This window comes from Roseateles sp. (genome assembly GCF_046300915.1).
Classification (GTDB): domain Bacteria; phylum Pseudomonadota; class Gammaproteobacteria; order Burkholderiales; family Burkholderiaceae_C; genus Kinneretia.
Genome location: NZ_JBKCLH010000164.1, coordinates 1 through 49,629, shown reverse-complemented (window position 1 = coordinate 49,629; position 49,629 = coordinate 1). Strand labels below are relative to the sequence as shown.

The 49,629-nt window shown below is 67.9% G+C and carries 42 protein-coding genes and 1 other RNA gene; 9 read left to right on the top strand and 34 right to left on the bottom strand.

Annotated elements, in window-relative coordinates:
• The 6 genes from ACK5F2_RS12650 to ssuE form a co-directional block, all read right to left on the bottom strand.
• The coding region (locus tag ACK5F2_RS12650) for an ATP-binding cassette domain-containing protein (protein ID WP_409865135.1) at positions 1 to 465 on the bottom strand (465 nt) is incomplete at its 3' end.
• 17 nt (positions 466 to 482) lie between these two features.
• A complete protein-coding gene (ssuC, locus tag ACK5F2_RS12645) occupies positions 483 to 1,280 on the bottom strand; it encodes an aliphatic sulfonate ABC transporter permease SsuC (protein WP_409865133.1) in 798 nt (265 codons plus the stop codon).
• 10 nt (positions 1,281 to 1,290) lie between these two features.
• Positions 1,291 to 2,460 carry an FMNH2-dependent alkanesulfonate monooxygenase gene (gene ssuD, locus ACK5F2_RS12640; protein ID WP_409865131.1) on the bottom strand — a complete coding sequence of 390 codons (1,170 nt, stop codon included), beginning with the start codon at positions 2,458 to 2,460 and terminating at the stop codon, positions 1,291 to 1,293.
• Between the two features lie 35 nt (positions 2,461 to 2,495).
• The gene (locus tag ACK5F2_RS12635; RefSeq protein WP_409865129.1) at positions 2,496 to 3,491 is read right to left on the bottom strand and encodes an aliphatic sulfonate ABC transporter substrate-binding protein; all 996 of its coding nucleotides are present in this window, start codon (positions 3,489 to 3,491) and stop codon (positions 2,496 to 2,498) included.
• A gap of 18 nt (positions 3,492 to 3,509) precedes the next feature.
• The gene (locus ACK5F2_RS12630) at positions 3,510 to 4,505 is read right to left on the bottom strand and encodes a sulfonate ABC transporter substrate-binding protein (protein WP_409865126.1); all 996 of its coding nucleotides are present in this window, start codon (positions 4,503 to 4,505) and stop codon (positions 3,510 to 3,512) included.
• A 181-nt stretch (positions 4,506 to 4,686) separates the two neighbouring features.
• The gene (gene ssuE / locus ACK5F2_RS12625; RefSeq protein ID WP_409865124.1) at positions 4,687 to 5,262 is read right to left on the bottom strand and encodes an NADPH-dependent FMN reductase; all 576 of its coding nucleotides are present in this window, start codon (positions 5,260 to 5,262) and stop codon (positions 4,687 to 4,689) included.
• 159 nt (positions 5,263 to 5,421) lie between these two features.
• On the opposite strand from ssuE, the gene ACK5F2_RS12620 reads away from it, so the two are divergent.
• From ACK5F2_RS12620 to ruvC, 3 genes are read left to right on the top strand one after another with little or no spacing between them, the layout of a single operon-like run.
• Positions 5,422 to 6,051 (top strand): lysophospholipid acyltransferase family protein, encoded by a 630-nt coding sequence (locus ACK5F2_RS12620; protein WP_409865122.1) that lies wholly within the window; start codon positions 5,422 to 5,424, stop codon positions 6,049 to 6,051.
• Complete coding sequence (locus tag ACK5F2_RS12615) at positions 6,048 to 7,034, top strand: phosphatidate cytidylyltransferase (RefSeq protein WP_133603238.1); 987 nt, start codon at positions 6,048 to 6,050, stop codon at positions 7,032 to 7,034. Before ACK5F2_RS12620 ends, ACK5F2_RS12615 begins: the two co-directional genes overlap by 4 nt.
• A gap of 11 nt (positions 7,035 to 7,045) precedes the next feature.
• Positions 7,046 to 7,603 (top strand): crossover junction endodeoxyribonuclease RuvC, encoded by a 558-nt coding sequence (gene ruvC / locus ACK5F2_RS12610; RefSeq protein WP_409865120.1) that lies wholly within the window; start codon positions 7,046 to 7,048, stop codon positions 7,601 to 7,603.
• Positions 7,604 to 7,633: 30 nt separating this feature from the next.
• Here the strand turns inward: ruvC and ACK5F2_RS12605 are convergent, their stop codons facing one another.
• The 4 genes from ACK5F2_RS12605 to ACK5F2_RS12590 all read right to left on the bottom strand — a co-directional run bounded on the left by ACK5F2_RS12605 (position 7,634) and on the right by ACK5F2_RS12590 (position 14,290).
• Positions 7,634 to 9,463 carry a S8 family serine peptidase gene (locus ACK5F2_RS12605; RefSeq protein ID WP_409865118.1) on the bottom strand — a complete coding sequence of 610 codons (1,830 nt, stop codon included), beginning with the start codon at positions 9,461 to 9,463 and terminating at the stop codon, positions 7,634 to 7,636.
• Between the two features lie 172 nt (positions 9,464 to 9,635).
• Positions 9,636 to 10,136 (bottom strand): PEP-CTERM sorting domain-containing protein, encoded by a 501-nt coding sequence (locus tag ACK5F2_RS12600; RefSeq protein WP_409865117.1) that lies wholly within the window; start codon positions 10,134 to 10,136, stop codon positions 9,636 to 9,638.
• A 32-nt stretch (positions 10,137 to 10,168) separates the two neighbouring features.
• A complete protein-coding gene (locus ACK5F2_RS12595) occupies positions 10,169 to 12,934 on the bottom strand; it encodes an ExeM/NucH family extracellular endonuclease (protein WP_409865137.1) in 2,766 nt (921 codons plus the stop codon).
• A 486-nt stretch (positions 12,935 to 13,420) separates the two neighbouring features.
• Positions 13,421 to 14,290 carry a hypothetical protein gene (locus ACK5F2_RS12590; RefSeq protein ID WP_409865115.1) on the bottom strand — a complete coding sequence of 290 codons (870 nt, stop codon included), beginning with the start codon at positions 14,288 to 14,290 and terminating at the stop codon, positions 13,421 to 13,423.
• Between the two features lie 76 nt (positions 14,291 to 14,366).
• Here ACK5F2_RS12590 and ACK5F2_RS12585 point away from each other — a divergent pair, with 76 nt between their 5' ends.
• A complete protein-coding gene (locus ACK5F2_RS12585; protein WP_409865113.1) occupies positions 14,367 to 16,166 on the top strand; it encodes an ABC transporter ATP-binding protein in 1,800 nt (599 codons plus the stop codon).
• Positions 16,153 to 17,961: an ABC transporter ATP-binding protein gene (locus ACK5F2_RS12580; RefSeq protein WP_409865110.1), complete on the top strand. Its 1,809-nt coding sequence runs from the start codon at positions 16,153 to 16,155 to the stop codon at positions 17,959 to 17,961. The genes ACK5F2_RS12585 and ACK5F2_RS12580 overlap by 14 nt, the downstream gene beginning before the upstream one ends.
• Positions 17,962 to 17,977: 16 nt before the next feature.
• On the opposite strand, the gene ACK5F2_RS12575 is transcribed toward ACK5F2_RS12580, so the two are convergent.
• From ACK5F2_RS12575 to mraZ, 18 genes are all read right to left on the bottom strand, one after another.
• Complete coding sequence (locus tag ACK5F2_RS12575; protein WP_133603247.1) at positions 17,978 to 18,163, bottom strand: hypothetical protein; 186 nt, start codon at positions 18,161 to 18,163, stop codon at positions 17,978 to 17,980.
• 20 nt (positions 18,164 to 18,183) lie between these two features.
• Complete coding sequence (lpxC, locus tag ACK5F2_RS12570) at positions 18,184 to 19,119, bottom strand: UDP-3-O-acyl-N-acetylglucosamine deacetylase (RefSeq protein ID WP_409865108.1); 936 nt, start codon at positions 19,117 to 19,119, stop codon at positions 18,184 to 18,186.
• A gap of 17 nt (positions 19,120 to 19,136) precedes the next feature.
• Positions 19,137 to 21,149 (bottom strand): ATP-binding protein, encoded by a 2,013-nt coding sequence (locus ACK5F2_RS12565; protein ID WP_409865105.1) that lies wholly within the window; start codon positions 21,147 to 21,149, stop codon positions 19,137 to 19,139.
• Positions 21,150 to 21,423: 274 nt separating this feature from the next.
• On the bottom strand, positions 21,424 to 22,653 hold the full coding sequence (ftsZ, locus tag ACK5F2_RS12560; protein WP_409865102.1) for a cell division protein FtsZ: 1,230 nt from the start codon (positions 22,651 to 22,653) through the stop codon (positions 21,424 to 21,426).
• Positions 22,654 to 22,772: 119 nt separating this feature from the next.
• Positions 22,773 to 24,002, bottom strand: coding sequence for a cell division protein FtsA (ftsA, locus tag ACK5F2_RS12555; RefSeq protein WP_133603251.1), 1,230 nt, complete (start codon positions 24,000 to 24,002; stop codon positions 22,773 to 22,775).
• A gap of 7 nt (positions 24,003 to 24,009) precedes the next feature.
• Positions 24,010 to 24,843, bottom strand: coding sequence for a cell division protein FtsQ/DivIB (locus ACK5F2_RS12550; protein WP_409865099.1), 834 nt, complete (start codon positions 24,841 to 24,843; stop codon positions 24,010 to 24,012).
• Between the two features lie 22 nt (positions 24,844 to 24,865).
• Complete coding sequence (locus ACK5F2_RS12545) at positions 24,866 to 25,840, bottom strand: D-alanine--D-alanine ligase (RefSeq protein ID WP_409865096.1); 975 nt, start codon at positions 25,838 to 25,840, stop codon at positions 24,866 to 24,868.
• The gene (murC, locus tag ACK5F2_RS12540; protein WP_409865094.1) at positions 25,837 to 27,228 is read right to left on the bottom strand and encodes a UDP-N-acetylmuramate--L-alanine ligase; all 1,392 of its coding nucleotides are present in this window, start codon (positions 27,226 to 27,228) and stop codon (positions 25,837 to 25,839) included. Before murC ends, ACK5F2_RS12545 begins: the two co-directional genes overlap by 4 nt.
• An 82-nt stretch (positions 27,229 to 27,310) precedes the next feature.
• A complete protein-coding gene (gene murG, locus ACK5F2_RS12535; RefSeq protein ID WP_409865093.1) occupies positions 27,311 to 28,402 on the bottom strand; it encodes an undecaprenyldiphospho-muramoylpentapeptide beta-N-acetylglucosaminyltransferase in 1,092 nt (363 codons plus the stop codon).
• Positions 28,399 to 29,652: a putative lipid II flippase FtsW gene (gene ftsW, locus ACK5F2_RS12530; protein ID WP_409865090.1), complete on the bottom strand. Its 1,254-nt coding sequence runs from the start codon at positions 29,650 to 29,652 to the stop codon at positions 28,399 to 28,401. The genes murG and ftsW overlap by 4 nt, the downstream gene beginning before the upstream one ends.
• Positions 29,652 to 31,424 (bottom strand): UDP-N-acetylmuramoyl-L-alanine--D-glutamate ligase, encoded by a 1,773-nt coding sequence (murD, locus tag ACK5F2_RS12525; protein ID WP_409865088.1) that lies wholly within the window; start codon positions 31,422 to 31,424, stop codon positions 29,652 to 29,654. The genes ftsW and murD overlap by 1 nt, the downstream gene beginning before the upstream one ends.
• A 10-nt stretch (positions 31,425 to 31,434) precedes the next feature.
• Positions 31,435 to 32,613, bottom strand: a complete 1,179-nt coding sequence (gene mraY / locus ACK5F2_RS12520) for a phospho-N-acetylmuramoyl-pentapeptide-transferase (RefSeq protein ID WP_409865085.1) — start codon at positions 32,611 to 32,613, stop codon at positions 31,435 to 31,437.
• A complete protein-coding gene (gene murF / locus ACK5F2_RS12515; RefSeq protein WP_409865083.1) occupies positions 32,603 to 34,057 on the bottom strand; it encodes a UDP-N-acetylmuramoyl-tripeptide--D-alanyl-D-alanine ligase in 1,455 nt (484 codons plus the stop codon). The genes mraY and murF overlap by 11 nt, the downstream gene beginning before the upstream one ends.
• 1 nt (position 34,058) lies before the next feature.
• Positions 34,059 to 35,549: a UDP-N-acetylmuramoyl-L-alanyl-D-glutamate--2,6-diaminopimelate ligase gene (locus tag ACK5F2_RS12510; protein WP_409865082.1), complete on the bottom strand. Its 1,491-nt coding sequence runs from the start codon at positions 35,547 to 35,549 to the stop codon at positions 34,059 to 34,061.
• On the bottom strand, positions 35,549 to 37,348 hold the full coding sequence (locus tag ACK5F2_RS12505; protein ID WP_409865080.1) for a peptidoglycan D,D-transpeptidase FtsI family protein: 1,800 nt from the start codon (positions 37,346 to 37,348) through the stop codon (positions 35,549 to 35,551). Before ACK5F2_RS12505 ends, ACK5F2_RS12510 begins: the two co-directional genes overlap by 1 nt.
• Positions 37,345 to 37,638 (bottom strand): cell division protein FtsL, encoded by a 294-nt coding sequence (gene ftsL, locus ACK5F2_RS12500; protein WP_409865078.1) that lies wholly within the window; start codon positions 37,636 to 37,638, stop codon positions 37,345 to 37,347. The genes ACK5F2_RS12505 and ftsL overlap by 4 nt, the downstream gene beginning before the upstream one ends.
• Positions 37,635 to 38,609, bottom strand: a complete 975-nt coding sequence (rsmH, locus tag ACK5F2_RS12495) for a 16S rRNA (cytosine(1402)-N(4))-methyltransferase RsmH (RefSeq protein WP_409865076.1) — start codon at positions 38,607 to 38,609, stop codon at positions 37,635 to 37,637. The genes ftsL and rsmH overlap by 4 nt, the downstream gene beginning before the upstream one ends.
• Positions 38,610 to 38,614: 5 nt before the next feature.
• Positions 38,615 to 39,043 (bottom strand): division/cell wall cluster transcriptional repressor MraZ, encoded by a 429-nt coding sequence (gene mraZ, locus ACK5F2_RS12490; RefSeq protein ID WP_133603264.1) that lies wholly within the window; start codon positions 39,041 to 39,043, stop codon positions 38,615 to 38,617.
• Between mraZ and ACK5F2_RS12485 the strand changes: the two genes are divergently transcribed.
• Positions 39,035 to 39,232, top strand: a complete 198-nt coding sequence (locus ACK5F2_RS12485) for a hypothetical protein (RefSeq protein ID WP_409865073.1) — start codon at positions 39,035 to 39,037, stop codon at positions 39,230 to 39,232. The two genes, mraZ and ACK5F2_RS12485, sit on opposite strands and share 9 nt — an antisense overlap.
• 163 nt (positions 39,233 to 39,395) lie before the next feature.
• On the opposite strand, the gene ACK5F2_RS12480 is transcribed toward ACK5F2_RS12485, so the two are convergent.
• Positions 39,396 to 39,827 (bottom strand): Lrp/AsnC family transcriptional regulator, encoded by a 432-nt coding sequence (locus ACK5F2_RS12480; RefSeq protein WP_133603266.1) that lies wholly within the window; start codon positions 39,825 to 39,827, stop codon positions 39,396 to 39,398.
• Positions 39,828 to 39,969: 142 nt separating this feature from the next.
• Between ACK5F2_RS12480 and ACK5F2_RS12475 the strand changes: the two genes are divergently transcribed.
• Together ACK5F2_RS12475 and ACK5F2_RS12470 are read left to right on the top strand one after the other, a co-directional pair.
• Complete coding sequence (locus ACK5F2_RS12475; RefSeq protein WP_409865071.1) at positions 39,970 to 41,013, top strand: ornithine cyclodeaminase; 1,044 nt, start codon at positions 39,970 to 39,972, stop codon at positions 41,011 to 41,013.
• 136 nt (positions 41,014 to 41,149) lie between these two features.
• Positions 41,150 to 43,474 (top strand): ATP-binding protein, encoded by a 2,325-nt coding sequence (locus ACK5F2_RS12470; RefSeq protein WP_409865068.1) that lies wholly within the window; start codon positions 41,150 to 41,152, stop codon positions 43,472 to 43,474.
• Here the strand turns inward: ACK5F2_RS12470 and ACK5F2_RS12465 are convergent.
• Positions 43,458 to 44,369 carry a carbonic anhydrase gene (locus tag ACK5F2_RS12465; protein WP_409865066.1) on the bottom strand — a complete coding sequence of 304 codons (912 nt, stop codon included), beginning with the start codon at positions 44,367 to 44,369 and terminating at the stop codon, positions 43,458 to 43,460. The two genes, ACK5F2_RS12470 and ACK5F2_RS12465, sit on opposite strands and share 17 nt — an antisense overlap.
• A 106-nt stretch (positions 44,370 to 44,475) precedes the next feature.
• Complete coding sequence (locus ACK5F2_RS12460; RefSeq protein ID WP_409865064.1) at positions 44,476 to 45,729, bottom strand: multidrug effflux MFS transporter; 1,254 nt, start codon at positions 45,727 to 45,729, stop codon at positions 44,476 to 44,478.
• A gap of 115 nt (positions 45,730 to 45,844) precedes the next feature.
• Between ACK5F2_RS12460 and ACK5F2_RS12455 the strand changes: the two genes are divergently transcribed.
• Positions 45,845 to 46,846 carry a Gfo/Idh/MocA family protein gene (locus ACK5F2_RS12455; protein ID WP_409865061.1) on the top strand — a complete coding sequence of 334 codons (1,002 nt, stop codon included), beginning with the start codon at positions 45,845 to 45,847 and terminating at the stop codon, positions 46,844 to 46,846.
• 9 nt (positions 46,847 to 46,855) lie between these two features.
• On the opposite strand, the gene rnpB is transcribed toward ACK5F2_RS12455, so the two are convergent.
• The 3 genes from rnpB to ACK5F2_RS12440 form a co-directional block, all read right to left on the bottom strand.
• An RNA gene (gene rnpB / locus ACK5F2_RS12450) (RNase P RNA component class A) lies at positions 46,856 to 47,195 on the bottom strand.
• A gap of 39 nt (positions 47,196 to 47,234) precedes the next feature.
• Entirely contained in the window at positions 47,235 to 48,257 is a 1,023-nt protein-coding gene (locus tag ACK5F2_RS12445) for an FHA domain-containing protein (protein WP_409865058.1), read from the bottom strand.
• A partial coding sequence (locus tag ACK5F2_RS12440) for a serine protease (protein ID WP_409865056.1) occupies positions 48,233 to 49,629 on the bottom strand: 1,397 nt, incomplete at its 5' end. The genes ACK5F2_RS12445 and ACK5F2_RS12440, both read right to left, overlap by 25 nt.

The following is a 49,629-nucleotide window of genomic DNA, read 5'->3' as shown; positions in this document are numbered from 1 at the left end:
GTCCTGCGCGCGCTCGGCCAGGCCCACCTGGGCCAGGGCGGCGCGGGCGCGCTCAGCCGCCGCCTCTGCGTCCAGCCCCAGGGCGATGTTGTCGAGCACGCGCTTCCAGGGCAGCAGGCGCGAGTCCTGGAACATGATGCGAACGTCCTCGCGCCGCGTCCCGGTCTGCGCCTGACCATCCAGCGCCAGCGTGCCGGCGCTGCCCTGCTCCAGGCCGGCCAGCAGGCGCAACAAGGTGCTCTTGCCGCAACCGCTGCGGCCCACGATGGCCACAAACTCGCCCGGCCGAACCTTGAGATCGATGCCCTGCAGCACGGGGCGCTCGCCAAAGGATTTGTCCAGCGACGCGATCTCGATGGCCAGCCCGGCGCTGGGCTGGGGCGCTGGCGCCGCCGGCGCTGCCGCGGGCTGAGCCTCGCGGTGCAGGCCAAAGGCCAGCATATCGATGTCCTTCATCATCAACATGGTTTGAAACTCCTTGGTCAGACCGTGGCCTGAGCGCGATAGCCCGGGTGCCAGACCAGCCACCAGCGCTCCAGGCCCTTGGCCAGCACATCGGCAAGCTTGCCCAGCAAGGCGTACAGCAGGATGCCCACCAGGACCACATCGGTCTGCAGGAACTCGCGGGCATTCATCGTCAGATAGCCGATGCCGGCCTGGGCCGAGATGGTCTCGGCCACGATCAGCAAGACCCACATCAGCCCGAGCGAGAAGCGCAGGCCCACCAGGATGGAGGGCAAGGCGCCGGGCAGGATGACCTGGCGGTAGAGCTGCCAGCCCGACAGGCCGTAGCTGCGCGCCATCTCGATCAGGCCCGCGTCCACCGAACGGATGCCATGGAAGGTGTTGAGATAGATCGGAAAGAACACGCCCACCGACACCAGAAAGAGCTTGGCGCTCTCGTCAATGCCGAACCACAGGATGACCAGGGGGATCAGGGCCAGGGCCGGGATGTTGCGCAGCATCTGGAAGCTGGTGTCCAGCAAGGTCTCGGCCAGACGCAGGCTGCCCGTGAGCAGGCCCAGCAGCAGGCCCAGGCCGCCGCCTATGGCCAGGCCCGCCAGGGCCCGGCCGCTGCTGACCGCCACGTGGTGCCACAGCTCGCCGGAGCGCGCCAGGTTCCAGAAGGCCTGCAAGACCGCCAGAGGCTCGGGCAGCACGCGGCTGGACAGCCAGCCCTGCCGCGCGGCCAGCTCCCAGGCCAAGAGCAGGCTCAGGGGCAGCAGCCAGGGCAGCAGGCGCCGCAGCGCGGGTCGCGAGGAAACAGCCAGGGTGCTCATGCTCCGCCCCTCAGCTCTGCGCCACGCGCGGGACATAGGTATTGGCCACCACCTCGCCAAAGGGTCCGGTCAGGGCCTGGCCCGGCAGCTTCTGCTGCAGCTCCAGCGGCAGCAGGGGGAAGACCAGCTCGGCAAAGCGGTGCGCTTCGTCCAGATGCGGATAACCCGAGAGCACGAAGTACTCCAGGCCCAGCTCGGCGTACTCCTTCAGCCGGTCCGCCACCTGCTGCGCGCTGCCCACCAGGGCCGTGCCGGCGCCACCACGCACCAGGCCGACGCCCGCCCAGAGATTGGGCGAGATCTCCAGGCCCTCGCGCACATTGGCCTTGTTGAACTTGCCGCGGTGCAGCTCGGCCATGCGACGCTGGCCCACGGAATCCATCTGCGCAAACTTGCGCTGCGCGGCGGCCACCGTGGCTTCATCGAGTTCCGAGACCAGCTCGGCCGCGGCGCGCCAGGCCTCGTCCTCGGTCTCGCGCACGATCACATGCAGGCGGATGCCGAATTTCAGCGTGCGTCCGTGGCGGGCGGCGCGTGCGCGCACATCGGCCACCTTGGCGGCCACCGCGGCAGGGGGCTCACCCCAGGTCAGATAGGTCTCCACCTGCTCGGCCGCCAGCTCGTGGGCGGGCTCCGAAGAGCCGCCGAAGAAGACCTGCGGATACGGCTGGCTGACCGGCGGATAGAGCAGCTTGGCGCCCTTGACCTGCAGATGCTTGCCCTCGAAGTCGAAGGACTCGCCGGCGTGCGAGCGCGCCAGGATCTCGCGCCAGATGCGGATGAATTCGGCCGACTCCTCATAGCGCTCGGCGTGGCCGAGGAACTGACCATCGCCGGCCAGTTCCTCCGCGTCGCCACCGGTGACCAGATTCACCAGCACGCGCCCGCCCGAGAGACGGTCCAGGGTGGCGGCCATGCGGGCCGACTGGGCCGGCGCCACCAGACCCGGCCGCAGCGCCACCAGGAACTTCAGGCGCCGCGTGGCATCGATCAGGCTGGCCGCGACGATCCAGGAGTCCTCGCAGGACCGGCCGGTCGGGATGAGCACACCTTCGTAGCCCAGGCTGTCGGCCGCGATGGCGATCTGCTTGAAGTAGTCCAGATTGGCGACGCGCGCGCCCTTGCTGGTGCCCAGGTAGCGGGAATCGCCATGGGTGGGAATGAACCAGAGGATCTTCATGGGGAGTCTTTCTGCTCTTGGAAACAATGGCGGGGTCAGCGCAGCGCGGCCAGGGCTCGGCCCGGCTGCCAGACGATCTCGGCCACACGCAGGGGCTTGGGGATCAGGCCCAGCTGCGCAAAGGCATCGGCCACCTGCTGCTGCTCGGCCACCAGGGCCGGGGTCAGCGGCCCCACGGGCGAAGCCGGACGACGCTCCAGCACGCGCTGCACCGTGCTCAACGGCAAGCCAGAGAACTGGGCGAAGCGCTGCGCGCTGTCCTCGGGCCGGCTTTGCACATAGGCATCAGCCTCGGTGAGCGCGGCGAACAGCGCCCTCAGCGTGGGCTCATGACTGGCCAGACGGCGCGAGGCCAGGTAGAAGCTGTTGTTGCTGCTCAGCTCGCGGCTGGTGGCCAGCACGCGCACCGCGCCAGCCTGCTCGGCGGCGGCATAGAAGGGGTCCCAGATCACCCAGGCGTCCACCGCGCCGCGCTCGAAGGCGGCGCGCGCGTCGGCCGGCGGCAGGTAGATGGGCTGGATCTCGCTCCACTGCAGGCCCGCCTTCTTAACCGCCTGCACGAGCAGGAAATGCGCGCTGGAGCCCTTCTGCAGCGCGATGCGCCGGCCCTTCAGATCGGCCAGGGTCTTGAGCGCCGCATCGGGCCGGACCAGGATGGCCGAGGTGTCGGGCTTGGGTGGCTCGGCCCCCACATAGAAGAGGTCCTTGCCGGCGGCCTGCGCGAACACGGGCGGCGAGTCACCGGTGGCACCAAAGTCCACGCTACCCACCGCCAGCGCCTCCAGCAGCTGGGGCCCTGCCGGAAACTCCACCCAGCTCACCTGGCTGGCCGGCGCCAGCTTCTCCAGCAGGCCCAGGCTCTTGAGCAGCACCAGATTGATGGAACCCTTCTGGAAGCCGATGCGCAGCGGCGTCAGCGTGGCGGCATTCGCGGCCTGCGCCCGGCCCAGGCCCCACCAGCTGGCGGCGGTGAGTGCCAGCACGCGCAAGGCCTGGCGGCGCGGCGAGGAGGCGAGGTGATCGAAGCTCATGATCAAGGCCTCCCTCGCTCACTTCGTCGGCAGCGCATCGGCGATGCGCACCGGCTTGGGGATCAAGCCCAGGCCCAGGAACACATCGGCAATCTTCTGCTGCTCGCTGGCCACCTCGGCCGTGAGCGGCCGCACGCCAAATTGGTAGCGCTGCAGCGCACGCTCGACCACCGCGGTGTCCAGCCCTTGCAAGGGGGCGATCTGCGCAGCGGCAGCCTTGATATTGGCCTTGAGCCACTGGGCCTGTGCCACCGTGTCCTCGAACAAGGCCTGGATGATCTGCGGGTTGCGCGCCGCGTAGCCACGCTCGGCGAGGTAGTAGGCATAGTTGTTCACCAGCCCGCGGCCATCGGCCACGATGCGCGCGCCGGTCTGGCGCTCGACCGCGGCCAGGAAGGGGTCCCAGATGACCCAGGCATCGACCGCCCCGCGCTCGAAGGCGGCGCGCGCATCGGCGGGGGGCAGGAAGACGGGCTGGATATCGCTGTACTTCAGCCCCGCCTTCTCCAGCGCTCGCACCAGCAGGTAGTGCACATTGCTGCCCTTGTTGAGCGCCACCTTCTTGCCTCGCAGATCGGCCACCGACTTGATGGGCGAGTCCTTGGGCACCACGATGGCCTCGGCCTCGGGGGCCGCGGGATCATGGCCGATATAGACAAACTGCGCGCCGGCGGCCTGGGCAAAGATGGGGGGCGCCTCGCCCACAAAGCCCACATCCACCGCGCCGACGTTCAGCCCTTCCAGCAATTGCGGGCCGGCCGGGAACTCCACCCACTTCACCGATACGCCGTGCGGCGCCAGCCGCTTCTCCAGGCTGCCCTGGGACTTCTGAAGTGTGAGCAGGCTGGCGGACTTCTGGAATCCGATGCGCAGCTGGCTGGCCTTGTCTTGTGCCTGCGCCAGGGCAAGTCCCGGGAGCACAAGACCGAACAAGGCAAGGGCCGAGAAACCACCCAGCAGCCAGCGGCGGGAGGCTTGTGCAGAGAACAGGGATGCGAAATGTCGAGCGCTCATGATGGAGGCGAATCCTTGGAAGATGGTGAAAAAACGCCCTGGCGGCTCCGTGAAACGGACAGCATTGGTGTGCCGCCAGGGCTAATCACTCCGCAAGGGAGCGAGGAGACAAAGGGGCGATCGGGCGAACAAGTCCCGCATCGGCGAAGGAGAAGGCGCTCAGCGCGAGGCGCGAGACGCCTCAGCGCGTCAGGGCCTGCGCCGGATCGCGCACATCCCGACATCGGGCCGCCTGCGCCTGGGGCAGCCCCTCCAGGGCCCGATCCAGGCGCTGCAGCAGGGCGGCATCGGGCAGGTAGCCACTTTCGTGGGCCGTCAGCTGAGCGTCCGTGGCGAACACGCCGTCGAGGATGTGACGTGCGCCCAGCGCCGTCAGCAAGGGACGCAGCGAGTAGTCCAGGGCCAGCAGATGCGCGGCACTGCCACCGGTCGCGAGCGGCAACACGATCTTGCCGCGCAGCCCCTCCTGGGGCAGAAGGTCCAGCAGCAGCTTGAGCGCGCCGCTGTAGGCCGCCTTGTAGATGGGTGTGGACACCAGCACCACATCCGCGGCGGCCACTGCGGCCAGGGCCTGCGCGATCTGGGGCTCCCGGACATCGGCGTGCAGCAGGGCCTGGGCCGGCAAGTCGCGCGGCAGGATCAGCCGCTGTGAGGCGCTGACAGACTCCAGTCTGGCCAGGGCCAGCTGGAGCAGCGCCAGCGATCGCGAACGCGCGGAGGGGCTGCCGGAGATGGCGACGATGTGGAGGTCAGACATGGGGCTTGGAACTCTTGCGGCGGGATCTGATGCCCTGCACGATAGCCAGCGCTCAATGCGCAGAGAACCAAGAAATTCAGCCAAGCAATGCAGCACATGCTTATCAGCCTGGATGGATAGGCGCGCCCACGCGAGCAAGCCTGGGATAATCCTGGCCTCATGTCATTTGCCGATATCACCGGCCTGTTCCTGGCTTGGCTGGCGCGCCTCATCACCGGCGCGCAGGGCCACTGGAAGGGCTGCCCGCCCACCGCGGAGCAGCGCATCTATTTCGCCAACCACCAGAGCCACTTCGACTGGGTGCTGATCTGGGCCGCCTTGCCGGCCGAGCTGCGCGCCCGTACCCGCCCCATTGCCGCGCGCGACTACTGGACGGCCAGCCGTCTGCGCGCCTGGCTCACCGGGGCGGTGTTCAACGCCATCTATGTGTCACGCACCCGCAGCACGCCCGATGAGGACCCGCTGGAGCCCCTGGCGGAGGCCCTGCGCCAGGGTGACTCCCTGGTGATCTTTCCCGAGGGCACGCGCTCCAACAAGGGAGACCCCCAGCCCTTCAAGGCCGGCCTCTTCCACCTGGCGGAGCAGTTTCCGCAGGTGCAGCTGATTCCGACCTGGATCGACAATGTGCAGCGCGTCATGCCCAAGGGCGAGGTCGTGCCCGTGCCGATTCTGTGCACCGTGACCTTTGGCGAGCCCTTGCAGCTGCAGCCCGGTGAGGACAAGCGTGATTTCCTGGAACGCGCCCGCGCGGCGGTGATGGCCCAGCGGCCGGTGCAGGAGCCGGCATGAAGTCGCTGCGTCTGATGAGCGCCACCGACCAGGTGGCCCTGCTCTTCCTCATCCTGTTCGGCCTGCTGACCCTGATCACCCTGGTCGGCTTCCTGCGCTCGCTGCGCCAGGGCGACACGCCCCGCAGCGAAGCCTCCGAGAACAACTGGCGTCAGTTCAAGCGCGACCTCAAGGCCATCTGGGTGGGCTCCGGCCTGTTCTGGGTGGCCTGGGTCTCGGGCCCGCTGGGGGCCACGGTGCTGTTCGGCATCCTGTCCTTCCTGGCCCTGCGCGAGTTCATCACCCTGATGCACACGCGCCGCGGCGACCACCGCAGCCTGATCCTCGCCTTCTTCGCCATCCTGCCTCTGCAATACGTGCTGGTGGGCATGCGCCAGTTCGACATCTTCAGCGTGCTGATCCCCGTCTATGGCTTTGTGGCCATCCCGGTGGCCAGCGCCCTGGCGGGTGATCCGCAGCGTTTTCTGGAACGCAATGCCAAGATCCAGTGGGGCATCATGGTCTGCGTCTACGGCCTCTCGCACGCACCGGCCCTGCTGCTGCTGGACTTCAAGGGCTATGAGGGGCGCGGGCCCTTCCTGCTCTTCTTCATGGTGTTTGTGGTGGGCATCGGCCAGATCGTGCAGGAGGCGGCCAGCCGCTCCCTGCGGCGGCGCCCGGTGGCGCGGCGCATCAGTCGCAGCTTCTCGCTGCGCGCTTGGTGGCTGGGCCTGCTGGCCGCCGCCGTGGCGGGCACCCTGATGTACTGGATCACCCCCTTCAAGGCCGGCCAGGCCCTGGTGATGGCCGTGATCGCCACGGCGGCGGGCACCATGGGCGGCCTGGTGATGAAGGCGCTCAAACGCGATGCGGGCGTGATTTACTGGGGCAACCGCAGCTCCATCACCGGCGCCGTGGGCCTGCTGGACCGCATTGCCGTGCTCTGTTTCGCCGCGCCGGTGTTCTTCCATTCCGTGCGTTGGTACTTCAAGCTGGACCTCTGAGGCGATCTACCATGCGTATCCTCGGTATTGACCCCGGCTTGCAGACAACGGGGTTTGGCGTGATCGAGGCCGACGGCCCGCGGCTGTCCTATGTGGCCAGCGGCACCATCAAGACCACCGGCTCGCAAGGGGCCGAGATCGGCGATCTGCCGGGGCGGCTCAAGATTCTGTTCGAGGGCATCCGCGAGGTGCATGCCCGCTACCAGCCGCAGTGCGCGGCGGTAGAGATCGTCTTCGTCAACGTCAACCCGCAGTCCACCCTGCTGCTGGGTCAGGCGCGCGGCGCCGCGCTGACGGCCCTGGTGTCTTGCGATCTGCCGGTGAGCGAATACACCGCGCTGCAGATGAAGAAGGCCATCGTGGGCCATGGCCACGCCAAGAAGGAGCAGATCCAGCTCATGGTGCAGCGCCTGCTCAATCTGCCGGGCGAGCCCGGCAAGGACGCGGCCGATGCGTTGGGCATCGCCATCATGCATGCGCATGCGCGCGTGTCCTTCGAGGCCATGAGCAAGAGCGCCACCCTGCAGCGCAAGCAGCACGCGCAGTTCCGCGGCGGCCGGACCTACTAAGGCCAGCCCGCCCCCGCCGGGCACAGCGGCTTAGAGCGCGGCCATGGCCTTGGCCGGATGGATCAGCTTGCGCCGCCCGTCGGCCGTGGTCTCAGCGGTGGACTTGATCAGCGCAATCAGCTGCTGGGGCTTGAGGGCCGGTTTGGCCGCCAGCATCTTGGCCGCCAGATTGGCCACATTGGGCGCCGCCATCGAGGTGCCCGAGTAGGCCACGCGCGAGCCGCCGGGCAGGAAGCTCTCCACCTGGTAGCCATTGGCATGCACCGCCACGGTGGGGCCGTAGCTGGTGAAGGGCGCTTCATCCCCGGCCTTGTCCACGGCGCCCACGGTCAGCAGATTGGGCAGCACGATGCTGGAAGGGATGAACTCGCCGAAGGAAGAGTCCGAGTTGCTATTACCCGCGGCCGTGATGAACAGGATCTCCGGCGCGCTAGCGAATGCCTTGATTAGGGCCCGCTTCTCGATCTCGAAGTACTCGCGCGCCAGCGCCTTGCGCTCCTCGGCGCTCTTGCCGATGCCGCACAGCTCCAGCGCTTGCTCACCAGCCTTGACGCTGCCGCCCCAGCTCATATTGACCACCCGCACCTGGTGCTTCTTGAAGAAGTCCACAAAGGCCTGATGGGCCTTGGCACTGCGCAGGGCCAGAGCCTTGCTGGGGCAAGGGTCGGGCTGCAACTTGTAGTCAAAGGAGATGCGCGCCGTGACCAGCCGCGCCCAGGGATTGCCCTCCAGCGCGATGCCGGCCACATGGGTGCCATGCGCATAGTTGCCGGTGAGACCCAGCCCTTCCATGGCGGGCTTGAACTCCTCGGGCTTGAGGCCCGACATGAACTTCTTCACCTCGCTGGCTTCCGGTGAGTCGATATTGGACTGCAGGTCCGAGAAGCCCTTGCTCTGTGCCAGCAGCTGCGCCAGCTTGGGCTGGTAGAAGGCCGGGATGGGGAAGAGCTCGCCCTGGGTGCGCTGGCTGTTCAGGTCAAAGGCAATCACCAGGGGCTGGCCCTTGGCGTCCTTGAGCAGCTGCTGGGGAAAGAGCTGGGTGTCCACGCCGCTGTCCCACACCGCCACGCGCACGGGGCTGTACTTGCCGCTGGCCGGCAGCGTGATATTGCGCGCGGCCCAGATGTCGGCCTTCTCCACCTTGTGCTGGTCCAGGTAGGCGCTGTAGGTCGCGATCAGGGTCTGCTTGAGCGGAATGGCGGTTTCCAGCGCGTAGCGGGCGCTGATCAGGCCCGGTGCCAGATCGGAGCTGAGCACGCCGCCGTTCTTGTCCAGCGTGGCCTGCAGCACATCGCGCACGCCGCCCAGGATGCGGCCCTCGCCGGCCACCTCGGCACTGGCCTTGTAGCTCTTGATGTCGTTGGAAATCAGGGCAAAGGAATAGCCATCGAGCTCCTTGCGGATGGCACGACCCACGGCCTCGAAATAGGCCGGGGTGTTGAGCACGCCCGTTTGCTTGACCGCGGCGACCATGGCGCGCAGGCGCAGACCCGAGAGCAGCTTGTCGGCGGGCTTCTCTTCCAGCGCGCGCATCTTCTCGGACAGGGCCAGGGCAGCCTCGTAGTTGCCCAGCAGGAACTCCAGTTGCATCAGCGAGGCCAGGTACTGACGCTCCGAGGCCTTGTCGGCGATGTCATAGGCCGCCAGCACCGACTCCATATCGGCGCGCATCTTGCCGGCCGTCCTGTCAAACAGGGCCTTGTCGCGAACCACCCGCTCCAGCGGCTCCGCAATGCTGTAGCTGAAGCGCGGGATATCGGCCTCCTTCTCGATGCGCCGCTTGTCGGCGGCCGTGGCCGAGAACGCGCTGAGCAGGGCCAGCAGCAAGAAGGTGGGACGAGCAATGTTCGCGAGAGGCATAGGTCGGAATCCCCATGTGATGTCGGACCGCCGCGGCCCGGTGCGGGGCAGTGTAGGGCAGCGCCGGTCCAGGCCGCCTAGGGCCTGACCACCCCGCTAAAAGCGATGAGGCCCCGCAGGGCCTCATCCATCGGAGCCCCGGACCCAGCCGGGGCTGTGCATCAGGCCACGCTCAGACGGCGGCCTTGCGGCGGCGCGCCACGGCGCCCACGGCCAGCAGACCGGCCAGGCTCATCAGCCAGGTGCTGGGCTCGGGCACGGCGCTGATGCTGTAGCTGCCGCTACCAAGGTCACCACCTGCCGTCCCATAGCTCAGGTAAGGGAAGCCGAAGCCGCTGCTTAGCAGCAGATTGTCGGCCTGGCCGGCGCCGTAAACAGCGTCAAGGCCGAGCATCTGGCCATTCATGAAGCTGACCGAGGCAGAGCCGGGCTCGGCGCCTGCAAGGGTATAGCTCTTGCCGGCAAAGCTGAATTGCAGGGATGTGAGCATCAGGAACTCAGTAGCCGCAGTCAGCTGGCTATCGTCAAAACTGAACTGCCCGCTGAAGACCTGGCCCTTGAGCTGACCATCTTCAATGCTGCCGCTGAAGGTGTAGCTCGCGGCCTGGGCCAGACCAGCCAGGCTCAGGGCCGCCAGGGCCAGCAGGGACTTCTTGGCAATGTTCTTGTTCATCATCTGTTTCTCCTAGGAGCGCAGCGCGCTCATCAGAACTTGAAGCTGGAGGCGTTGAGGGCCGAGCAGGCCACGCCACGGAGCATGAGCAGGGGACGGCTCTTGGCCGGGCCGGCGGCGCCGTCGGTGTCGATGCCGACCACGGCATTGGCACCCGACATGCTGCAAGTCACAAAGCCCTGAGCCAGGGGGTCGCTGCTGGCCACGCCGATGGCTTGCAGCAGCTTGCTCAGCACCAGGCGGTCTTCAGCCACGCTGAAGTCGGTGATGGTGTCGCCGGCATCCAGCAGGCTGTTGTAGACGAAGTCGTCACGACCCGCACCGCCCGTCAGCGTGTCGGCACCGGCGCCGCCCTCGATCACATCGTCGCCCGCCGTGCCGACGAGGGTGTCGCGGCCGGCCGTGCCCAGCACCGACTTCACCAGGTTCAGGCCCAGCACCACCGGATCATGGTCGGAGGAGCGGTAGGGCGTGGCGCTGTAGTAGTCAGGACCGCAGTTGGCGCAGGCCGGCTTCTTGAACTCCAGGTTGTAGTCGATGATCAGCGGCTCATCGGCATTGATATGCCAGCTGCTCGCACCCAGGATCTTGGCCGAGAGGCTGGGCGTGGCCAGGGCATGGTCCAGGCGGCCGGCCAGGCCGTCGAACACATAGCTGTAGGCGGCCGGGTCGAAGCGGCCTTCCTGGTCGATCACGAAACCGTCCTGGGTCAGGGTGTGGATGGGGTCTTCCTTGGCATAGGCATTGAAGTCACCCAGCAGCACCGCGTCCTGGGTGCCAGCCGCGGCCTGCACCTGGCCCACGAACTCGCGCAGACGCTGGGCCTGCTTCACACGCAGATCGTTCCAGCAAGCCTGGCCATCGCCTTGGTCGGCATCGGCACCCCCGCCGCTGGGGCAGCTGCCCTTGGACTTGAAGTGATTCACCAGCACCGCGAAGCGCTGACCGTTGGGCGCCTGGAAGCCCTGGGCAAAGGTGGGGCGGTTGTTGACGGCATTGGTGTCGGACATGGCCGCGCCGATCAGCCCCAGGCGGGCGGGCTTGTAGATCAGGGCCACGCGGATGGCGTCATCCCCCGTGTCCAGACTGCCTTTGGGCACAACCCTGTAGGTGTTGGCACCCAGCTTGGCGTTGAGTGCGTCCACCAGGTTCTGCACCGCCATATCGCCGTTGTTCTGGATCTCCATCAGACCCACCACATCGGCATTGATGGCCGAGAGCGAGGCCACCAGCTTGGTCTGCTGGCGCTGGAACTCGGCCAGATTGTTGGCGCCGCGGCAGTTGGCACTCGAAACGCTGGAGCCCAGGCTGCATCCCTGGCCGCTCTGACCGCTGGCGGTCTTGCCGTCCACAAAGGTGGTGAAGTAGTTCAGCACATTGGCGCTGGCCACCTTGTAGTTGCCATCCAGAGCAGCCGGTGCGGCCATGCGCGCATTGCTGCGCTCAAAGACCACGGGCTGGGTGGGCTGCAGCTTGAACATGGCAGCACCCGTGCTGCTGCTGGTGGCCAGGCCGTGGTCGATCACGCCGGTCAGGGTGGCCGCGGTATCGCCGGCACGCACGGTATTGCCCTCGCCCAGATAGGGCGTGGGATCGGGGTTCTGCGCCGTGCTGTTGTCGTCCAGGATGAACATATGGCGCGCGTTCTCGGCGGCCAGGTTCAGCGCGTCCGCCGAGCCGGGGCGGTGCAGATTGGTGGGCTGCTGCTTGCGGCCGCCGGCGGCCATGGTCAGCTGGCCGAAGCGACCCAGGAAGTAGTTCTGCTGCACGGTCAAGGGGCCCTTGAGCGTGACCAGCATGCCCTCAAAAGCCTCCAGGCCGCCGTTGCCCAGGTTCAGCAGATCCACCTCGGTGGGCGTGATCGCATGGCCGCTGCTCAGCACCGTCAGCGCGCTGGGGCTGTTGAGCTGGGTGATGGGATTGGCCTGGGAGTCGGCGCTGCCGGCTGCCACCACGAACTCGGTCACCGTGGCGGTGAGCTTGATCTCCTGGCCCACGCTGGCGCTGTTGGCAGCCCCCGTGAAGACGAAGATGCCGTCCGAGGTGGCGCTGTCGCCATCGCCCAGACGGTCCTGCATATAGAAGCCATTGGTCGCCACATGGGTCACGACGCCGCTGGTGGTGACGGTCTTGCCCTTGTGCGGGCTCTGCTTGCCGCTGCCCTGGATCTGGAAGATGGACAGGTTCTCGGCCACGGGCGGGGTGCCACCGCCGCCACCATTTCCGCTGCAGGTGGCAGCGGCGGTGGCGGCGTTGCGCGGGGCCGGCGTGCCGACGCTGAAGTCAGTCTTGTTGTCGTCGCTGTCGGTGCAGCCTTGGCCGGCACGGATGGCGGCCGTGGTGGAGCTCAGCTTGCCCGCGGCGCCCGAGCCCTCAAAGGCGGCGGCCGTGCCGTAGCCCACCAGGTCCACCAGGGTGGCCGCGCCCTTGGGGTCGGCGCTGTTCAGGGCCGCGCTGCTGGACACCAGGGCGATCTTGCCGTCGGTGCCGCTCAGCGCCAGGGTGGTGATCACGTCGGGCGTCGGCAGGTTCTGGGTGCCGTTGGCGCCATCGGCGCCCTTGACCAGCAGATAGCGGCCCGGGGCCAGCATCAGGTCGCTGTCCGAGAGCTTGGCGATCTGGCTGGTCTGGCCGCCGATCAGACCACTGGCCGAGCCGTACTGCAGGGACCAGCCCTTCAGATTGACCGCCGTGCTGCCGGCATTGAACAGCTCAATGAAATCGCTCTTCAAAACTGCGCCTGCATTGCCACCACCACCAAAAACCTGGCTTATGACAACACCGTTTGCAGAGGCCATGGCGCCCGGCGCGGCAAATGCCGCGGCCAGCAGGAATGCAAGGGGTTTGAGTTTCATGTGAGTGGTTCTGAGAAGGGGAATGCCAAACGCTCGCCGGACCGGCCAGTTCACAAAAGCTCAGATAAATCATGAGCTTGCAAGTGCCTCTCAAGGCGGCAACGGCGCGATGCTAGCGTTTGAATATGACTGTTTGTCACACCGCAAACACGGGGGTGGCATGGGCCACTCAAACCCCACGCACCCCGGTATTTCAGGGTCGGCCCTTAGCAAATGCCCGCAAATTTTGCGCAAACAACTTTAGATATTTGCGCAAAGGCGCAAACGGTTGCACATACTCCGCTAAGTTATTGATTTGCCGCACTGCAGCATGCTCATGGGCGGATTTGCGACTGGGCGCCACGCGCACGATCGACCCGAAATGAAACGCCCTGGTACTTTCCCTGGTCAGCGTCGGAATCCGGCCACAAGCGGCCCGAGGTCGCGGACTCAGACGCCCAGGCGTGCGATCAGCGATTCCAGCGCGAGCAGACAGCTGTCGGCATAGCGGCGGTCTGCCTCCGTCAAGAACAGCACCCGCTCGGCCATGCGGGCATGCGCCTGGCGGGCCAGGGCCCCGTCGCCAGCCGCCACTGCCGCACGCCCCAGGGCCTCGTAGGCAAAGCAATGCTCGTAGTCATCGGCCTCGTTGGCCAGGCAGGCGCGCACGCAATCCTGCGCCGCCTGCAGGGCAAGCGCCCCCTGGCCGGCCGCGGCGGCGCACATGGCCAGCTGCCAGTCGGCCCGCTCCACCTCCAGCCAGCCCCCGGCCTGCTGCCAGGCGCTGCGGGCGCGCTGCGCGGCGTCCACCATAGTCACGGCCGCCTCCACGTCGCCCACGGCCAGGTAGTAGCGCAGGTCCCCCGCCACGTTATTGGCCGTAGCCGCCCAGGCGCGAGCACTTGCCGCATCCGACTGGGCCCAGGCTTGGCAACGATCCATCAATGAGCTCATGGCCGCAAAGTCGCGCGCACGGCTGAGCGCCAGCACGGCGTTGTAGGCGGCGCGTATCCGCTCGGCCGGGGGCAGGTCTTGCCACTCAGGCTCCGCCTGGGGTGACTGCGCCAGGACGATGGCGGCACGGGCGCGCGCCGTCTGGTCGGCGGGCATGGCATTGAGCAGGGCCGCCAAGCCCACGGCGTCGGCCAGATGCCCCAGCAGCACATGCTCGGCCGCGCGCAGCCAGGCCTGCTGTTGCTCGGCGCTGGCCTGCGCCAGGTCGGCCGCCGTTGGCCGCAGCAGCGCGGCCGCGGCCTCGGGCTGCTCGGCGTGCAGGGTCCAGGCCTGCTCGACCTGCGTGTTCATCAGCTCATTCGCCATCTCTGCCACCTTGGTCTGCTGCCAATCCGCTGCGCGGATCTTGGCACAATCAGCGCTCCCCGAGCCCCGCCACCCCATGACCCTGACCCAGCTGATCGCCGGCTTTGTGCGCCGGCACTGGCCCGCCTATCTTGCCTCGGCCCTGATGCTGGCCGGCATCGCGGTGCTCACGGTCTGGATCCCGCGCCAGGTGGGCGCGGTGGTGGACGGCCTGGTGGCCGGACGCCTGCAGGGTCAGGACTTGCTGGGCGAGCTGGGCCTGCTGGTGGGTGCGGGGGCGGCCATCTCTCTGATGCGGGTGGGCTGGCGCATCGCCCTCTTTGGCGCGGCCTACAAGCTGGGCCGTCAGCTGCGCTTGCAGCTCTATGAGCGCCTGAGCCTGCAGGGCCCAAGCTTCTTCCAGGCCAAGCGCACCGGCGATCTGATGGCCCTGGCCACCAATGATGTGGATGCCGTGGAGCTGGCCGCGGGCGAGGCCTTGCTGGCCGCCTTTGACGGCACCCTCACCCTGCTGCTGGTGCTCTCGATGATGACCCTGGGCGTGGACTGGCGCCTGGGCCTGGCCGCCCTGCTGCCCTTTCCCCTGATGGCCCTGGCCTTCTGGTTCATCTCGGAGCGCGTGCACCAGGCCTGGAAGAGCTCTCTGGACCGTTTCTCGCTGATGAACCAGCATGTGCAGGAGGGCCTGGCCGGCGTGCGCACGCTGCGCGCCCTGGGCCTGCTGCCGCGCAGCAGCGCGCAGTTCGCCAGCCTGGCCGACAGCGCGGGCGAGGCCAGCTACCAGGCACAGCGCTGGGAGGCCGCCTACGAACCCGCCGTGGGCATGAGCCTGACCGCCGCCATGACCATCGCCCTGGGCCTGGGCGGCTGGCTGGTGGCCAGCGAGGAGCTGAGCATCGGCCAACTGACGGCCTTCACCATGTATCTGGGCCAGCTGATCTGGCCCATGTTCGCCGCGGGCTGGGTGCTGTCCCTGCTGGAGCGCGGGCGCGCCGCCTGGGGCCGTCTGGGCCCGGTGCTGGCCGCGCCCCTGACCCTGGATGACGCCGGCCGCGCCGAGCTGCCCCAGCCCCCCGGCGCCCTGGTGCTGGAGGAGGTGGGCTTCAGCTACCCGCCCACCGCGCCCGCCGAGGGCGAGAGCGATCCCGCCAAACCGGCCAAACCGGCCCGCGCCGCCCTGGCCGGCGTGAGCCTGAGCCTGGCGCCGGGCCAGACCCTGGGCCTGGTGGGGCCCACGGGCGCGGGCAAGTCCAGCCTGCTGCGCCTGCTGCTGCGCCAGCACGAGCCCGATGCGGGCCACATCAGTCTCGGGGGTCGGGTCTTGCCCGAATACCGGCTGGAGGCCTTGCGCGCCGCCATCGCCTGGGTGCCGCAGGAGCCCTTCCTGTTCTCGGCCTCGGTGGCCGAGAACATTGCCCTGGCCCGGCCCGGAGCCACGCGCGAGCAGATCGAGCAGGCCGCCCGTCTGGCCGCGGTGCACGAGGACATCCTGCGCCTGCCCCAGGGCTACGAGACCGTGGTGGGCGAGCGCGGCGTGACGCTCTCGGGCGGCCAGCGCCAGCGCGTGGCCATTGCCCGCGCCCTGCTCAGCGAGGCGCCCATCCTGCTGCTGGACGATGCGCTCTCGGCCGTGGACACCGGCACCGAGACCCAGATCCTGGCGCATCTGCGTGCCCTGCGCCGCGAACGGCCGGAGCGCTGCGTCATCATCGTCAGCCACCGGCTCTCGGCCGTGATGGAGGCCGACCAGATCCTGGTGCTGCGCCAGGGCCATGTGGCCGAGCGCGGCACGCACGAGAGCCTGCTGGCCGCCGCCGGCTGGTATGCCACGCAGTGGCGCTATCAACAACTGGAGGCCAGCCTTGACGCGGCCTGAGAACGAGAAGCCGGACCAGGAGAAGCCCTGGCGTGCGGTGGGCCTGCTGCTGGAATCGGCCCGGGGCGAGCGCCCCCAGCTGCTGCGTGGCGTGCTGTGGCTGGTCCTGGCCGCGGGCCTGGAGGCCTTGGGCCCCATCATCGGCAAGTACTTCATCGACCACTATCTGCTGCCGCGCCAGCTGGATCTGGGGGCCATGGGCGGCCTGTTGCTGGCCCTGCTGCTCTCGGGCTGGGTGGCCAGCTGGATACGTTACGGCCAGCTGGCGCGCATGGCGGGCATTGCGCGGCGCTCGGTGCTGCGCCTGCGCGAGCGCGTCTACGCCCATGTGCTCAACCTGCCCATGGCCTTCTTCGACAAGGCCATCACCGGCCAGCTGGTCAGCCGCGTGACCAATGACACCGAGGCGGTGAACCAGCTCTACCGCCAGGTGCTCTATGTGATGCTGGATTCCAGCATCGTGGTGCTGGGCTCCATGATCGCCATGGCCTGGCTGGACTGGCGCCTGATGCTGATCGTGGCCACCCTGGTGCCGGCCATGCTGCTCATCATCTGGCTCTACCAGCGCTTCTCGGGTGCGGCGGTGGCGCGCTCGCGCCAGCTGCGCAGCGACATCAATGCCCAGATGGCCGAGAGCGTGGCCGGCATGGCCGTGCTGCAGGCGGCCGGCGCGGCCACGCGCTTTGCGGCGCGCTTCGCCCAGACCAACAACCGCCAGCTCAAGGCCCGCATGGACGAGCTGCGCGCCAATGCCTGGCTGCTGCGCCCGGCCCTGGATCTGCTGAATGTGCTGCTGGTGGTGGGCCTGGTCTGGGGCTTCGGCCAGCGCCAGGCGAGCGCGGGTGGCGTGGCACTGGCGGCCGTGGAGGTGGGCCTGCTCTACGCCTTCCTGGGCTATATCGCCCGCGTGGTGGAACCGCTGATCCAGATCACCCTGCAGTTCGGCCAGCTGCAGCAGGCCATGGTGGCAGCGGCGCGGGTGCGCAGCCTGCTGCAGGAGCATGAGAGCGTGCTGGAGTCCGACGCCCAGCGACGCATCGAGCACGGCCATATCCGCATCGCCTCGCTGAGCTTTGGCTACGACCCCGCCCGGCCGGTTCTGCACGATCTGAACCTGGACTTCCCGGCCGGCAGCTTTGTGGGCATCGTGGGCCACACGGGCAGCGGCAAGTCCACCCTGCTGTCCCTGCTGCTGCGCTTCTCTGCGCCGCAGAGCGGGAGCATCGAGATCGACGCGCACCCGCTGGCGCGCATCCCGGACACGGTGTTTCGCGAGCGCGTGGGCCTGGTGCCGCAGGAGCCCTATCTGCTGGCCGCCAGCGCGCGCGAGAACATCGCCATGGGCCGCCCCATTCCTGAGGGCGAGCTGATCGCGGCGGCCCGCGCCGCGCGCGTGCACGAGTTCATCGAGGCCCTGCCCCAGGGCTATGACACGCCGCTGGGCGAGGGCGGCGCGCGCGTGTCCACCGGCCAGAAGCAGCTGATCGCCATGGCGCGCGCCCTGGCCGGAGCGCCCACCGTGCTCTTCCTGGACGAGGCTACCTCCAACATCGACAGCGCCACCGAGCGCGTGATCAGCGAAGCCCTGGAGACCCTGCGCGGCCGGGTCACGGTGGTGGCCATCGCGCACCGGCTCTCCACCATACGCGCGGCCGACCAGATCGTGGTGCTCAACCACGGCCATCTGGCCGAGCTGGGCACGCACGAGTCCCTGATGGCGCACGAGGGCGGCATCTACCAGCGCCTGGTGCAGCTGCAGGCCCTGGATGTGGAGGGCGGGGCCGAGGAGCGCTGAGCCGGCACGCCAGCGCTCAGAGCATGAGCGCCAGCCGCTCCAGGATCAGCACCGCAAAAAAGCCCAGGCCCGCCAGCACCGTCCACTTGACGATCAGGATGCCGCGGCGCAGCCACTGGGGCTGGCGTGTGGCGATATACATCGCAAAGCAGAGAATGCCTGCGAACAGCAGCAGGCCCACGACGAGACGGAAGATCAGCATGGCGTGCAGTATCGCCGTGCCTACCAGGCGGGTGCCAGCTCCGCAAAGCCGGCGGGGGCCTGTTTCTCGTCCTCGAAGCTGACGATCTCCCAGGCCTCGCTATCGGCCAGCAGGGCGCGCAGCAACTTGTTGTTCAGGGCGTGACCGCCCTTGAAGGAGGTGTAGGCCGCCAGCAGGGGATGGCCCGCCACATGCATATCGCCGATGGCATCCAGGATCTTGTGCTTCACGAACTCGTCGTCGTAGCGCAAGCCGTCGGCGTTGAGCACGCGGTAGTCGTCCACCACGATGGCATTGTCCATGGAACCGCCCAGGGTCAGGCCGCGGCTGCGCATCAGCTCGATATCGCTGGTCATGCCGAAGGTGCGGGCACGGGCGATCTGCTTCTTGTACTGGCCCGAGCCCATGTCAAAGACAAAGTGCTGGCCGGTGGCCGCCACCGCAGGGTTGTCGAACTCGATCTGGAAGCTCAGGGTGTAGCCATGGTGGGGCTCCAGGCGGGCCCACATCAGGCGCTTGCCCTCGCCCTGGCGCACTTCCACCGTCTTCTTCACGCGCAGAAACTTCTTGGGCGCCCTCTGCAGCTCGATGCCGGCGCTTTGCAGCAGGTAGACGTAGCTGGCGGCAGAGCCGTCGAGGATGGGGACCTCGTCGGCGCTGATGTCCACATAGAGATTGTCAATGCCAAGGCCGGCGCAGGCGGAGAGCAGATGCTCGATGGTCTGCACCTTGGGCGCACCGGGGTCGCCACCGGGGCTGACCGTCGTGGCCATGCGGGTGTCGCACACGGTGTCGGCACGCACCGGGATGTCCACCGGCGTGTTGAGGTCCACGCGACGGAAGACGATGCCGGTATCGGGTGCGGCCGGGCGCAGGGTCATCTCGACCTTCTGGCCGCTGTGAATGCCCACGCCGACGGCACGAGTCAGCGACTTGAGGGTTCTCTGTTGCAGCATGGGCCTATTGTCGGTGATTACCCTGATGTTTGCTGGCGCGGGCTTTCCGCGGGCGGGCGCCGCCGCACCGGCAGCCTCAGGCTCAGCTGGGTGCCATGCCCGGGGCGGCTGTCCACATGCACGCTGCCGCCCAGACGCTGGGCGCGCTTTTGCTGGCTGCGCAGGCCGCGGCCCTTCTGGGCGGTCTCAAGATCAAAGCCCTGGCCATCGTCCTCCACGCGGATCTCGACCTTGCTGCCCAGATCCCGTGTAGCAATGCGCACCCGCGAGGCGCGCGCATGCTTGAGCACATTGTTCAGCGCCTCCTGCAGCAGGCGCAGCACATGCAGGGCATCGGGCGGCTCCAGCCACTCCAGAGGCGGCAGGTCCTGCACATCCCACTCCAGCATCAGACCGCCGGCCTGCAGGCGCTTGCCCAGGCGGTAGCGCATGGTGGCCAGCAGGGACACCAGATCATGGCCCACGGGTTCCAGCGAGTCGATCACCAGGCGCAAGTCGTCCACGCACTCACGAAGTACCGCCACCACCTGCTCCTGCTGCATGGAGCCCTGCTCCACCGCCACCATGGCCGAGAGCAGGGAGCTGCCCAGGCCATCGTGCATGTCCTGCATCAGACGCTGACGCTCCAGCAGCAGGGCCTGCTGACGCTCGGCCTCGGACAGACGCTCATGCTGAGTCTGCAGCTGGGCCCCCTGCTCCGCCAGACGCTGGGCCAGTTGGTCATTGGCATGCTCGACCTGGCGCAGCGCACCCAGAAAGCGCTGCTGCACCGCATAGAGAAAGCTGCCCACGATCACCAGGGTGGCAAAGGGCATCAGGTAGATGTGCTCGCTCCAGCCCCAGCCAGCCAGCAGGCCCAGGTCATGGATGCCCAGCAGCAGCCCCAGGGCCAGGGCCGCCGCGATCAGGCGCAATTCGCGACTGCCATCACGCAGGGCCACCAGGGTGACGAAGGCCGTGCCCACGGTGCCCACCAGCGCATTCACCATATGCTGCAGCACCAAGGGATCGAGAAAGTCCACGACCACCGGCATGGTCAACGCGCTGCTGAGGAGCACGAAGCCGGCCATCAGACGCTCGAAGCGCGGCGCCCCCCGTCTGGCAAAGCGCAGGGCAAATACAAAGGTGAGCAGCATGACCCAGGACATGGAAGCATGGGTCAGCCACCAGAACCACTCCAGGCCCAGGCGGGTGCTGGGCAGATCCACGTGGTAATGCAGATTGCGCACCAGCCAGGCCACGGCCGCCAGCGCAAAGAGCAGATAGGCGGGCTCCTCGCGCCGCTGCAGCCAGAGCGTGAAGGCAAACAGGCCCAGCACCACCAGCAGCATGCCCGTGGCCTGAGGCACACCGATCTGCAGCGCCCAGCGCGCATCGTGCAGCGGCTCCAGGTCCTCGCGCGCGCCCAGCCAGGCCGTGGACACGGAGAAGAAGCTGCCCTCCAGCACCGGCACCGCCACGATGACCTCGATGGCGCGAGCGCCCTGCTTCTCGGTGAAGGCGCCGGGGAACACGGCCCACAGCGGACGCACCCACTGCTCCCGGGCGCCGCTCTGGTTGTCAAAGACAGGGCGCCAGCCCTCCTCGGTGCGCACCAGCACTGCGGCGGCCATGCCCACCACCCGAGGCATATAGAGCGCCACGCTGGTGGGCCAGCGCCCCTCGGGTGGCATATAGCTGAAGCGGTACCAGCGCATCTGGAACCGCGACTCGTCCTCCAGACGACCGCCGCTGGCACTGCGCTGCTTGACGTCGGGCAGCCTCACGGGCGACCAGGCCGCTGGCTCCACCGGCGGCTGCAGGGCCGGGGGCAAGGCGCCTTGGCTGCCGTCCATGGCGCGCAGCTCCGCCCACCAGTGGCGCAGATCGTCACGGCTCCAATCGGAGACCGCCAGCTGAGCGCTGGTCGCACGTTCGCCCGCATTGCGCGCCGTCTCCTCGGGCAATCCCAGCCGCTGTGCCTGGGCACAAGCCAGGAAGCTGAAAAAAGCCAGAAGCAGGAGCAGACACAGACGCGGCAGTGACAGCAATTGCGGTTGCGGACCCATCCGAGCTCAACTGTTGTTATGGAGGCCCGACCCGCGCGGGGTCCGACGCTCGGAAGTCTGCCCGCGTCGGGACGCCCTGGCTATCGTGCCGCGCACCGAGCGGCGCACAAATGCAACAAGCCCGTCCGGCAGCGAGAAGGAGGAATCGCTGCCCGACGGGCTTGACCGGCCTGGGAACCGTCAGCGGCTGGCCGAGTCCCCGGGCTTGTCGAAGCGAGCGGCGCTTGACGCGCCGGCTCGGTTCTCGGCTCGGTCCTCAGTCCGCCTGCTTGCGCAGGAAGGCCGGGATCTCGATCTCGTCCATGCCGTTGGAGGACAGGGCCTCCACCTTGGCCGCGGCGGTGCGACCATGGCGCCAGACGCTGGGCACGCTCATGCCGCCAAAGTCGCTGCCACCGGCCGCCGCCACGCCAACGGTGGTCGCAGCGGCAGACATGGCCACAGCCTGGTTCAGCACCGGCAGATTGTCGGTACCGGTGCGCAGCTGGGCGGCCGGCTGCACCACCTGCAGCGGAGCCTGGGCACGGGCACGCTGGCTGGCCAGACCGGTGGCGATCACGGTGACGCGCAGCTGGTCGCCCAGGCTCTCGTCATAGGCCGTGCCGTAAATGATGTGGGCCTCTTCCGAAGCGTAACGCTTGATGGCATTCATCGCGTTGCGGCTCTCGGACAGCTTGAAGGTGTTGCGATTGGCCGCGATCAGCACCAGCACGCCGCGCGCGCCCGACAGATCGATACCCTCCAGCAGCGGGCAGGCCACGGCCGCTTCCGCCGCCTTGGTGGCGCGATCCGGGCCACCGGCCACGGCCGTGCCCATCATGGCCTTGCCGGGTTCGCTCATCACGGTCTTGACGTCTTCGAAGTCGACGTTCACCAGGCCAGGCATGTGGATGATGTCGGAGATGCCACCCACGGCATTCCGCAGCACGTCGTTGGCATGCGCGAAAGCCTGGTCCTGGGTGACGTCGTCGCCCATCACATCCAGCATCTTGTAGTTCAGCACGAAGATCAGGGAGTCGACATTGGCTTCCAGCTCGGCCATGCCGGCATCGGCGGCCTTGGAGCGACGGTTGCCCTCGAATTCGAAGGGCTTGGTCACCACGCCCACGGTCAGGATGCCCATCTCCTTGGCCACGCGGGCAATCACGGGGGCGGCGCCGGTACCGGTGCCACCGCCCATGCCGGCGGTGATGAAGAGCATGTTCGCGCCCTGGATGGATTCGCGGATGCGGGCTTCGGCCTCCTCGGCCGCGGCCTTGCCCATCTCGGGCTTGGCACCAGCGCCCAGACCGGTGGTGCCCAACTGCAGCAGCTGGTCGGCCTTGGAACGATTCAGAGCTTGGGCGTCGGTATTGGCGCAGATGAATTCAACGCCTTGCACCCCTTGGGCAATCATGTGGTCAACCGCGTTGCCGCCGCCACCACCAACCCCGATCACCTTGATCTGGGTACCTTGATCAAACTCCTCGATCATCTCGATCGCCATAGCATACCTCCTTCAGCAATTGTGCAGTTGCCAGCCGTTAAAAACTACAGGGAAGACCCCTTTTTTTGCGTTACGTCCCGTATGTTTCGGGCTCAACGCCACAGTGCGCGCAAGGCGCCTCAGAAATTACCCAAAAACCAGTCCTTGGCACGCCCCAGAATGGTTTTCACCGAGCCTGCCTGTTGTGCCGCCTTCAAGCCCCGGGTGCGTGAGAGCCGGGCCTCTTCGAGCAGGCCCATGACGGTGGCCGAACGCGGGTTGGAAACCATGTCGAAGAGCGCCCCGCTATAGGTCGGGTTACCGCGGCGCACCGGTTTGAGGAATATGTCCTCGGCCAGTTCCACCATGCCCGGCATCACCGCCGAGCCACCGGTCAAAACAATTCCGGAGGACAGCAGTTCCTCATAGCCACTTTCCCGAATTACCTGATGAACCAGCGAGAAGATTTCCTCGACTCTGGGTTCAATAACTCCTGCAAGTGCTTGTTTTGAAAGCATGCGCGGCGCGCGGTCGCCCAAACCCGGCACTTCCACCTGATCGGCGGGATCGGCCAGCAGCTGCTTGGCCACGCCGTGTTCGACCTTGATCTCCTCGGCATCCTTGGTCGGGGTGCGCAGAGCCATGGCGATATCGCTGGTGATGAGGTCACCGGCGATGGGAATGACGGCGGTATGGCGGATGGAGCCGCCGGTGAAGATGGCCACGTCGGTGGTGCCGGCGCCGATATCGACCACGGCCACGCCCAGGTCGCGCTCGTCGGCGGTGAGGGCGGCGGCGCTGGAGGCGCTGGGATTGAGCACCAGCTGATCCACTTCCAGGCCGCAGCGGCGCACGCATTTGACGATGTTTTCGGCCGCGCTTTGGGCGCCGGTCACGATATGGACCTTGACCTCCAGGCGCCCGCCGCTCATGCCGATGGGTTCCTTGACCTCATGCCCATCGATCACGAATTCCTGCGGCTCAACCAAAAGCAGGCGCTGGTCATTGGGGATATTGATGGCCTTGGCGGTTTCGACCACGCGCGCCACATCCACCGGCGTGACCTCCTTGTCGCGCACGATCACCATGCCGGTGGAGTTCTGGCCGCGGATATGGCTGCCGGTGATCCCGGTGAAAACCCGGGAAATCTTGCAGTCGGCCATCATTTCGGCCTCTTTGAGAGCCTGCTGGATGGACTGCACGGTGGCATCGATATTCACCACCACACCGCGCTTGAGCCCGTGCGAGGGCGCCACCCCCAGGCCGGCGATGCGCAATTCCCCGTTGCCCAGGACTTCGGCCACCACCGCCATGATCTTGGCGGTGCCGATATCCAGCCCAACGACCAAATCCTTGTATTCCTTGGCCATAAATCCCTCAGCGTTTTTTGACCGGCCCCTTGGTCGGGCTCGGTGTCGTCGTCGATATTCCGCGCAGGCGCACTGCATATCCCTCGGCATGGCGCAGGTCGGCCGCCAGCAGCGGAGTCTGGAATCGTGAGGTGAGCTGGCTCAGGGTGGCCACGAACTGCGCATAGCGCTGCACCACCTCGGCCTCCTCGCCCCGCCCCAGTTCAATCACCGCCCCCTGATCCAGACTGAGCCGCCATGAGCCGCGCCCGGACAGGTCAAGACGTTGCACGCTCTGTCCCAGATGGGCGCTGCTCGCCTGGAGCTGGCGCCACATGGAGAGCATGCGCTCCGAGCTGCCGGCCGGGCCTGCCAGCACGGGCAGGTCCTCGTCTTCCACATCGCCCAGATTGGCCTCGAAGACCTCGCCAAAGCTGTTGACCAGGGCGCGCCCGGCACTGGCCTCGCTGCCCGCATCGGCGCCATCGGCCTTCTCTTCCCAGTAGGCCGCCGGCTTGTGCTCCTCCAGGCGGACCCGGAGCCGGTTGGGCCAGACACGCTGGACCTCGGCGCGCCGCACCCAGGGCACATCCTCAAAGGCTTGCCGCGTCTGGCGCAGGCTCATGCTGAGGAAGGTGCCCGACAGGTGGGACAAGGCATTGGCACGCAGCGAGGCCACACTGTTGCGCGCCACCTCGCCCTCCACCTGGATGTGGCGGATATTGAAGGCTGGCAGGCGCATCAGCTTGTGCACGCCCAGACCCAGGGCTGCCAGCAGCAACCCGGCCAGCAGCAGCGCCGTCACGCCATTCATCAGGCGGACGTCGGGCGGCAGCGGGGTGGCGGCGGCAGGCGTGTTCATGGTGGGGCGGCGACCTGGTTCCTCAGGCAGTCCGATCCAGGCGGGCCTGGGACAGCAACCACAGGCAAAGCTTGGAGTAGGAGATACCCGCCGCAGCGGCCGAGATGGGCACCAGGGAGTGCGAGGTCATGCCCGGCGAGGTGTTCATCTCCAGCAGGAAGGGCTTGTTGTCGCGCTTGCGCAGCATCAGGTCGGCGCGGCCCCAGCCGCGGCAGCCCAGCAGGCGGTAGGCACGCAGCACCAGGGCCTGGACCTCCTGCTCCAGGGCCGGGTCCAGGCCACTGGGGCAGTCGTACTTCACGACATCGGTGAAGTACTTGTTCTGGTAGTCGTAGTCGCCCTCGGGGGCGCGGATGCGCACCACCGGCAAGGCAAAGGCGGCGTCGCCCTCGCCCAGCACCGGGCAGGTCAACTCCTCGCCCTCGATGAACTCCTCGCACAGCACCTCGCGGTCGTGGCGCGCGGCCAGCTCCACGGCGGCCTGCATCTGGGAGTAGCCCGTCACCTTGCTGGCGCCGATGCTGGAGCCCTCGTGCGGCGGCTTGACGAAAACGGGCAGGCCCAGCTCGTCCGGCACCGTGATCACGCGCTCACGCGTCAGCGCATCGCTGCGCAAGCTCACCCAGCGCGGCGTAGGCAGCTGATCGCTGAGCCAGACGCGCTTGGTGGTGATCTTGTCCATGGCGATGCTGGAGGCCATCACGCCGGAGCCGGTGTAGGGGATGCCCAGGCATTCCAGCGCACCCTGGACCGTGCCGTCCTCACCACCGCGGCCATGCAGGGCGATGAAGCAGCGCGCAAAGCCTTCGGTCTTGAGCTCCTGCAGGCTGCGCTCGGCCGGGTCGAAGGCATGGGCGTCCACGCCTTCCTGGCGCAGCGCGGCCAGCACGCCGGGGCCGGACATGGTGAGCGAGACCTCGCGTTCGGCGGAGCTGCCGCCCATCAGCACAGCCACCTTGCCCAGGGCCTGGGGATCGATGTTCAGATCGAGCTTCATTTCAGCAACTCCACGGTGGCAGCCGGCACCGCGCCAATGGAGCCGGCACCCATCACGATCACCACATCGCCGTCGCGGGCCTGCTCGGCAATGGTGCGCGGCAGGCTGGCCACGTCTTCTACAAAGAGCGGTTCCACCTTGCCTGCCACGCGCAGGGCCCGAGCCAGGGCGCGGCCGTCGGCCGCCACGATGGGCGCTTCGCCGGCGGCATAGACCTCGGTGAGCAGCACGGCATCGGCCGTGGAGATCACCTTGACGAAGTCCTCGAAGCAGTCGCGGGTGCGGGTGTAGCGGTGCGGCTGGAAGGCCAGCACCAGGCGGCGGCCCGGGAAGGCGCCGCGCGCGGCCGAGAGCACCGCCGCCATTTCCACCGGGTGGTGGCCGTAGTCGTCCACCAGGGTGAAGTGTCCGCCCTGGGCCGCCGGCAGCTCGCCATAGCGCTGGAAGCGCCGGCCCACGCCGTCGAACTTGGCAAGGGCCGCCACGATGGGGGCGTCGGGGACTTCCAGCTCGGTCGCCACGGCAATCGCCGCCAATGCATTCAGCACATTGTGGACGCCGGGCAGATTGAGCGTGATCTTGAGATCGGCCAGGCCGGGGCGGCGGGCGGTGAAACGCATCTGGCCGCCGGCCAGGGCCTGCACATCCACGGCGCGTACCAGATTGTCTTCGGCGAAGCCATAGCTGATCACCGGGCGCGAGATCAGGGGCATGATGGAATGCACGCCCGGATCGTCACCACAGACCACGGCCGCGCCGTAGAAGGGCATGCGGTGCAGAAAGTCCACAAAGGCCTGCTTCAGCCGCGCGAAGTCATGACCATAGGTGTCCATATGGTCGGCGTCGATATTGGTGACGACGGCCATCATGGGCAGCAAGTTCAGGAAGGAGGCATCGCTCTCATCGGCCTCCACCACGATGTGGTCGCCCTGCCCCAGACGCGAATTGGCGCCCGCGCTATTGAGCTTGCCGCCGATCACGAAGGTGGGGTCCAGGCCCGCCTCGGCCAGCACCGAGGTCACCAGGGAGGTGGTGGTGGTCTTGCCATGGGTGCCGGCGATCGCGATGCCGTTCTTCAGGCGCATCAGCTCGGCCAGCATCACGGCGCGCGGCACCACGGGGATGCGCGCGGCGCGCGCCGCGATCACCTCGGGGTTGTCGGTCTTGACCGCGGTGGAGGTCACCACGGCCTGGGCGCCGGCAATGTGCTCGGGCGCGTGGCCGATGAAGACCTTGAGGCCCAGCGAGGCCAGGCGCTCCGTGGTGCTGCTGGCGCCCTGGTCCGAACCCGAGACCGTGTAGCCCAGGTTGTGCAGGATCTCGGCGATGCCGCTCATGCCGGCCCCGCCTATGCCTACGAAGTGGATGTGTTTGACGGCGTGTTTCATGTCTGCCCCTCGTCCGACGGGTACGTCGGCCGATCCCCCAAGGGGATGGCCACTTGCTTGGGGCGGCCCTGCGCTGCGTGGCTCATTTCATCATTCCTTCGATTTCATCGGCCACACGGGCCGCGGCGCGCGGACGGGCCAGGGCCCGGGCCTTCTCGCCCATGGCCTGCAGCTGGCTCCGGTCCAGGCCCTGCAGCAGGGCCAGCAGACCTTCGGGGTTGAGCTCGGGCTGGGGCAGATGCAGGGCCGCGCCATGCTGGGCCATGAAGCGGGCGTTGTCGCGCTGGTGGCTGGTGGTGCTCACCACCAGGGGCACCAGCACGCTGGGCAGGCCGGCGGCGCAGAGCTCGCTGACCGTCACCGCGCCAGCGCGGCAGATGATCAGATCGGCCGCGGCCAGCTGGCCCGACATATCCTCGATGAAGGGCAGGATCTGGACCTCGTCTCCGGTCTTGATGCCGGCCACCTGATAGGCCGCCTGCACCGCGCTCAAGTTCGCCTGACCCGCCTGATGCACCACCTGGGGCCGGGTCGCCGCATCCGGCCACAGGGCCAGCATCTTGGGAATCACCTCGTTGATGGCCCGCGCCCCCAGGGAGCCCCCCACCACCAGCAAACGCAAGGGGCCAGTGCGGCCGGCATAGCGCTCGGCCGGCAGAGGCAGGGCTTCGATCTCGGCGCGCACCGGATTGCCGGTCACCACGGCCTTGGGCGTGGAGGCCGCGGCCGAGCCGTCAAAGCCGAAGGCGATCTTGCGCGCCATGCCCTTGAGCGCCTGGTTGGACATCAGCATGGCCGCGTCGGCATTCACCAGCATCAGGGGGCGGCGCATCAGCCAGGCCATCAGACCGCCGGGGAAGCAGACATAGCCGCCCATGCCCAGCACCGCATCGGCGCTGCGCGTCACAAAGACCTGGCGCGCCTGGATGAAGGCGCGCACCAGGCCCACCAGGCCGCGCAGCATGTGCACGTGCCCCTTGCCGCGCAGGCCGGCAAAGGCCAGGCGGTCCAGCGGGATGCCGCTGGGCGGCACCAGCTTGTTCTCCATGCCCGACTCGGTGCCCACCCAGGACACGCTCCAGCCGCGACGCTTCATTTCCTCCGCGACCGCCAGGCCGGGAATGAGGTGGCCGCCGGTGCCGGCGGCCATGATGACCAGATGCTTCGTGCTCACGCGCGACCTCCCCGCATGAGCTGGCGGTTCTCGATATCAATGCGCAGGCAGATGGCCAGCGCGATGCAGTTCATCAGGATGGCCGAGCCGCCGAAGCTCATCAGCGGCAAGGTCAGGCCCTTGGTGGGCAGGGCCCCCAGGTTCACGCCCATATTGATGAAGGCCTGGCCGCCCACCCAGATGCCGATGCCCTGGGCATAGAGGCCGGCGAATACGCGGTCCAGCGCCACGGCCTGGCGGCCGATGTGAAAGAGCCGGCGCGAGAGCCAGAAGAAGGCGCAGATGACGATGGCCACGCCCACCAGCCCCAGCTCCTCGCCGATCACGGCCAGCAGAAAGTCGGTATGGGCCTCGGGCAGGTAGTGCAGTTTTTCCACGCTGCCGCCCAGGCCCTGGCCGAAGAGCTCCCCGCGGCCAAAGGCGATCAGCGAGTGCGTCAGCTGGTAGGCCTTGCCCTGGGCGTACTTCTCGTCCCAGGGATTGAGGTAGGCAAAGATGCGCTCGCGGCGGAACTCGCTGAAGGTGATCATCAGCACAAAGGCCCCCACCAGCACCGCCACGATCAGGAAGAACATGCGGCCGTTCACACCGCCCAGGAAGAGGATGCCCATGGCGATGGCCGCGATCACCATGAAGGCACCCATGTCCGGCTCGGCCAGCAGCAGCACGCCCACCACGCCCAGCGCCACCACCATGGGCCAGACGGCGCGGAAGAAGTTCTCCTTCACGTCCATCTTGCGCACCATATAGCTGGCCGCATACATGGCGATGGCCAGCTTGGCCAGCTCCGAGGGCTGGAAGTTCATCACCCCCAGGGGCAGCCAACGGCGGGCGCCATTCACGCCCTTGCCCACGCCCGGGATCAGCACAATGATGAGCAGCACCAGGGCCAGCACGAAGAACCAGGGCGCTGCCCGCTCCCACACGGACACGGGCACCTGCACCACCACCAGGGCCGCCAGCAAGGCCAGGCTGATGGCCACCACATGACGGACCAGAAAATGCGTGGGCAGGTACTTGGCGAACTTGGGGTTGTCCGGCAGGGCGATGGAGGCCGAATAGACCATCAGCAGGCCCAGGGCCAGCAGGCACAGCACCACCCAGACCAGGGTGATATCGAAATTGGACAGGCGCGTGGGCTGGCCCGCGGACACGCTGACCCAGTCGCGCACCGGCACCTCGCCACCGCTCTCGCCGCGGCGGAACAGGCCAGCCAGGCGGTCGCGCAGGGTCTGCAGCACCGCATTCATCAGGCCAGCCCTCCCTCGTCGGCCAGGGCCTGGACCTCGGCCACAAAGACCTCGGCGCGGTGGGCGTAGTTGCGGAACATGTCCAGGCTGGCGCAGGCCGGGCTCAGCAGCACGCTGTCACCGCTGTGCGCTTGCTCCAGCGCCCAGCGCGTGGCGGCCTCAAGGCTCTCATGCGTCTGGGCCGGCAGGCCCTCGGGCAGCACGCTGGCGATAGCCGGCGCATCGCGGCCGATCAGGGCCACGGCGCGGGCATGGCGGGCCAGCGGCTCGCGCAGGGGCGAGAAGTCCTGGCCCTTGCCGTCGCCGCCCAGGATCAGCACCAGCTTGGCGGGCGCACGGTCGGCCCCCAAGCCACCGATGGCCGCCACGGTGGCCCCCACATTGGTGCCCTTGGAATCGTCGTAGAAGTCCACGCCGCGCACCATGGCCACATGCTCCACGCGGTGCGGCTCGCCGCGGTACTCGCGCAGGCCGTGCAGCATGGGCGCCAGCGGGCAGCCCGCGGCGCTGGCCAGGGCCAGGGCCGCGAGGGCATTGGCGGCGTTGTGGCGGCCGCGCACGCGCAAAGCATCGGCCGGCATCAGGCGCTGTATGGACAACTCCTCTTGCTCCGCGTCGCCCCTGCGGCGCTTGAGCTGGGTCTCGTCGGCCTCGCGGGCGCGCACCAGCCAGGCCATGCCGCCCTCGTCCAACAGGCCGTAGTCGCCGGGATTGCGCGGCGCATCCAGGCCGAAGCGCAGGACCTGGCGCGCCACCAGCTTGTGCGGCCGGCCGCGGCCCTGGGCCACCTTGATGGGGGCCGGCACCATGGCCTCGACCAGGGCATCGTCGCGGTTGATCACCATCACCGCCTGCTCGCCGAAGATGCGGGCCTTGGCGCGGCCGTAGGCGGCCATATCGCCATGCCAGTCCAGATGGTCCTGGCTCAGATTCAGCACCGCGGCGGCCGTGGGCTCGAAGCCCGTCACACCCTCCAGCTGGAAGCTGGACAGCTCCAGCACCCAGACCTCGGGCAGGTGTTCGAAGACCGGCGGCTTGGGCGGCGGCGGCTTGATGGGCAGGGGCTGCTCGTCCAGCAGGGCCGCCACCTCTTCCAGCGTGGTGCTGGGGGGGGCGGGCTCGGGCGCCACTTCACACTCTGTAGCAGGCTGCGACTCGGACGGGGCTTCGGCGTCGGGCTGGATCACCGGTTCGGCGGCTTCTTCCGCCGGCTCGGCGCTCGCCACAGGCTCGGCTTCGGGCGCCACCGGCGGCGCCCGCGCCCCATCCACGGCCCCGGCCAGGGTGTCCCCCAAGGTCGGGCCGATATTGCCGGCCACGGCCACGCGCCGGCCGGCGCGCTGCACCAGCTGGGCCGTCATCGAGGTGGTGGTGGTCTTGCCGTTGGTGCCGGTGATGGCCAGCACCGCGGGCGCGTAGCCGCGCTCGGCTTTCAGATCGGCCAGGGCGCGGGCGAACAGATCCAGCTCGCCCTGCAGCGGCACGCCGGTATTGCGAGCCAGATTCAGCACGGGCTGCAGGCGTGCGTCCAGGGGCGAGAGGCCCGGGCTCTTGAGCAGCAGCTGCACGCCAGAGAGGGCCGACTCCGGCAAGTCGCCATGCAGGAACTCGGCCTCGGGCAGGCGCTCACGCAGGGCTGAGCGCTGCGGCGGGTTCTCGCGCGAGTCCCAGACGCGCACGCGGCCGCCGTGGCGCGCCACCCAGGCGGCCATGGCCAGACCCGAGTCTCCCAGACCCAGGATCAGCGTTTGCAAGCCGGCCAAGTGCTTCATGTCGGCGACCTCAGCGCAGCTTCAGGCTGGCCAGGCCCACCAGGCACAGCAGCATGGTGATGATCCAGAAGCGCACGACCACCTGGGTCTCCTTCCAGCCCGACTTCTCGAAGTGGTGGTGCAGGGGCGCCATCTTGAAGATGCGGCGACCCTCGCCGTACTTCTTCTTGGTGTACTTGAACCAGCTCACCTGCAGCATCACCGAGAGCACCTCGGCTACGAAGACGCCGCCCATGATGCCCAGCACGATCTCCTGGCGCGTGATCACGGCCATGGTGCCCAGGGCACCGCCCAGGGCCAGGGCGCCCACATCGCCCATGAAGACCTGGGCCGGATGGGTGTTGAACCACAAGAAAGCAAGACCTGCCCCCGCCAGCGCTCCGCAGAAGATCAGCAGCTCGCCCGCGCCCGGGATATAGGGCAGCAGCAGGTACTTGGCATAGACCGAGGAGCCGGTCAGGTAGGCAAAGATGCCCAGGGCCGAGCCCACCAGGACCACGGGCATGATGGCCAGGCCGTCCAGACCGTCGGTGAAGTTCACCGCATTGCTGGTGCCCACGATCACGAAGTAGCTCAGGGCGATGAAGCCGAACACGCCCAGCGGATAGCTCACCGTCTTGAAGAAGGGCACGATCAGGTCGGCCTTGGGCGGCAGCTCGGTGGAGAAGCCGCTGCTCACCCAGCGGTAGAAGAGCTCCACCACGCCCAGGAAGCTGGTTTCCGAGACCGAGAAGGCCAGGTAGAGCGCCGCCACCAGGCCGATCAGGGACTGCCAGAAGAACTTCTCGCGGCTGCGCATGCCCTCGGGGTCCTTGTTGACCACCTTGCGCCAGTCATCCACCCAGCCGATGGCGCCAAAGCCCATGGTCACCAGCATCACCACCCAGACGAAGCGATTGCTCCAGTCGAACCACAGCAGGGTGGCCACCGCGATGCCGATCAGGATCAGCACCCCGCCCATGGTGGGCGTGCCGCTCTTGGACAGATGCTGCTGCACCCCGTATTCGCGGATGGGCTGACCGATCTTCATCTCGGTCAGGCGGCGGATCACCCAGGGGCCGAAGGCCAGGCCGATGAGCAGGGCCGTCATGGCCGCCATCACGGCGCGGAAGGTGATGTAGTTGAAGATGCGCAGCCAGCCCAGGTCCGGGTACTGGGCCAGCAGCCACTGGGCCAGACTAAGCAGCATGCGAGCCTCCTTGCAGCGGGGCGTTCTTGCTCTCATCGGTCTGCAGCAGGGCTGCGACCACCTTTTCCATCTGCATGAAGCGGGAACCTTTGACCAGGATGTTGCGGGCGCGCGGCGCCTGCGGATCGGACAGCGCGGCGATCAGGGCCGCGGCATCCTCGAAATGGCGGGCATTGCGGCCATAGGCTGCGGCGGCATCACGGCAGGCCGAGCCAGCGGCCCAGAAGCTGCTGATGCCGCGCGAGGCGGCATAGGCGCCCACCTCGCGGTGGAAGGCGGGGCCCTGGTCGCCCACCTCGCCCATATCGCCCAGCATCAGCCAGGAAGCGCCCGGCAGCTCGGCCAGCACATCGATGGCGGCGCGCACGCTGTCGGGGTTGGCGTTGTAGCTGTCGTCGATCAGGGTGATGCGCTGCCCCTCGCGCAGCAGGCTCTTGAGCTGGCTGCGGCCCTTGACGGGCTCGAAGGCTTCCAGGCCCTGGCGGATGGCGGCCAGCGGCGCGCCGGCCGCCAGGGCGCAGGCGGCGGCGGCCAGGGCATTGCGCACATTGTGCAGGCCCGCCACATGCAGAGCCACCGGCGCACTGCCCGCGGGCGTCTGCAGCTCCAGCGCCCAGTGGCCCGAGCCCTCGCCCTGGACCCACTGGGCATGACCTGTCACATCGGCCTGGCCCTGCAGGGCGAAGCTCAGCACGGCACGGCCGCCAGCCTGCTGCTGCCAGATCGGTGCGCAGGCATCGTCAGCCGGAAAGACCGCCACGCCGGCCGGACCCAGGGCTTCCAGCACCGCACCGTTCTCGCGCGCGGCGGCTTCCACGGTCTGCAAGAACTCCTGGTGCTCGCGCTGAGCGTTGTTCACCAGGGCCACCGTGGGCTGGGCCATGGCGGCCAGGGGCGCGATCTCGCCGGGATGGTTCATGCCCAGCTCGACCACCGCAGCGCGGTGCCACAGCGCATCGTCCTGGCGCAGGCGCAGCAGGGTCAGGGGCACACCGATCTCGTTGTTGTAATTGCCCTCGGTGGCCAGCGCGCCCTGCCCCAGCCAGGCCCGCAGGATGCTGGCAATCATCTGGGTCACGGTGGTCTTGCCATTGCTGCCGGTCACGGCAATCAGGGGCAGATGGCAGTGGTCGCGCCAGGCCGTGGCCAGCAGGCCCTGGGCCTGCTTGGCATCTGGCACCTCGATGCCCGAGAGGCCGGCCGCCGCGATGCCGCGCTCGGCGATCACGGCCACCGCCCCGGCCGCGGCGGCCTGGGGCAGGAAGTCGTGCGCATCGAAGCGCTCGCCGCGCAGGGCCACGAAGAGATCGCCCTGGCGCAGGCTGCGGGTGTCGCTGTGCACGCGCGCGATCTCCACCGCGCCCTCGCCCACCAGGCGCGCCTCGGGCAGGCGGGTCTGCAGCAGGTGCAGGGCCTGAGCCAGGGTCATCAGGGGCGCACTCATCTCAATCCTTCCTCAGGACCAGGGCCGACTGGGCCTGGTCCACGTCGGAGAAGGGGCGGCGCAGGCCCGCGATCTCCTGATAGTCCTCATGGCCCTTGCCGGCAATCAGCAGCACATCGCCCGGCTCGGCCTGGGCAATCGCCTGGGCAATGGCGGCCTGGCGATCCTCGATCTGCTCGCAGGGCCCACCCACGCCGGCCGCGATCTGGGCCAGGATGTCCTGCGGCGCCTCGTGGCGCGGGTTGTCGCTGGTGAGGATCACGCGGTCAGCCAGGCGGCCGGCGATGGCGCCCATCAGCGGACGCTGGCCGGGATCGCGGTTGCCGCCGCCGCCGAAGATGCAGACCAGGCGGCCACCCCGCGCTGCGGCCAGGGGGCGCCGCGCGGCCAGGGCCTTCTCCAGTGCGTCGGGCGTGTGGGCATAGTCCACCACGGCCTGGGGCTGGCCCCGGCCCTCGCCCACGCGCTGCATGCGGCCGGGCACGGGCGTGATCTCGGGCACGGCTGCCACGATGGCGTCCAGCGGCAGGCCCAGCGCCCGCAGGCCGCCGATCACGGCCAGCAGATTGGCCACGTTGTACTCACCGATCAGGCCGGTGCGCACGGCCAGGGCCTGCTCGCCCTCGCGCAGCTCGAAGCACAGGCCGCCGGCCTGGTAGTGGAGGCCGCGGGCCGAGAGCCGGGCCGCACCGTCCACCGCATAGGTCCACACATCCAGGCGGCCCTGCAGCTCGGCCGCAAGGGGCGCGCCCTTGGCGTCGTCCAGGTTCAGCACCGCGGCCTGCAGGCCGGGCCAGTCGAACAAGCGGCGCTTGGCGTCCCAGTAGGCGTCCATATCGCCGTGGTAGTCCAGGTGGTCCTGCGTGAAATTGGTGAACAGGGCCACCTTGATCTCGGTGCCGGCCAGGCGCTGCTCGACAATGCCGATGGAGCTGGCCTCGATGGCACAGGCCGCAAAGCCGGCATCGGCCATGCGGCGAAAGCCCGCCTGCAGCTGCACGGGGTCAGGCGTTGTCAGACCCGTGTACTCGATCTGCGCAGCCCGGTCGCGCAGCGGCGGCTCGCCAATGCCCAACGTCCCCACCACGCCGCAGCGCCGACCCAGCAGGCTCAGCAGCTGGGCGGTCCACCAGGCGGTGCTGGTCTTGCCATTGGTGCCGGTGGTGGCGATGACCTGCAGGCGTTCGCGCGTCGGGTGCTCGAAGTACTCGGCCGCAATGCGGCCGGTCACGGCCTTGAGCGCGGGCAGCGCGGCCACGCGGCCGTCGTTGAAGCCATAGGCCTCCACGCCCTCGAGCTCCACCAGGCAGGTGGCGGCGCCAGCGTCCAGCGCGCCCTGCACATAGCGGCGACCGTCCTGGGCATGGCCGGGCCAGGCGATGAAGGCATCACCGGGCGCCACCAGGCGGCTGTCGGTACGCAGGGTACCGGTGGTCCACTCGCGCAGCCAGCGGGCTGCGGCTTCGGGGGATTTCAGGCGCATGAGAGGCATCAGAAGCTCTCCTCCACGGCGGGAATGTTCTTGGCAATGATCTGGGTCTTCACATCCAGATCGGGAGGCACATTGAGCAGGCGCAGGGACTGGGCCACCACCTGGCTGAACACGGGGCCGGCCACGGCGCCCCCGTAATACACACCGGTGCTGGGCTCATCCACCATCACCGCGACCACGATGCGCGGCTTGCTGATGGGGGCCAGGCCCACGAACCAGGAGCGGTACTTGTTGGTGTAGCCCTTACCTTCCTGCTTGTGCGCGGTGCCGGACTTGCCGCCCACGCTGTAGCCGGCCACCATGGCCTGGGGCGCGGTGCCGCCGGGACCGGCCGCCATTTGCAGCATCTGGCGCACGTCCTGCGCCACATGGGGCGAGAAGACCTTGATGCCATGGCTGATCTGCCCCTCGGGCTGACGCATCAGGGTGGCGGGAATCACCTCGCCATCGCGCGCAAACACCGTGTAGGCCCGGGCCAGCTGGAACAGCGAGGCCGAGAGGCCGTAGCCATAGCTCATGGTGGCCTGCTCGATGGGCCGCCAGCTCTTGTAAGGGCGCAGCTTGCCGGTCACTGCACCGGGGAAGTTCAGCTGCGGACGCTGACCCAGACCGATGGCGGTGAACATATCGTGCATCTCGCGCGGCTGCATCTGCATGGCCAGCTTGGTGGTGCCGATATTGCTGGACTTCTGGATGACCTGGGCCACGCTCAGATCGCCATAGGGATGGACATCGGTGGGTGACCAGCCGCTGATCTGGATGCTGCGCGGCGCCACATTGATGATGGTGTCGGACTTGACGCGGCCGCTCTCCAGCGCCAGGGCGGCGATGAAGGGCTTCATGGTCGAGCCGGGCTCGAAGATATCGGTCAGGGCACGGTTGCGCAGCTGGGCCCCGCTGAGGTTCTGGCGGTCACCGGGGTTGTAGCTGGGGAAGTTGGCCAGGGCCAGCACCTCACCGGTCAGCACATCCAGCACCACCACCGAGCCGGCCTTGGCGCGGTGCTCGGCCACCGCATCGCGGATGCGCTGGTAGGCAAAGAACTGCACCTTGGAATCGACCGAGAGGCCGATGTCGCGGCCGTTGACGGCCGGCACGCTGTCGCCCATGTCCTCGACCACCCGCCCCAGGCGGTCGCGCACCACCTGGCGCGAACCGTCACGGCCCTGCAGCTCCTTCTGGAAGGCGAGCTCGATGCCCTCCTGGCCGCGCTCCTCGATATTGGTGAAGCCCACCACATGAGCCGCGGCCTCGCCCTCGGGATACTTGCGCTTGTACTCGCGATCCTGGAACACACCCTTGAGCTTGAGCGCCTTGATGCGGGCGGCGGTGTCATCGTCCGCCTGGCGACGCAGCCAGACGAAGCGGGAGTTGGGGTCCAGCCGCTTGTCCAGTTCCTGACGGCTCAGGCCCAGGATCTTGGCCAGCTCGCGGCGCTGCTCGTCGCTGGCATCCATCTCCTTGGGAATGGCCCAGATCGAGGGCACGGCCACGCTGGCGGCCAGCACCTGTCCCTTGCGATCGACAATGCGTCCACGGCTGGCCGGCAGCTCCATGGTGTGGGCATAGCGCGCCTCACCCTGACGCTGGAAGAAGTCGTTGCCGATGACCTGCACATAGACCGCGCGGCCCAGCAGGCCCATGAAGCCCAGGCCCACCAAGGCCACCAGCAGGCGCGAGCGCCAGGGCGGCGTCTTGGACGCCAGCAAGGGACTGCTGGAATAGCTGACGCTGCGCGCGCTGACGGAGCGGTAGGCCGCCCCGCCCTGCTTGCCCTCCTTGGCGCCGAACCAGCTCACCGTGCCACCCCCGAGGCCGCCTGGGGACGCACGAGGTCCACGCTCTGGGTCACGGCGGGATTGATCACGCGCATGTGCAGACGCTCGCGCGCGACCTGCTCCACCCGCAGATTGGTGGCCTGGGCGTGGCGCTCGGCCAGCAGGCGCTGATGATCGGACTCCAGGCGCTGGGCCTCGGCGCGCGCGCGGTCCACTTCGGTGAACAGGCGTCGGGAGTCATAGGCGCTGCGGATCAGCACCATGCCGCTGACCAGCACGGCCACGAGCAGCAGCAGGTTGATGCGACTCATCGCGCCGCTCCGTCCTGAGCCAGGGGCGCATCCGTGCGCTCGGCCACGCGCAGGATGGCGGAACGCGAACGAGGATTGGCGCGCACCTCGGCCTCGCTGGGCTTGATGCGCGCCAGCGCCTTCAGCGCCAGAGGCTTGGGCGCGGCAAAGGGCGCACGACGGTCATAGACCTCCTTGCTGTGCGCCGCGATGAAGTTCTTGACGATGCGATCTTCCAGCGAGTGGAAGCTGATCACGGCCAGGCGCCCGCCCGGCGCCAGCAAGGCCAGGGCCGACTTCAGCCCCTGCTCGAGCTCTTCAAGCTCGGCATTGACGTGAATCCGAAGCGCTTGAAATGTGCGCGTTGCAGGGTCCTGGCCCGGTTCGCGGGTTTTGACCGCGCCAGCCACGACTTTGGAAAGCTCGTCGGTGCTTCGAACAGGACTCCCGCTCTCCCGGCGAGCAACAAGCGCCTTTGCAATCTGTGCAGCAAACCGTTCTTCCCCATAGTTGCGTATGACCTCCGCAATCTGGCGCTCATCGGCGCGGGCCAGGAAATCCGCAGCACTCTCGCCGCGCGTCGTGTCCATGCGCATGTCCAGCGGTCCGCTGAAGCGGAAGCTGAAACCACGCACCGGGTTGTCGATCTGGGGGCTGGACACACCCAGGTCCAACATCACGCCATCCACCTGGCTCACGCCCAGGCGTGCCAACTCCTCCTGCATGGAGGCGAAGGGGGCGTGGCAAATGGAAAAACGCGGGTCCGTGACCCGCGTCTGCCCCGTCGTGGCGGCCGCGATGGCCTCGGGATCGCGGTCGATGGCAATCAGCCGCCCACCGGGTCCGAGCTTCTGCAGCAGCAGGCGCGAATGACCGCCGCGGCCGAAGGTGCCGTCCACATAAAGACCGTCGGGGCGCGCCAGCACGGCATCCACGGTCTCGTGCAGCAGCACCGTGGTGTGGGTGAAGGAGGTGTTGTCTTGAGTGCTCATGCGCGTCAGAAGCTGAAGTCCTTGAGCGCATCGGGCAGCTCGGATTGCATCACCGCGGCTTCGTGCGCGGCGTAGCGGGCGGCGTCCCAGAGCTCGAAGTGGCTGCCCATGCCGAGCAGCATCACGTCTTTTTGCAGACCGGCAGCCAGTCGCAGCTCAGGCGCCACCAACACGCGCGCGGCGCTATCGATCTCCGCATCCTGCGCATTGCCCAGGAAGACGCGCTTCCACCCTGCGGCCGACATGGGCAGGGCGGCGATCTTGTCGCGGAAGGATTCCCAGGCCGGTCGGGGGAAGACCATCAGACAGCCCTCGGGGTGCTTGGTCAGTGTCAGCTGGCCGCCGCAGAGCTCCTGCAGGGCCTCGCGATGTCGTGTCGGGACGGCCAACCGCCCCTTGGCATCCATTGCCAAGGCCGACGCCCCTTGAAACACGAAATTCGCCACAGCGACCCACTAAATTGCACTTTTCACCACTTTACTAATCGCGCTCCGGAAGGTCAAGGTGGAAACCAAAAAATTCCCAATGAAATCAAGCACTTAGAAAGCAATCTTGGAGCAGAGCTGCATCCAAAAATCGTTCTAAAAGAAGGACTTGCAGATAGCTCTGCAAGTGCTGGATGAACTTGCCAGGGACAGGCCGCCGGCCGCGTCCGCACGATCCAGGCAGCCGAAGGGCCCCGCACCCCTGTGCATTTGCACAGTCATTCGCAGCAGATGCGACAGCAGGCCACACAGAGCGGGTCATCGGTGGGCTGCGGCGCGCCCCAGCACGAGCGCGCCCGCCTCAGACCTTGTAGGTGGACAGCAGGATGCTGGTCTCGGTATTGGCGATGCCCTCGATCAGGCGTACCGCGCTGAGCACGCGATCAAACTCCTCCAAGGTGTCGGCGCGCAGCTCGGCCACCAGGTCCCAGCGACCATTGGTGCTGTGAAGTGCGGCCACATTGGGGTGCCCGCGCAGCTCGCGCAGCACCTCGTCGGTGCGATTGCCCTCCACCGCCACATTCATCAGGGCACGGATTCGCTGCGCCTCGGCCGCAGGCTTGAGGCGCACGCTATAGCCCACGATCACCCCCTCGCGCTCCAGCCTTGCAATACGGTTCTGCACCGTGGCCCGCGCCACCCTCAGCTGGCGCGCCAGGGCCACCACGGACAGGCGGGCGTTATCGCGCAGCAAGGCGATGAGCTCACGGTCGGTGTCGTCGAGGCTTGACATATTGATTCATTGTGCCAGTCACTTTGACAAGCACCCACAACAAATTGAGCGCTTTGTCAGCTTTTTATTAGCCATGCTCCCGACCAGAATTTGCGCAAAGGCTTTAGGCCCTGCCGCCTGAGCCACCCATTGGAGACATTTCATGACCCGCTTTATCGACGTACCCGCCCTGGCCGAGCTGCTGCAGCGCAAAGGCGTGGCGCCCCTCATGGCCGACTTGGCCGACTGCCTGCGCGAGGACTTTCTGCGCTGGCAGGACTTCGACAAATGCGCCCGTGTGGCCAGCCATTCGCCCGTGGGCGTGATTGAGTTGATGCCCGTGGCCGACGCTCAGCGCTACGCCTTCAAGTACGTCAACGGTCACCCCATCAACACCAGCCGCGGCCTTTACACCGTGATGGCTTTTGGCGTGCTGGCCGAGGTTTCCAGCGGCTACCCCCTGCTGCTCTCCGAACTCACCTTGAGCACCGCCCTGCGCACCGCGGCCACGTCGGCCATGGCGGCCAAGGCCCTGGCACGCCCGGATTCGCGCCGCATGGCCCTGATCGGCAACGGCGCTCAAAGCGAGTTCCAGGCCCTGGCCTTCCACAGCCAGCTCGGCATCCGTGAAATCGTGGCCTACGACATTGATCCCGCCGCCACCACCAAGCTGCAGCGCAATCTGGCCGGGTTTGCCGATCTCAAGATCCTGCGGGCCGACTCGATTGCCGAGGCTGTCCGCGGCGCCGACATCGTCACCACCGTCACCGCCGACAAGGCGCGCGCCACCATCCTGACGGCCGAGATGCTGGAGCCCGGCATGCACATCAATGCCGTGGGCGGCGACTGCCCGGGCAAGACCGAGCTGGCCGCCGAGCTGCTGCGCCAAGCCAGCATCTTCGTGGAGTACGAGCCCCAGACCCGCATCGAGGGCGATATCCAGCAGCTGCCCCCCGAGCATCCGGTGACCGAGCTCTGGCAGGTGCTCAGCGGCCGCGCGCCGGGGCGACGTTCCGCCGCCGAGGTCACGGTCTTCGACTCCGTGGGCTTTGCCCTGGAGGACTACTCCACCCTGCGCCTGCTGGACAAGCTGGCACGCGAACTGGGCGTGGGTCGCGAGGTGCAGCTGGTGCCGCCGGCCGACGACCCCAAGGATCTGTTCCGCCACACCCGCGGCGGTCGCGCCCAGCTGCGCCGCGCCGCCTGAGTAGGGGCCTCGATCCGCGGGGCCGAGCTGCGAGGGCAATTAGCGAGCCTTTGCCCATCCTGATTCGTCTTGCCGCTCCAGGGCCTGGGGGTACAGTCGAGGCGAGCGCGATTGCAGCGCCGCCGTCGAGGTCATATTGAGTCGCAAACCCTACAGCTCGCTGTTTGTCGTTCTGGCCACCGGTGCCAGCATCGGCCTGCTGCTACCAGCCCTGGTCATCGGCGGCTTCTGGATAGGCTGGCGTGAGCCGCAGAAGGCAGACCAGACTCAGCAGGCCGAGTTGCAGGCCAAGCTGGACGTGCTGGCTTCCAGCCTGCCCGAGTTGCTGTGGAATCTGGACCATGTCGCGGCGCGTGAGGTGGTCGCCGCCATCATGAAATCGCCCGAGGTGGTGCGTGTCACGGTCAGCGACACTTCGCAAGGCGCGCCCTTCATCGAGATGAGTTACCCGGAGCGGCACAAGGGCCAGCTCATCGATGGCGAACGCGACATCCTGCGCGGAAGCAGCAAGATCGGCCATATCCAGATCGAGCTGGACGATCATCTGGCACGAGCGGATCTGGACCGCCAGCGCTGGCTCTATGGCCTGACCGTGGGTGGGCAGCTGCTGATCTCGCTGCTGCTGGTCCTGCTCCTGCTCAATTCACGGCTGTTGCGGCCGCTGCGAGAGCTCGGCAGCTTTGCCAACGATCTGGCCCAGGGCCGCTTCAACGCCTCCCTGCGCCGTCAGCGCAATGATGAGATCGGTCGCCTGGGCGAGGACCTTGAACACATGCGCGACGAACTGCAGCAGCAATTCGAGGCGCAGCGTGACCTGATCAACCGCCTGCGAGGCATGGCCGAAACCGTGCCGGGCGTCGTGTTCCAGCTGCGCCGCCATGCCCATGGTGGGTTTGCCTTTGTCTATGTCAGCGAAGCCGTGCGCGAGTATCTGCGCCTGAGCCCCAGCCAGCTGGCCGAGCAGGCCGACGCCTGGTTCGAGCGCCTGCATCCGCAGGATCGCGAGGCCGTACGCGACTCGCTGGTCAACTCCGCCCTGCAGCTCAGCCCCTGGCAACAAGAATTCCGCACCCGCTATGCCGATGGCAGCGAGCGCTGGCTGTATGCGAATGCGATTGCCCAGGCCGAGGACGGCGGTGCGGTGCTGTGGCACGGCTTCCTGACGGATATCTCGAGCCAGCGCCGCGACGCCATGGAGCTCGAGCGCTATCGCCATCATCTGGAAGAGTTGGTCCAGGCCCGTACCGCCGAGCTGGCCGAGGCCAGCCAGGCCGCACAGGCCGCCAGCCTCGCCAAGAGTGCATTCCTGGCCAATATGAGTCACGAGATTCGTACGCCCATGAATGCCATCATCGGCCTGACCTATCTGGTGCGCCGCGACAGCCAGGAGCCCGAACAGCAGGAGCGACTCAGAAAGGTGGCCGATGCGGCCGAGCATCTGCTGCTGGTGATCAACAACGTCCTGGACCTGTCCAAGATCGAAGCGGGCAAGCTGCAGCTGGAGCGGGCCGAGTTCAATGTCGGCCAGGTGCTGGATGGCATCCAGAGCATGCTGGCGCAGCGCGCTGCCGACAAGCAGCTGAGGCTGGAGGTCGACCTGGACCCCGAGCTGGCCAGCCGTCCCCTGTTGGGCGATGCCCAGCGCATTACCGAGGTCCTGCTGAACTTCGCCGGCAATGCCGTCAAGTTCACCGACCAGGGCTTTGTGCGCCTGGGCGCCCGCCTGGAAGGCGAGCGGGAGGGGGTGCTGCAACTGCGCTTCGAGGTCCAGGACAGCGGGATTGGCATCAGCCAGGAAGCGCAGGCACGCCTGTTCCAGGACTTTGAGCAGGCCGATAGCTCCACCACCCGGCGCTATGGCGGGACGGGCCTGGGCCTGGCCATTTGCCGGCGCCTGGCCCACCTGATGCAAGGTGAGGTGGGGGTGAACAGCAGCCCCGGTCAGGGCAGCCGCTTCTGGTTCAGCCTCCCCTTGGAACAGGCGGACATGAAGCGCGCCCGCGCCCCCTTGGCACTGAGTCGCCAGCCCATTGCGCAGGAACTGCAGAAGCAGTTCCCGGGCACCCGGGTTCTGCTGGTGGAGGACAACGTCGTCAATCAGGAGGTGGCCGTGGCCCTGCTGTCCAGCGCGGGCCTGGCGGTGGATGTTGCCGGTGACGGTCAGCAGGCCGTGGACATGGTGCGGCAGCACGACTACGCCCTGGTGCTGATGGATGTGCAGATGCCCGTCATGGATGGCCTGGACGCCTCACGGGCCATCCGCGCCCTGCCCCAGGGTCAGGGACTCCCCATTCTGGCCATGACGGCCAATGCCTTCGCCGAGGAGCGGCAGCGCTGCCTCGATGCCGGCATGAACGACCATGTGGCCAAACCCGTGGTGGCCGAACAGCTGTTTGCCACGTTGCGGCTTTGGCTGACGCGCGCCCAGGCGGGCAGACCGGACCTCAGCGACTCTGCTTGATCAGGCGGCCACTGCCCGGCTGAGCGGGTCGGGCATTCATGGGATAGAGCTTGGAAAAGATCTCGATCTGCTCGCCCGAAAGCTGCACCGGCTGGCGCATCACCATCCACAGCACGCCCTCGCTGCAGGGCGGCGTGGTGAGTGAGCCCATATAGGTGTAGTAGCCCCGGTCCTCGGGCAGCAGGCGCGTGAGATCCATCTGACCCAGACCGGGCTGGGCCTGCTGCTTTTCCAGTGGCAGATTGTTCCAGACCTGCTGGATCAGGGGCTGGTCGCGTCCGCGCTCCAGCAGCACAGCCACCACGGCCAGTCGGCCCTCGGCATCGCGGTGCACCAGATGGGCCGCCATATCGAACTGCTGCCCGTTGATGCGCTCTTCGCTGGGGCGATGGAAGTGGAATTGCTGCAGCTCATAGCGCCGCCCCATCACCCCCAGGCTGTTGCCGGGCGCAACATTGACCTGCACCGTGTGACCGTTGTCCACCACGGCAAAGTCGCTGGCGCGGTAGTCGAACTGGATGGGCTCCAGATCCACACGGATGCCGTCCCGGATGTCGATGGGGCTCTGGCGGGTGCCAATTGCGCAGAGCCGATACTCGGGCTTGAGGTCCCCCCAATGCTCGGGCGCGCCCTCACCGCCGTAGGACCAGTGGATGTCCGGCTTGCGCGGTGCCGGGGCACGCCGGGTCGCCCCCGTCCCCCCGGCCGCGGCCCGACCCGGCGCCTGGATAGGTTCGGCCTTGTTGGACAGGCGCTCGGCCAGCCGTCGGCGCAGTTCGTCGGGCGGCAGCTCGCTGTCCGGCCTCGTCAGGGGGGGCTTGACCGAATCATCACGAATCGCCGCCGGCCTGCCCTGGGCCCAGGCGGCTTGGAGACCCGGCAGCGACAGCAACAACAAAACGGCCAGCAGGGATCCGGAGCCGGCACGGCGCCCGGTTGGCAGCGGAAATCTCGGCCTTGGCGCCTGCATCAGTCCTTCCTCCGGCCGCCCCGCGGCCTTGTCAGCCCTTGATCTCGGCCGAGGCCTGCGATTCTTGAGGGCCCGTCGCATAGCCCACCTCGTGCTTGACCTTGATCCAGGCCACCAGGCCTATGGTCATGGTGGCCAGCGAGGCCAGAGCCAGGGCCAGGGTGGAATGCATCACCAGGGGCACGACCACGCCGGCCACCAGGCCATTGGCCGCACTGCCGATGCAAGCTTGCAGCGAGGAAGCCATGCCACGCCGGTCGGGCGCCTGGTCCAGTACCAGCAGGGTCACCACCGGCACCATCAGGGCCCAGCCGAAGGCGAAGGCGCCGATCACGGGCAGGGCCCAGAAGGGGCTGGGCGGCAGCAGCAGGTTCAGCGCCACATTCAGCAGCGAGACCAGCAGCATGATCAGAAAGCCGTGGCGGATCTGGTGCCGCGGCTTGATCTTGCCGGCCAGGCGACCGCTGAGCCAGGCACCGCCCATGATGCCGCCGATCGAAAAGCAGAAAAACCAGAAGAACTGCGTGGGCCCCAGCTGCAGGTGCTCGCCCAGAAAGACCGGCGCCGCCAGCACATAGAGGAACATGCCGTTGAAGGGAATGCCGCTGGCCAGGCACAGCAGCAGGAAACGCCGGCTGGTGCTGAGCTGCCAGTAGCCGCGCATCAGCGAGCCCACATGGAAGGGCTGAGCCTGGCTCTTGTGCAGGGTCTCGGGGAGCAGGCGCCAATTGGCCACCACCAGGGCCAGCCCCACCAGCACCAGGAACCAGAAGATGGCGTGCCAGTCCAGGTGCACGAAGAGAACACCCCCCACCATGGGCGCAATGGCCGGCGCCACGCCGAAGAAGATGGTGACCTGGGACATCACCCGCTGCGCCTCGGAGGGCGGAAACATATCGCGGATGATGGCGCGCGAGACCACGATGCCCGCCCCCGCCGACATGCCTTGCACCGTGCGCCAGAACACCAGCTCGCCGATGGTGCTGGCCAGCGCACAGCCCAGCGAGGCCAGGGTGAAGACCACCATGCCCCAGAGCACCACGGGCCGGCGGCCGAAGCTGTCGGACAGCGCACCGTGGAAGAGGTTCATCACCGCAAAGCCCAGCAGATAGCTGGACAGGGTCTGCTGCATCTGCAGCGGCGTGGCATCCAGCGCGCGCGCGATGCCGGAGAAGGCCGGCAGATAGGTGTCGATGGAGAAGGGGCCTACCATGCCCAGGCAGGCCAGCAGCACGGCCAGGGTCCAGCGCGGTGCGCGCCAGAGGGAACCGGCATCGGGATTCATGTATGGATTTGCGCGTTGAGCGCCCAGGCGCAAGAAACTGCAGGCGGGCGGGAACACAGTGTAGCGGCGCCCCCTAAACTCGCGCTCCAGCCCATATTTCCACGAACACTGTCTGATGCCCGATACCCTGAACATTGGCCTGATCGGCCTGGGCGTGATGGGGCAGCGCATGCTGGCCCGCCTGAAGAACCACCCGCGCCTGCGCGCCGTCTGGGTCTGGGACGCCCGACCCGAAGCCCTGAGCAGCACCCTGCAGGCCTACCCCGAACTGCGCGCAGCCGACAGCGCCGAGTCCCTGATACGCCAGCCCGGCTTGGCCAGCCTCTATATCGCCACGCCGCCGGCCGCCCATATCAGCCTCTCGCACGCCGCCTTCGATGCCGGCCTGGCCGTGTTCTGCGAAAAGCCGCTGACCGTGGACTTTGCCGCCGCGCGCGACTGCATCGCCCGCATCGAGCGCGAGAAGCTGCGCGCCGCGGTGAACTTCTCCCTGGCCTCGGCCCCCGGCCTGGCCGCGCTGCAGCGCGCCTTTGGCGCCGCCGCCAAGCATCCACTGGGCACCCTGGAGGCGGTGCACATCGAGCTGGGCTTTGCCGCCTGGCCCCGCCCCTGGCAGGCCGCGGCCGGTGCCTGGTTGGCCGAACGCACGGAAGGCGGTTTCAGCCGCGAAGTGCTCTCGCACTTCATCTTCGTGCTGCAGCGCGTGCTGGGGCCGGCCCAGGTGCTGGCCAGCCAGGTGGACTACCCGGCCGATGGCCTGAGTGCCGAAACCGGTCTGCGCGCCGAGCTGCGCGCCGACGGTGTTCCCGTGCAGATCGAGGCTCGCGTGAGCCCCGAGGTGGGCGTGCCCGACCGCAACCGCATGCACTGGCGCGCCAGCGAAGGCGAGATCGAGCTGCGCGAGTGGTTCGGCCTGAGCGAGCAGCGCCGCGGCGGCAAGTCCGAGCCCCTGGGCCTGTTCCAGGGCGAGTCGGACAGCCTGCGCAGCCAGGCCCAGGCCGACCAGCTCGAGCAATGGGTGGCCCTGATCGAAGGCCGCTCGCACGCCCTGCCCGGCTTTGCCGAGGCCCTGGCGGTGCAGGAAACCATCGAGGCCCTGCTGGGCGCCAAGGCTTGAACGAATAAAGAGTGAAGCAAGCCGATAGGCCGGATTCTGTGCAGGTCCGGCCTCTTGCGAGACCGGCCCCGTGACCGCCATTCCTCTGGGCCGGACATCACTGCCCGGCTCGGTGCCACCTACCCGCCAGCTCTGCGAGCCGCATCAACGCTGGCCTACTTGGTGTTGCTGCGCGTAGAGATTGCCCGTTTCACCCGAAATGGGCCTAGGCCCACTTCGACTCGTCTCTGTTGCTCTGATCCTCGGCTTTCGCCGGGCAGCCGTTAGCTGCTACGCCGCTCTATGCAGTCCGGACCTTCCTCCAGGGCCGTGTTTCCACGCTTGCCCCAGCGGCGGTCTGGCTTGCTTCACAGCCGGCATTATCCCGCATCGCGCCGGCCCCGCGACTTCAGTCCTCGCTGGTGCCCTCGGCGAGATCGGCGTCGTCGTCCTTGGCCGCCTCGCGAGCCAGCTCGGCCTCCAGGGGACGCAGTGATTCGAGCAGCTGTTGCGGCGGTTTGGGGGCCGTCAGACGCAGGACGGGCGGCGGCAGCGCGCTGATGTAAGGCGGGCCGAACCAGTACTGCTGCTGCGCACGCTTGGCCGCCAGCAGGGTCATGCTGCCCAGCAGCAAGCCCGCCCCCACCCAGGCCAGGGCGCGCCGGCCTCGCGGCCAGACGAGCTGGGCATGCCACCACAGCAGCAGACCCAGACCGACGGGCAGACTCAGCGCCTCGAGCGCGAGCAGGCTGCGGGCCGAGAAGCTGTAGGCCAGACCCGGCAGGACGAAGCCCAAGAGCTGCAAACCCGTCACCACACAGACCGCTCGCCAGAGATGAAGCGCAAAGGGGAAACGGTGCTGGAAGAGCTGGGTCACCAGGGCCCAGAGCGCCGCCCAGACCAGGAGCAGGGCCAGGGGCAGCAGAAGGGCCGCCGCATAGTCCACCCAGGGTGCGCCGGGATTCAGGCCGCTCCAGCGGTCCAGCCCCAGCAAGGCCAGCCACAAGCCCATCAGGCCCAGCAGCGCCCCGGGCGCAGGCGGCGCGACCACCCGATCCAGCAGGCGCTCGGGGGGCAGCGTGTCTTGGTCGCGGCGCAATCGCAGCGAGGTGGCGCCGAGCTGGAAGACCGCGCCCGGCGCCAGCTCCACCGAGCTGCCAGCCGCCAGGCGCCGGCGTCCCAGCCAGCCCCCGTTGAGGCTGTCGAGCAGACTCAAGCGGGGACGACCGCTTCCATCGCCCTCGGCTGGCTCGCAAGCCGCCTGCGCCAGCTCCAGACGCGCATGCTCGGCGGCCAGATGCACATCATCCAGCACCAGATCGCAGGCCGGCGAGCGGCCTATGCTCACGGGCCAGGCCTGCACCCGGTACACCGCCCGCACCAGGCCGTCGCGGCCCAGCACTTCGATCACCGCGGCCTTGCTGCCGTCCATCCGAAGCCTCCCAGGTAATGTGCGCTCAGGCGCAGGGCATTCTCGAAACTCACGCCGCGGGCATCAAAACGCCCCAGAGCCCCCTGCGTCGCACCATCAACCGTGGTGACCAGCACCACCAGGTCGTGCAGGCCGGGCAGCTTGCGATAGGCCGATAGACAGATCACCGCGCGCAGCGGCGGCCCCTGCTGCGCATCGGCCTGGATGAAGTCCTCGCGGCAGCGGGGAGCGCTGCGCTGGCGGTCGGCGCGGCCCAGGTTCTCGTTGCGAAAGCTGGCCGAGTACTGCTTGGCAAAGCGCAGGGCGCCGAGCTTGCTGCCTTCGTAGGCCTCGTGCGAGACCTGCAGATAGCCCGTCTGCAACTGCCCGCTGACGAAGACGGCATGCTCCATGCGGCACTGCGAACGCTGGAACTCCATGCCCTTGTTGTCGGCCGGCGTGCTGCGCCCCCAGCAGCGCATGAAATCCTCCTGGGGGACGGGCAGCGCATAGCGCTCATGGTCGGCATTGCGCCAGGGCTGTGCCACAAAGCCCTGGACCAGGGCGTCCTGGTACTGCATCAGCTGCTCGCGCAGCCGTGGCCACGCCGGCCCGCGCAGCGCCTCGCGCTCGCGGCTGCGCTGAAACAGCTCATGGGCGAACTCGGCCGGCACCAGAAAGCTCATCTGCTGGGCAAAGAACATGGCCGAGACATTGATGCCCACGACCCGCCCCTCCTCGTCCAGCACCGGTCCGCCACTCATGCCGGAGTTGATGCTGCCCGAGTAGTAGATCAGGGGGTCGAAGCTGCGCTCCACCAGACCGTTGAAGGTGCCCTCCACCACGGCGAAGGCCACATCGTGCGGATTGCCCATGGAATAGATGCGGTCGCCCTTGGACAAGGGCTGCTCCCGGGGACGGAAACTGAGCCCGCTGGCGCCGCGCAGACCGTCCCCCTTGAGCCGCAGCAGGGCCAGATCACGGCGTACATCGAAATCCAGCAGCTCCAGCTCACCGGCACGCCCGTCGGGCATGGCATAGCGCAGCCGGTAGCGCTCGGGATCAAGCGCGGCCTCGCTGACCACGTGGTAGTTGGAAATCACATGCCCCTGATCGCTGACCAGAAAGCCCGAGCCCACCGAGGCCTGGCTGTCCTGATTCTTGAGCAAGGTGCGGATCTGCAGCAGCTGGGTGCGGGCGCGTTCGTAAACGCGACGCGCGCTGGCCGAGACCGGCGCGGCCGCCGACGCCGTGCGGGCCGCTGCCGAGGCTGCGCTGGCCGGCGCCTCCTGGGCCAAGCCCGGCAGCGGTGTCAGCACAAGGCTCAGCAGCGCCAGCAGCAGACACCGGGGCCAAGCCCCCAAGCCAGGCCGCAAAACAAAGGGCTGGTGCA

Coding starts and splice junctions, on each gene's coding strand:
- ftsW (WP_409865090.1), bottom strand. CDS start 29,652: ATGAATGCGGTGCTGCAGACCCTGCGCGACCGCCTGGCTGGCCTGTTC.
- ACK5F2_RS12480 (WP_133603266.1), bottom strand. CDS start 39,827: ATGTCAAGCCTCGACGACACCGACCGTGAGCTCATCGCCTTGCTGCGC.
- ssuD (WP_409865131.1), bottom strand. CDS start 2,460: ATGAAGATCCTCTGGTTCATTCCCACCCATGGCGATTCCCGCTACCTG.
- lpxC (WP_409865108.1), bottom strand. CDS start 19,119: ATGCTGCAACAGAGAACCCTCAAGTCGCTGACTCGTGCCGTCGGCGTG.
- ftsZ (WP_409865102.1), bottom strand. CDS start 22,653: ATGGCGATCGAGATGATCGAGGAGTTTGATCAAGGTACCCAGATCAAG.
- ssuC (WP_409865133.1), bottom strand. CDS start 1,280: ATGAGCACCCTGGCTGTTTCCTCGCGACCCGCGCTGCGGCGCCTGCTG.
- ACK5F2_RS12550 (WP_409865099.1), bottom strand. CDS start 24,843: ATGAACACGCCTGCCGCCGCCACCCCGCTGCCGCCCGACGTCCGCCTG.
- ACK5F2_RS12590 (WP_409865115.1), bottom strand. CDS start 14,290: ATGGCGAATGAGCTGATGAACACGCAGGTCGAGCAGGCCTGGACCCTG.
- ACK5F2_RS12635 (WP_409865129.1), bottom strand. CDS start 3,491: ATGAGCTTCGATCACCTCGCCTCCTCGCCGCGCCGCCAGGCCTTGCGC.
- ACK5F2_RS12600 (WP_409865117.1), bottom strand. CDS start 10,136: ATGAACAAGAACATTGCCAAGAAGTCCCTGCTGGCCCTGGCGGCCCTG.
- mraY (WP_409865085.1), bottom strand. CDS start 32,613: ATGCTGCTTAGTCTGGCCCAGTGGCTGCTGGCCCAGTACCCGGACCTG.
- ruvC (WP_409865120.1), top strand. CDS start 7,046: ATGCGTATCCTCGGTATTGACCCCGGCTTGCAGACAACGGGGTTTGGC.
- ACK5F2_RS12510 (WP_409865082.1), bottom strand. CDS start 35,549: ATGCCTCTCATGCGCCTGAAATCCCCCGAAGCCGCAGCCCGCTGGCTG.
- ACK5F2_RS12615 (WP_133603238.1), top strand. CDS start 6,048: ATGAAGTCGCTGCGTCTGATGAGCGCCACCGACCAGGTGGCCCTGCTC.
- ftsL (WP_409865078.1), bottom strand. CDS start 37,638: ATGAGTCGCATCAACCTGCTGCTGCTCGTGGCCGTGCTGGTCAGCGGC.
- murF (WP_409865083.1), bottom strand. CDS start 34,057: ATGAGTGCGCCCCTGATGACCCTGGCTCAGGCCCTGCACCTGCTGCAG.
- ACK5F2_RS12575 (WP_133603247.1), bottom strand. CDS start 18,163: ATGCTGATCTTCCGTCTCGTCGTGGGCCTGCTGCTGTTCGCAGGCATT.
- ACK5F2_RS12445 (WP_409865058.1), bottom strand. CDS start 48,257: ATGGACGGCAGCAAGGCCGCGGTGATCGAAGTGCTGGGCCGCGACGGC.
- ftsA (WP_133603251.1), bottom strand. CDS start 24,002: ATGGCCAAGGAATACAAGGATTTGGTCGTTGGGCTGGATATCGGCACC.
- ACK5F2_RS12460 (WP_409865064.1), bottom strand. CDS start 45,729: ATGAATCCCGATGCCGGTTCCCTCTGGCGCGCACCGCGCTGGACCCTG.
- murC (WP_409865094.1), bottom strand. CDS start 27,228: ATGAAACACGCCGTCAAACACATCCACTTCGTAGGCATAGGCGGGGCC.
- ACK5F2_RS12545 (WP_409865096.1), bottom strand. CDS start 25,840: ATGAAGCTCGATCTGAACATCGATCCCCAGGCCCTGGGCAAGGTGGCT.
- ssuE (WP_409865124.1), bottom strand. CDS start 5,262: ATGTCTGACCTCCACATCGTCGCCATCTCCGGCAGCCCCTCCGCGCGT.
- ACK5F2_RS12475 (WP_409865071.1), top strand. CDS start 39,970: ATGACCCGCTTTATCGACGTACCCGCCCTGGCCGAGCTGCTGCAGCGC.
- ACK5F2_RS12605 (WP_409865118.1), bottom strand. CDS start 9,463: ATGCCTCTCGCGAACATTGCTCGTCCCACCTTCTTGCTGCTGGCCCTG.
- ACK5F2_RS12630 (WP_409865126.1), bottom strand. CDS start 4,505: ATGAGCGCTCGACATTTCGCATCCCTGTTCTCTGCACAAGCCTCCCGC.
- ACK5F2_RS12455 (WP_409865061.1), top strand. CDS start 45,845: ATGCCCGATACCCTGAACATTGGCCTGATCGGCCTGGGCGTGATGGGG.
- ACK5F2_RS12585 (WP_409865113.1), top strand. CDS start 14,367: ATGACCCTGACCCAGCTGATCGCCGGCTTTGTGCGCCGGCACTGGCCC.
- ACK5F2_RS12595 (WP_409865137.1), bottom strand. CDS start 12,934: ATGGCCTCTGCAAACGGTGTTGTCATAAGCCAGGTTTTTGGTGGTGGT.
- ACK5F2_RS12620 (WP_409865122.1), top strand. CDS start 5,422: ATGTCATTTGCCGATATCACCGGCCTGTTCCTGGCTTGGCTGGCGCGC.
- murD (WP_409865088.1), bottom strand. CDS start 31,424: ATGAAGCACTTGGCCGGCTTGCAAACGCTGATCCTGGGTCTGGGAGAC.
- rsmH (WP_409865076.1), bottom strand. CDS start 38,609: ATGAGCACTCAAGACAACACCTCCTTCACCCACACCACGGTGCTGCTG.